Origin of the sequence: Streptomyces sp. LMG1-1-1.1 (assembly GCF_040815545.1) — a bacterium.
GTDB lineage: Bacteria > Actinomycetota > Actinomycetes > Streptomycetales > Streptomycetaceae > Streptomyces.
On record NZ_JBFPNH010000015.1, the window covers coordinates 111540 to 169210 of the forward strand.

Genomic DNA, 57671 nt, shown 5'->3' on the forward strand with positions numbered 1-57671 from the left:
CGACCACATCGCCTCCCTCCCCGACGGATACGACACCCTCGTCGGCGAGCGCGGCTACCGCTTCTCCGGCGGCGAGAAGCAGCGCCTGGCCATCGCCCGCACCATCCTGCGCGACCCGCCCGTGCTCATCCTCGACGAGGCGACCAGCGCCCTCGACACCCGGACGGAGCACGCGGTCCAGCGAGCGATCGACTCCCTGTCCGAGGGCCGCACCACCATCACCATCGCGCACCGCCTCTCCACCGTCCGCGACGCCGACCAGATCGTCGTCCTGGAGGACGGCAGGATCGCCGAGCGCGGCACGCACGAGGAGCTGCTCGCCCTGGACGGAAGGTACGCGGCCCTGCTCCGCAGGGACGCCCGCACCGAACAGGCGAACGTGGGAGCGGTTGTTCCCCAGAACGTGTGATCGTGCCGGGAATCGTTGCCCAACTCCCGTACGGCATCGGATGATTACGGAGTGCGAGCGACGTGCTGCAGACCGCGACCGCACCGTCCCACTGAAGAACCTGTACGAGGAGAAGCACCACCATGAACGTCATCACCAACCTGCTCGCCGGCGTCCTCCACTTCCTGGGCTGGCTCGTCTGACGATCGCAGTGCCCGGCGCCGCCGGTTCCCCGTCCCAGGGAACCGGCGGCGCCGCCGCGTGCGCGGGTTCCCGGGATTCCCGTACGGGCCGGGTTAGCGTGCGGCCATGACCTATCGGTCGCCATCCCCGTACGCACCCCCGCGCCGTCCCCGCCGCGCGCTGGGCCCCCGCCGTCCCTCGCTGCCCCGGCCTCCCCGACGCACCCGCGGCCCGCGGCTCACCCGGCGCGGCCGCCTCGCGCTGCTGCTCGGAGCCCTGCTCACCGTGGCCGCCGTGATCTCCGTCCCGCTGCTGCTCACCCCCGACGAACCGGCCGTCGAACAGCCCCGCATGCTGCTCGTCCCCGAGGGCTGGCGGGCCGGCCAGGTGTACACCGCCGTCGACCGGGCCCTCGGTCTGCCCGCGGGAACGGCGCGGAAGACCGCGACCGCGCGCGCCACCGCCCTGCCGCTGCCCGCCGAGGCCGGCGGCAACCCCGAGGGCTACCTCTTCCCCGCGACCTATCCGGTGCTCGCCGCCACCTCGCCCGAAGGGCTGCTGCGCTTCATGGTGGACACCGCCGGCAAGCGTTTCGGGGCCGCGAGGGTCGCCGAAGGGGCGCGGGCGCACGGGCTGAGCGTCCACCAGGCGGTGATCGCGGCCAGCATCGTCCAGGCCGAGGCCGACAACCCGGAGGACATGGCCAAGGTCGCCCGGGTCGTGCACAACCGCCTCGCCCGGGGCATGGCCCTCCAGATGGATTCGACCCTCAACTACGCGCTGGGCCGCACCACCGTGGACACGACGTACGAGGACACGAAGAGCACGAGCCCGTACAACACCTACGAGCGCAAGGGCCTCCCGCCGACGCCCATCGGCAACCCGGGGGACCAGGCACTGGACGCCGTGCTCCGCCCCGCGGACGGCGACTGGCTCTACTTCGTCACGGTCGCCCCCGGCGACACCCGTTTCACCGCCGACTACGAAGCCCACCGGGCGAACGTGGCCGAGTTCAACGCCAACCGGAGCGCGGCCCACCCGTGACACACCCGGCCCACGCCCACCCGGCCCACGCCTGACCCCGTGCCACGCCCGACCCATCGCGCCACGCCTGCCCCCGTGTCCCGCCCGACCCATCGCCACGCCTGACCCCGCGCCACGCCCGACGCCATGTCGGTGCCTTCCCGAGCCTCGCCCGCGCCACGGCCCGGCTCACCCCTGGTCTCAGCCGGCGGTGACGCCGGTCCGCTCGCGGGTGAGGAGGCGGCGGATGTCGGAGACGGCCGCGCGGCCGGCCCGGTTGGCGCCGATCGTCGAGGCCGACGGGCCGTAGCCGACGAGGTGGACGCGTTCGTCCCGTACCGCGCGCGTCCCCTCGACCCGGATGCCGCCGCCGGGTTCCCGCAGCCGCAGCGGGGTCAGATGGTCGATCGCCGCCCGGAAGCCGGTCGCCCAGAGGATCACGTCCACGTCGGCGGTCCGGCCGTCGTCCCAGGCCACCCCGGTCGGGGTGACGCGGTCGAACATCGGCAGGCGGTCGAGGATCCCGCGCTCGCGTGCCGCGCGGATCGCGTCGTTCAGGGGCAGCCCGGTGACCGAGACGACGCTGCGCGGGGGGAGCCCGCGCCGTACGCGTTCCTCGACGAGCGCGACGGCGGCCCGCCCCTCGGCCTCCCCGAAGGGCCCCTCGCGGTAGACGGGCTCGCGCCGGGTCACCCAGAACGTCTCGGCGGCGACCTCGGCGATCTCCATCAGGTGCTGCGTTCCGGAGGCGCCGCCGCCGACGACGAGCACCCGCTTCCCCGCGAACTCCTCGGGGCCCGGGTAGCCGGCGGTGTGCAGCTGGCGCCCCCGGAACGTCTCCTGGCCCGGATAGCGCGGCCAGAACGGGCGGTCCCAGGTGCCGGTGGCGTTGATCAGGGCGCGGGTCGCGTACACCCCCTCCGAGGTCTCCACCCGCAGCCGCCCGTCCTCGCCCTCCCGGACGGCGTGGACCCCGACGGGCCGGTGGACCCGCAGGTCGAACGTGCGCTCGTAGGTGTCGAAGTACGCGCCGATCACCTCCGATGAAGGCCGCGCGGGATCGGCGCCGGTCAGCTCCATGCCGGGCAGCGCGTGCATTCCGTGGACCTTGCCGTACGTGAGGGAGGGCCACCGGAACTGCCAGGCGCCGCCGGCGCGCGGGGCGTGGTCGAGGACGACGAAGTCCCGGTCCGGCTCCAGGCCGGCGCGCCGGAGGTGGAAGGCGGCCGAGAGGCCGGCCTGTCCGGCGCCGATGACGACGACGTCCACCGTGCGGGCCGCCGCGACCCGTTCCCCGGCTCCGGCCTCTTCGACCTCGAAATCGTTCACGCTTCTACCAACCGGTGCCGAGGCGCGGATCTTCCCGCACCCCGGCCACCCCGCACCCCGCCCTCCGCGCCCGCGCCCACCCCGCGCCCCGCCCCCGCAGGCAGCAGTCCGCCCACGGCTACCCCGCAGGCAGCAGTCCGCGCGCGGCGAGCTCGGGTCGCACGCCCTCGCCGAACCAGTACGCCTCCTCCAGGTGCGGGTAGCCGGAGAGCACGAAGTGCTCCACGCCCAGGTCGTGGTACTCCTCGATCCGGTCCGCGACGTCGGCGTGGCTGCCGACGAGCGCCGTCCCCGCCCCGCCCCGCACCAGGCCGACCCCCGCCCACAGGTTCGGCGCGATCTCCAGCTTGTCCCGGTCGAGCGAGCCGCCGCGGTGCAGGGCAAGCATCCGCCGCTGGCCGACGGACTCGGTGCGGCCGAGGGCCTCCTGCGCGGCGGCGACCGTCCCGGTGTCGAGGTCGGAGAGCAGCCGGTCGGCCGTCGCCCACGCCTCGCGCGCCGAGTCGCGCGAGATCGTGTGGATGCGGATCCCGAACCGGACCGTCCGGCCGCGCTCCTCCGCGAGCCCCCGGATCCAGTCGATCTTCTCCTTGACCTGCCACGGCGGCTCACCCCAACTGAGGTAGACGTCCGCGTGCTCCGCCGCCACCGGCCCGGCCGCCGCGGACGAGCCGCCGAAGAAGATCTCCGGCAGCGGGTCCGGCGGCAGGGCCGTCAGCCCGCCGTCGATCCGGAAGTGCTCGCCCTCGAAGTCGAACGGCCGGCCGCCCCAGACGCCCCGCACCACCGCGAGGAACTCGGCCGTGCGCGCGTACCGCCGGTCGTGGTCCAGGTGATCGCCGAACCGTCGCTGCTCGGCCGCGTCCCCGCCGGTCACCACGTTGAGCAGCAGCCGGCCGCGGGTGATCCGCTGGTACGTGGACGCCATCTGCGCCGCGAGGACCGGGGAGATCACCCCAGGCCGGAACGCCACCAGGAACTTGAGCCGCTCCGTGTGCTGGGCGAGGGCCACCGTCGTCAGCCACGCGTCCTCGCACCACGTCCCGGTCGGTGTCAGCACCGCCTCGAAGCCCAGCCGCTCGGCGGCCTTCGCGATCTGGACCAGGTAGTCGACGTCCGGCGCGCGCACGCCGGACACGCTCCCGTTCCGGGTGATCCCCCCGTCCGTATAGGCGTGCCGGTCGACGAGGGTCCGGCCGTCGCCGCCGGTCGGCAGGAACCAGTGCAGGTGAACGGTCATCAGGAGGCCTTTCCGTGGACGTGCCGCGGCCACCGGGGCCGAGGACCACGCGAGGGTGCGCCTCGGCGCCCGCGGGCACGGAGGGGTCACGCGCGCACGGGGACGGGGCGAGAGGAGGGTGGTGAGGGTGAGGGGGCGTCAGCGTCCGCGGCGACACGCGGCGGAAGCCACCCGGAGCAGGTCGATGTGACCGCGCGAGGTGAGCAGGGCTGAACGCGACATGGCGCGAACGTAGCCGCCGCCCCCCGCCGGGTCAACGGCCGTCTCGAAGCCCGGACCCGCGAGCCCCTCCGGATCCACGGGACACGCCTAAGCTGCGATCCGGCACGGAACCCGACCCAGGAGCGCACCACATGATCGACCGCGAGCGCCAGTACCCCTATCCCGACGCCCTGGGACCGGAGGAGTCGCCCACACCGCACGAGCTGCTCGCCCCCGTGACCGGCCTGCTCGGGACATGGGTCGGACGCGGCAGGGGCGAGTACCCGACGCTCGCCGAGGAGTTCGCGTACGAGCAGGAGGTCACGTTCAGCCACGACGGGCGGCCCTTCCTCCACTACGAGGCGCGCGCCTGGCTGGTCGACGGGGACGGGACCCCGCTGCGCCCGGCGGCGCGGGAGAGCGGCTGGTGGCGGATGAAGCCGGACGGCGGCGTGGAGGCGCTGATCACCCAGCCGACCGGCATCGCGGAGATCATGGTCGGCCGGGCGGAGGGCGGCGCGGTCGACCTCGCCACGCATACGGTCGCCCTCGCTCCTACGGCGAAGGACGTCGAGGCCACCCGTCGCCGCTATACGCTCGCGGACGACGGCACGCTCGACTTCGTCCACGACCTCGCCGCGGTCGGGCAGCCGTTGCGCCACCACCTTTCGGCACAGCTGCGACGTGAGGACGGGAAGTAGCACATGGGAGAAGAGACCGACGTCGACCCGTACCTGTGGTTGGAGGACGTGTCCGGCGAGGCCGCGCTCGCGTGGGTGGCCGAGCGGAACGCCGAGACGGCCGAGGCGCTCGCCGCCGACCCCGGCTTCGACCCGCTGAAGAAGCGGCTGCGGGAGGTGCTCGACGCCTCGGACCGCATCCCGTACACCGTCCGCCGCGGCCCGCACCTCTACAACTTCTGGCGGGACGCCGAGCACGTGCGGGGCCTGTGGCGGCGCACGACGCTGGAGCAGTACCGCAAGGACGCCCCCGAGTGGGACGTCCTCCTCGACCTCGACGCGCTCGCCGACGCCGAGGGCGAGAAGTGGGTGTGGGACGGGGCGCGGGTGCGCCGCCCCGACCACGACCTGGCGCTGATCCGGCTGTCGCGGGACGGCGGGGACGCCGTCGTGGTCCGCGAATTCGACCTCGCCACCCGCACGTTCGTCGCGGACGGGTTCCGGGTGCCGGAGGGGAAGACGCGGATCGGGTGGATCGACGCCGACACCGTCTTCGTCGGCACGGACACCGGCGCCGGCTCGCTCACCGACTCCGGCTATCCGCGCCAGGTCCGCAGATGGCGGCGCGGCACCCCGGTGGCCGAGGCCGAGCTCGTCTTCGAGGCCGGGCAGGACGACGTGTCGGCCTGGGGGCAGCACGACAGCACGCCGGGCTTCGAGCGGGACTTCGTCGGACGCTCGCTGGACTTCTTCCGCAGCGAGACGCACCTGCTCCGGCCGGACGGCACCCTCGTCCGGATCGACGTACCGGACGACGCACTCGTCTACGCGCACCGCAGGCACCTGATCGTCACCCTGAAGTCCGACTGGCTGGGGCAGCCGACGGGCTCCCTGCTCGCCTTCGACTTCGACGCCTTCCTGGCCGGCGACCGCACCCACGAGGCGCTGTTCACCCCCGACGGGCGGACGGCCCTGGCCGGGCACGCCTGGACCCGCGGCCATCTGATCCTGGAGACGCTGCGGGACGTCAGCACCCGCATCGAGGTGCTCACCCCCGCCCCCGACGGCGGATGGACCCGTGAACCGCTCGTCGGGGTCCCCGAGCTGTCCGCCGTCAGCGTGGTGGACACCGACCCGGACGTCTCCGACGAGTACTTCCTGGACGTCTCCGGTTTCCTCCAGTCGTCCTCCCTGTACCGCGGGCGGATCGGCGGCGACTCCGAGACGCTCAAGCAGGCCCCGGACCGCTTCGACACCGCCGGCCTCTCCGTGGCGCAGCACTTCGCGACCTCACGGGACGGCACCCGCGTGCCGTACTTCGTCATCGGCCCCGACCACGCCGCCACCGGCCCAGGGCCCACGCTGCTCTACGGCTACGGCGGCTTCGAGGTGTCCCTCACCCCCTACTACGGCGGGGTGACCGGCCGGGCGTGGCTGGAACAGGGCGGCACCTACGTCATCGCGAACATCCGCGGCGGCGGCGAGTACGGGCCGGACTGGCACCAGGCCGCGCTCCGCGCCGAGCGGCCGCGGGCCTTCGAGGACTTCGCGGCCGTCGCCGAGGACCTCGTCGCCCGGGGCATCACCACACCGGGCGCGCTCGGCGCGGCGGGAGGCAGCAACGGCGGCCTGCTGATGGGCGCGATGCTCACCCGCTACCCGGAGCTGTTCGGCGCGATCGTCGCCCAGGTGCCGCTGCTCGACATGACCCGCTTCCACAAGCTCCTCGCGGGCGCGTCCTGGATCGCCGAGTACGGCGACCCGGACGACGAGGCCGACCTGCCGCACCTGCTCGAACTCTCGCCGTACCACGGGCTCGTGGCCGACCGGCCGTACCCGCCGGTCCTCCTCATGACCTCGACCCGCGACGACCGCGTCCATCCCGGCCACGCCCGGAAGACGGCGGCGCGGCTGAGGGAGCTCGGCCATCCGGTGCTCTTCCACGAGAACACCGGCGGCGGCCACGCGGGCGCGGGCGACAACGAGCAGGCCGCCCACAACAGCGCCCTGATGTACACCTTCCTGCGGCGGCACCTCACCTGACGCGGCGGCTGTGACCCGGGCTCCGGGTCACAGCCAGCCGGAGCGCTGGGCCTGGAGCGCCAGCTGGAACCGGTTCGTCGCGCCGAGCCTGGCCATCAGGACCTGGATGCGGCGGAAGAGCGTACGGCGGCTGACGCCGAGCTCGCGGGCGATGACCTCGTCGGCCGCGCCGCCCGCGAGCAGGCGCAGCAGGCGGCGGTCCGCCGGCAGGAGCCCGGCGGGCCGGGTGGTGCGGCCGTGGAAGGGCAGCGCGCTCTGCCAGGCCTGCTCGAAAAGGGCCACGAGCGCGGAGAGCAGCCCGCACGGCTGGACCACCAGCATGGTGTTGTGGACGTCCGACTCCTTGATCGACAGGGACACCATCGCGTACGCCTCGTCGATGATCACGAGCTTCACCGGAACCGACGGCAGGACCCTGGCCTGCTCCCCGGCCTCGATGCACGGCTCGATCGCCGCCTCCAGGTTTCCCGGGACCTCCAGGGACTCACGCGAGTACACGACCCGCTGCGTCACCCCCCGGGCGAGCGTCGCCAGCGCGTCCTCGGTGGCGCCCGGCAGCGGGAAGTACGGCGGCGAGTCCAGCTGCCGGATCTGCTCGCGCGCGCTCGTCCACGCCTGACGCATCCGGAGCCCCACGGCGTCCCCGGTGACGATCTCCACGAGGTGGTCGCCGTGCGAGGCGAGCCGCTGCCGCCGGAACGTCTCGAACGCCCCGCCGACGGTGATCCGGGACTCGTCGAGCTCGGCCGCCCGGTGCCGGCCGAGGATCTCCAGACCGGCGGCCGGCGGCACCGGCGCCACCACCTCGGTCCCCTCCTCGGCGGCGCTCGCCAGACCGGCGTCGACCAGCTCCCGGTACGCCGCCGCGAGCCCCGCGCCCGTCAGACCGGCTGCTGACCCGATGGCGCCGAGCGGCGCGGGACCGAGTTCGAGGAGCTTCAGATAGACCCGGCCGGCCTCGTCACCGATCCCCAGCAGCCGGAGCGCCTCACTGAGCTTCGCGTTCGCCATGGACCGCATTATCGTCCCCCACCACCCCCGATGTGGCCGATCAGTGCCACTGGCGGTCCTGGGCACCCGGCGGCCGCGCGGCGCAGTACCGTCCGGATGCCACCGACCACCGGTGGCCTGAGAACTCACCCGGAAGAAGGTGCAGGACGTGGCGAAGGGTCGCAAGAACGGCCTCTACAACGGCGTCTCCGAGGAGCTTTCCGCCCTCATGAGGACCGGCTGGGCGGACACCGAGCGGCACGATCTCGAAGCCGACGAGCAGGCCCCGCACGCGGCCCGCCGCCGCGCGGAGCTCTCCGCCCGCTTCCCCGGCGAGCGCCTGGTGATCCCGTCGGGCAACCTCAAGACCCGCTCCAACGACGACACGTACCCCTTCCGCGCGTACTCCGGCTACGTGCACATGACGGGTGACCAGGCCCGCGACTGCGCCCTCGTCCTCGAACCCCGCGCCGACGGCGGCCACGACGCCTACTGCTACCAGCTGCCCCGCGACAGCCGGGACAGCGACGAGTTCTGGATGGGCTACACGGCGGAGCTGTGGATGGGCCGCCGCCGCACCCTCGCCGAGTCCGAGGTCGTCCTCGGCGTCGCCTGCCGCGACGTCCGCTCCCTCGCCGAGGACCTGGCCGCCGGCGCGGGCGTGCCCACCCGGATCGTCCGGGGCGTCGACGCCGCCCTCGAAGCCGCCGTCACCACCGACGAGGAGCGCGACACCGAACTGGACGGCACGCTCAGCGAACTCCGGCTCGTCAAGGACGCGTGGGAGATCGGCGAGATGCGCAAGGCCGTCGACTCCACCGTCCGCGGCTTCACCGACTGCGTCGGCGAGCTGTCCCGGGCGGTCGCCTCGTCCGAGCGGTGGATCGAGGGCACGTTCTTCCGCCGGGCCCGTCTGGAGGGCAACCACGTCGGATACGGCTCGATCTGTGCCGCCGGCGAGCACGCCACGATCATGCACTGGACCGACAACGACGGCCCGGTGCGCCCCGGCGAGCTGCTCCTGCTCGACGCCGGCGTGGAGACCCACTCCCTCTACACCGCCGACGTCACCCGCACCCTCCCCATCAGCGGCACCTTCAGCCCCGTGCAGCGCCAGGTGTACGACGCGGTGTACGAGGCCCAGGAAGCCGGCATGGCCGCGGTGAAGCCCGGCGCCCCGTACCGCGCCTTCCACGAGGCCTCCCAGCGCCACCTGGCCGCCCGACTGGTCGAGTGGGGCTTCATCGAGGGCCCCGTCGACCGCGCCTACGAGCTCGGCCTCCAGCGCCGCTTCACCATGGCGGGCACCGGCCACATGCTCGGCCTCGACGTCCACGACTGCGCGCAGGCCCGCACCGAGGAGTACGTCGGCGGCGCCCTCGAACCGGGCATGGTCCTCACCGTCGAGCCCGGCCTGTACTTCCAGCCGGACGACCTGACCGTGCCCGAGGAGTGGCGCGGCATCGGCGTCCGGATCGAGGACGACCTCCTGGTCACCGACGACGGCCACGAGAACCTGTCGGCGGGCCTGCCGCGGTCCTCGGACGACGTCGAGGCGTGGATGGCCCGGTTCGCCGGCTGACGCCCCGGAGGACGTCCACGGGTTTCGCCCGCGCGGAACCCGGCGTTGTCCCCGCGTTCAGGTCGCCGCCTCCTCCGGCGGCGACCTTCGACCGGCGGAACAGCGGTGGAGCGGCAGGAGGACCCGTGAGACGTGCGGCCGTGGGCGTGGTCGCGGCGCTCGTCGTGACCGCGGCGGCGCTGCTCGCCGCGGCCCGCACCGGACCATCCGGACGGGGGGAACCGGCGCCGGGCCGTGCGGGGCCCGGCGCCGGCTGTACGTCGTCCGTCCCGTACGCCTCCGGCACGGGCGGCTACGCGGGCTACCGCATCCCGGCCGTCGTGCGGACCCGGGCCGGCACCGTGCTCGCGTTCGCCGAGGGCCGGGTCGGCGGCGGCGGGGACAGCGGCGCCATCGACATCGTGGTGCGGCGGTCCGAGGACGGCGGGTGCACCTGGGGGCCGCAGTCGGTCGCCGCCGACGGCGCCGGCGACACCCGCGGCAACCCCGCGCCGGTCGTCGACCCGCGCTCCGGCGACGTGGTCCTCGTCAGCTCGTACAACGGCGGGGAGGCCACGGAAGCGCGGATCCTGAGCGGAGGGGGCCCCGCCGCGCGGGGCCGCCGGGTCTTCGTCCAGCGCAGCTCCGACGACGGCCGGACCTTCTCCGCGCCGCGAGAGATCACGGCGTCCGTGAAGCGACCCGGGTGGCGGTGGTACGCCACCGGCCCCGGCCACGCCCTCGCCCTGACCCGGGGCCCGCACGCCGGCCGCCTCGTCGTCCCCGCGAACCACTCCGCGCCGCCGGCCCCGGGCTCAGGGGACACCGGCCGCGAGCCCCGCCACTACGGGGCGCACGCCCTCCTCAGCGACGACGGCGGGCGGACCTGGCGCCTGGGTTTCGTCGACGACACCTACGACGGTCTCGTCAACACGAACGAGTCCGCCGTCGCCGAACTCCCCGACGGAAGCCTCTACTTCAGCTCGCGCGACCAGCTCGGCACCGACCCGGGCAACCGGGCCGACGCCGTGTCGGACGACGGCGGCGCCACCCTCGCGCGCCCCTTCGCGCCCCAGCGCAGCCTGGACGGCGTCCCCGTGGTGCAGGGCAGCCTGCTGTACGTCGGCGGGGCGGACGGCACCCTGCTCTTCTCGGCCCCCTCGGTACCGACCGACCGCGCGGACCCGGCCCTGTGGAGCAGTACGGACGGCGGCCGGACGTTCCGCCGGGCGCTCGTCCTCTCCCGGCGGAAGGCCGCCTACTCGGACCTGGTGCGCCTGGACGGGGGAACGGTCGGGCTCCTCCACGAGACCGGGACCGCGAGCCCCTACGAGACCGTCGAGTTCCGGCGGATCCCGATCGGCGCGAGCGGGATGCCGATCGGCGCGGCCGGGATGCCGATCGGCGCGAGCGGGATGCCGGAGAGCGAGCGCTAGTTCGGGATTCGGGTGTGCGGGCGGGGCCGAAAGGGTGGCGAGTTCACCGATTCAGGTGATTGCGGTCAAGGCGAAACGTCCCTTCATTGCGGGGCGCGGCCACCCTCGACGTGACACATGGAGCCACCCTGTGGAGCGTCCGATGCAGCTGATCCCCCGTCACGACCCGTACCTCGTCGTCCGCTCGACCGACGGTGTCACCGTCGCCGCGCTCCGCGGTGAGCTCGACCTCGTCCTGGTGCGGCACCTGCGGCCCGAGCTCGACGCCCTCGTGCGGGAGTCCGACGCCCTGACCGTCGACATCCGGCGCCTCACCTTCTGCGACGCCACCGGGCTCGGCCTCCTCGCCCACTGCGCCGGGTGCACCCATCGTCGTGGCACCCGCTGGCGACTCCTCTGCGACCAGCCCTGGATCCTCCGGCTCATCCGCCTGAGCGGGCTCGGCGAGCTGCTCCGCCCGGAGGTCGCGCCGCCGGACGGGCCCGCGGCGCAGCCGGACTCCGCGTTCCCGCCGTTCCCCGTGGTCCCCGCGCCCTCCGTCGGGCCCGGATGGTCGGGGCCCGGCGCCGCGGGGCGCGTCCCGTAGGGGTGGCGGGCGGTCGCCGCGAGGGGCTCCCGGCCGGCCGCGCGCACGTGGCGGTTTCATGACGGGCGGGGGTGGCGGATGGTCGCCTCACCAGGGACTTCGGCCGGACAGCGCGGTACGGTCGGCGGCATGTCTGAAGTCCGGTTGACCACGCCCTCCTTCCTCGTGCTCGGCATCATCGACAAGCTGGGTGAGGCCAGCCCGTACGACGTGAAGGTCGAGGCGGCGCGGACCGTGGCGCCGTTCTGGTCGATGCCGCACGCGCAGGTCTACGCCCAGTGCGACCGGCTCCTGGAGGCGGGGCTCCTGTCGGAGGTCCGGCAGACGGGCGGCCGGAACCGGCGCCTGATGCGGCTCACCGAGGAGGGTGCGGAGGCCCTGCGCGGCTGGCTCGCGGACCCCTCCTTCGTCCCGGTCGAGGCCCGCGAACGCGGCATCCTCAAACTGTGGTTCGGCGCGAGCCCCCGGGTGCACGCCCCGGTCCAGCTGGAGGAGCACCGCAGGACCCTCGACGGATACGAGGAACTGGCCGGGGACGTGGGTGAGTTGCTGACCCGGGGGCAGCGCGAGGCGCTGGAGTTCGGCATCCGTTATGAGCGGATGATGGTCGATTTCTGGCAGTGGGTCGAGCGCCGCGAACCCTGAGTTCGTTACCGACCGGTTGACCTCGTCCCGGCCCCGCCCTACGTTCCTCCATAGTCCAGACAGGACTATGCGGGTGCGGAGGAGGGGGACCACCGTGGGGCGTCCGACGAGCACGAGGTGGGGCCGGGCCGCCACCGTCGCGGTGACGGTGGTCTGCCTGGCGTACGCGCCGATCGCCATGACCGAACTCTGGCCCTACGCGAGCCCCGGGGCCCCGGCAATCGGCGAGTGGATCCTCGGCCGCTCCGTGTCCCCGGAGTTCGTCGCCGAGGCCGTGCGGGACCGGATGGGACCGTACGGGCGCAGCCCGCTCCCGCTGATCGTGCACTCCGTCCTGGGCGGCCTCCTCATGCTGCTCGGCCCGGTGCAGCTGCTGTCCGCCGTGCGCCGCCGCATCCGGCTGCACCGGATCACCGGCACTGTCTTCGCGGTCACCGTGTACGCGTCGATGGCCGGCGCCGCGCTCTACCTCGTCCGCACCCCGCCGGAACAGGCTTTCAGCGGGGCCGCGTTCTGGATCGTCCTCGCCACGATCCTCGTGGGCACGGTCGGCAGCGTGACCTTCGGCGTCCTCGCCGCCCTCCGGGGCTTCCCCGACCTGCACCAGCGCTGGCTGCTGCTCTGCTACGGCTTCCTCATGACCGCCCCGCTGCTGCGGCTCGAATGGGGCTTCCTCCCCTCCCTCTACCCCGGCCTCGGCATCCTCGACATCAACCGCGTCGCGATCATGCACCTCGGCTCGCTCGTGGCCTTCGGCGCGCTCCTCGCCTCCCGCGCCCTCGACCGCCGCGACACCGTCCCCGGCCTGACCGGCACCTGGTGCCCCGCGCCCGTCCAGGCGGCCGCCCACCTCGCGGGCGCCGCCGGCCTCGGCTGGATCGCGGCCGCGTTCCTCGACGGCGGGACCGCGGGACGGCGCCTGCTCGTCGCCTACCTCGTCCCGTACGCCGTGACGTACGCCGTCGTTGCCGTACGCGCGGTCCGGTCCCGCGGGCACTGGGCGCGCGAGGAATGGCGACTCCACCTCGCCGCCCTCTGCCTGGCCCCCGCGTTCTCCGCGGTGACCGTGCCCGTACTAGAACGCTCCATGGGCCTCGACCGGCCCACGGCCCTGATCGCGGGCGTCGGCATCGGCGGCGGCATGCTCGCCTACGCCGCCGTCACGGTGGTGAGCCTCCGCGTCCTGCACGCCCGTGAACTCCTCAAGCGCCGCCAGGCGTTCGCCGACCTGCCGACCCGCCCGGCCGAGGGCGCACCGGCGACCCCCGCCACCGCCACGGAAGGACGACAGGCATGAGCGACACGATGGAAGGCCGGGAACTCTCGCCCGCCGTCGTCATCCTGAGCGGCGTCGTCGGCGGCATCAGCCTCGCCGTCGGCGGGCTGCTCGCCGCGACGAGCGTCCTCGGCTACCGCGCGGGAGCCTGGGTGTCGCCGGAGGCGCTGAGCCCCGGACTCGTCGGCGCGGCCATGCTGGGCGTGGCACCCGCGCTGTTCACGATCGGCCGGGCCCGCGTCTGGGAGGAGGTGCGGAGCCTCGCGCTGCCGCTCGCGACCGTCCTCGTCGGGCTCTTCGCCGTGAGCCTGCTGAACGCCGACAGCCTCCAGGCCTTCCACGGCGGCCCGATCTTCCTCGCCCTGTTCAGCCTCGGCTGGGTCGCCACCCTCGGCGCCCTCGCCCTCGCGGCCGTGGGCTGCCTCGCCGCGCAGTACCGCAAGCCGCTCCGGCCCGTACGCGGGGCCGGGGAACCGGACACGGGAAACGACACCGGCGGCACACCGGCCCGTCCGGCCGCGCCGCTGCCCGGCTGGTCCAAGCCCCCGCTCGCGGTCCTCGGTTCCGCCTGGCTCGGCATCGGGGCGGGCCTCCTCGCCTTCCCCGACTTCTGGGGCCCACTGCTCCCCTGGACGGTGAACCGCGCCGACGCGCAGGGCCTCGGGGTCTGGGCGCTGTCCCTCGGCGTCGGCGTCCTCGCCTCCCTCGCCGAGGACGACCTCGCCCGCACCCGCCCCGCCCTCCGCGCCGTCCCCGCCGTCGCCCTCGCCACGGCGGTCGTCCTCGCCGTGCACGCCGGCTCCGTCGACTGGGCGTCGGGCCCCGGGATCTCCCTGGCGGCCCTGGTCACCGGCCTGTTCGCCACCGGGATCTCGGGACAGTGGCTCCTGTCCCGGGCCGGCCGCCGGAGCGCCGAGGGCACCTGAGGGGAGGAGGAGCCCCCGGCAGCTGACGGGAGCCGGAGCGCGACACGCACCTGAGGGCGCCGGGGCGCTACGAGCACCCGGCGGGTGCCGGCGGCTTCCGCGCCGTGCTCAGGGGCGCCAGCGCGGGGCTCCGTCGTCCGGGGTGTCCGGGCTCGCGAAATGGAAGGGCACGGCCAGGCCGGCGGCCAGGGTCCGGCCCACCTCCTCCGCGACGACGGCCGACGGGTGGCGCGGCGTCCGCGCGCCGCCGTCGCCCAGGTGCCGTACGGCCGTCCCGTGGTGGATCGTTGCCAGGGTGCGCTCCCCGGCGGGCCCGTCGGTGATCGCGAGGAGTTCCACGAACCAGTCGTGCACGGTGTCGCCGTCCCACACCGCCTCGATCGCGACGACCCGCCCCGGGCAGCCGGCGGCGCGGGCCGCCAGGGACTCCTGGTCGAGCGGGCTGTCGGGGGTGCGGGCGACCCGGTCGCCGTGGTGCAGATAGCGGTGGTGGACGACGAGTTCGGCGTCGTGGATTCCCAGACCGCGGGCGCGACCGACCTCGAGGACGGCACGGACCGCGCGCATGCGGGCGTCCTGGAGGACGTAACCGTCGACCTGTTCGCGTATCCCGGCCGGCAGCAGTTCCCACCACTCGGACGTTTCCATGCCTGTCATCCCCACCCCGCCGGTACTCCTGGTCGGCGCCAGGCTAACCCGCGGCACGGAGCGCGCGCCGGGGCATTTCGGCCGGTCGCGGCGCCGGAACTCCGTGGCGGCGGAGGGCCGGAGGCGTGATGATGGTCGGATGACCCAGCCCGTGGAACCCGTGGAGCCCGTGGACGCCCTGATCGTCGTGGACGTGCAGTCGGCGTTCGTCACCGGGGACGGGGCCGTGCCCGCGGCCGCCCGGCTCGTCGACCGCACGGCGGACCTGATCGCCCGGGCCCGCGGGGCGGGTGCGCTCGTCGTCCACCTCCAGAACGACGGCCCGCCCGGCTCGGAGGACGAACCCCACACGCCGGGCTGGGAGTTGCACCATCCCGTCGAGCCCGGCCCGCGGGAGACGGTGATCCGCAAGCCCCGCGACGACGGCTTCCACGGGACCCCGCTCGGCGGCGTGCTCGGCGACGCGGGGGTCAGGGCGCTCGCCGTCTGCGGCGTCATGTCGGAGATGTGCGTCCAGGCGACGGCCCGTACGGCCCTGGCGCGCGGATACCGGGTCGTCGTGCCGCACGACGCGCACGCCACCCAGGACTGCCCCGCCGTGCCCGGGGTCAGCGAGCTCGTTCCGGCGGCCACGGTCTCCCGCGTCGCCGCCTACGCCCTCGGCAGCGACGCCGAGGTCACCCTGCCCGCCGCCGCGGTCACGTTCACCGCGCCCCCGGCGGTCACTCCGCGCTGAGCGAGCGCCAGACGCGGTCCGGCAGGATGCGCGCGGCCTCGGCGAGGTCGACGTCGTGCGTGCGGGCGAGCCAGCGGCGGGCGGTCTCCGCCGCCGGGCCGATCACCAGGGCCTCGATCACCGGCCCGGGCATCGGCGCGATCTCGCCCGCCTCGACGCGCGGCCGCATCCAGGCCCCGATCGCGGCAAGCAGCGGCTCCCTCGCCTCCCGGATGCGGTCGGCATGGGCGACCAGATAGCCCGAGCACGCCGAGGCGTGGAGGAACAGCGCCGCGTCCGGGTGCTCCTCGGTGAACCGGAGGTACGCGGAGATCACCGCGCGCACCCCGGTGCGGGCGGTCCTCGCGCGGGCCAGGGCGGTGACGACCTCGCCGCACAACCGCTCCGTGCACCGGATGTACAGGGCGGCGGCGAGGCCGTCGAAGCTGCCGAAGTGGTGGTACAGACTGCCGAGGCTGACGCCGCTCGCCGCCGAGACCGCGTTCACCGTGAAGCCCTGCCGGCCGGACTCCGCGAACACCCGCAGGGCGGCAGTCAGCAGGCGCTCGACCGTGGCCTCGCCACGCTGCTGCTTGGGGGACATGCCGGACACCCTAATGCAGGGGTGACTCCCCGTAATTGGACGCGGAATCCAGTAACGGGGAAGTCCCCTCCCGGAGCCCGAGGTCAGCCGCGGAAGCCCTCGGGGCGCTCGGGCGAGGCCTCGGCGAGGGCCTTCTTCACCGCGTCCACGCCCTCGCGGAGCCCGTACACCGGGGTGTCCGGCTGCTGGCGCCACGAGTCGTCGATGCCGCCCGCGTCCACGGTGTCGAAGCCGAGCTCGTCGATGAGGAGCCGTACCCGCTCCTTCGCCGCCGCGTCGTCCCCGGCCACCGGCAGGGCGAGCCGCCCCGGGTCGCCGGCCGGGAGCGGCCGGTCGAGGATGTCCTGCGCGTAGGTGCCGTTGAACGCCTTGACCACCGGGTGGCCGATCTGGCGCTCGGTCCAGCGGCTCTCCGTCACACCGTCGTCCTCGATGGCGGCGATGCGGCCGTCGCGCTCCCGGGGGTAGTAGTTGCCGGTGTCGATGACGACCAACCCGTCGGCGGCGCCGTCGAACAGCCCGGACGGCAGGTCGGGCACGTTCTTCAGCGGGACGGTCACGACGACCACCTCGGCGCCCCGCGCGGCCTCGGAGGCGGCGACCGGCGTCGCCCCCGTCTCCTCGGCGAGCGCGCCGAGGCTCTCGGGGCCGCGGGAGTTGGCCACGGACACCTCGTGCCCGAGGGCGGTGAGGCGACGGGTCAGGTTGCCGCCGATGTTGCCGGCGCCGATGATGCCGATCTTCATGGTGCTTCCTTCTGCTCCGGCCGGCCGTTCCGATGGACCTCGTCCCGAGCCGGCTTCCTCGGGGTACGTCCGGTCAACCCGCGACGGGGCTCCGGCGATTCCCGGTTCGAGCGCCCGGATTCCGGCCCGTCCCGATCTCGGCCCCGACGGCCGGTGAGGCGTGGGCAGTTGTCGACCCGGGCGACCCGCCGGTCGGCGGCCCGGGCACCTCGCCGGTCGGCGGTACGGGCGACCCGCCGGTCGTCGACACGGGCACCCCGCCGGGCGGCGGTACGGGCACCCCGCCGGTGTTCTCCCGGGCGAAGCGCCCGGGAGTGGTGCCCACCAGGCGCTTGAACGCACGCGTGAGATGCGACTGGTCGTAGAAGCCGGTCGCGGCGGCGACTTCGCCGGGCGCCCGGCCGTCGAGCAGCAGGCGTCGGGCGCGGTCGAGCCGGCGGGCCGTCAGGTACTGGTGGGGCGCGATGCCGAAGGCTCCGCTGAACGCCCGCACCAGATGGGCGGGGTGGGCGTGCAGAAGCCCCGCGGCCTCGTCCAGGGACAGCCCCTGCGGGAGCCGTTCGTCGAGCAGGTCCCGCAGGTCGTGGGCCACGCCGGGATCGGCGGGCCGGGCGGCGGCCACGAGCCGGGGCCGCAGGTGGTCGCGCAGCCGCTCGCCGATCAGGGCCAGTCTGCTCTGCGCCTCCAGCGCGCCGCCGGGGTCCGCGAGCGCGGTGTGCAGCTGCCCGACGCGCCGCCGCAGCAGCGGGTCGATCAGGTCGGGGCCGTCCACCGCCGGACCGATGAAGCTCTCGTCCAGCTGGCTCAGGTCCAGGTAGAGGACCCGCTTGCGGAAGCCGCGCGAGGTGGCGGGGGAGCCGTTGTGCGGGACCTGCGGCGGCAGCAGCGACACGGTGTCGTCCGGAGTGCCGCGCTCCCGCCGGTTCAGGTCGTAGCGGACGGCGCCGTCGTCGACGATCAGCAGCGTCCACACGTCGTGGACGTGCATCGGGTACGCGTGCTCGGTGAAGTGCGCGTGGAAGACCTCCACGACCCCCGGCACGTGCGGCCGCCACGCCGAGACCTCTTGCCTGGCGGGCATGCAAAGAATGTACAAGACGGCGCGGGGGCCCGGTCGGCACTCTCGGACCATGACGACCACCGATACCGCGCCCGTCCGATTCGACACCAAGATCGCCGTACTGCTCCGCGAGGACCTGGAGACCTGGCAGCGGCTCAACGTCACCGCGTTCCTGGTCAGCGGCCTCGGCTCGCAACTCCCCGAGGTGATCGGCGAACCGTACGCCGACGCCGACGGCGTCCCGTACCTGCCCATGTTCCGCCAGCCCGTCCTGGTCTTCGAGGGGACCAAGGAGACGCTGACCGCCGCCCACGCCCGCGCCCTCTCCCGCTCGCTGCCCCGGTCGGTCTTCACGACCGACCTCTTCACCACCGGCAACGACCGCGACAACCGGGCGGCCGTACGCGCCGTGGGAACCGACCACCTCGACCTCGCCGGAATCGCCGTCCACGGGCCGCGCAACGCCGTCGACAAGGTCCTCAAGGGCGCCCGCATGCACCCCTGACGACCGCGCCGGAACCCCCTGCCCCGGCGCTGACCGTCACCGGCCGTAGCCGCGCCGAAACCCCTCGCCGTGAACAGGCGGCCCCGCTGTCGGTGGCGTGCCGTACAACTGGAACCGGGGAAAAGCGGGACGGTACACCGCAGGACGTACGACCGTACGAGGGGGACTGGTACGTGGAGACATTCGGGGACCGGGGGTGCGCCGGCCGCGCGCCCCTCGTCGGGCGGACCCGGGAGCTCGACCGGCTCGACGCGCTGCTGCGCCACCGGGCCGGGGGAGAGGGCCCGGTGGCCGTCGACGTCACCGGCGACCCGGGCATCGGCAAGACCCGCCTGCTCGCCGAGTTCGCGCCACGCGCCCGCCGCCGCGGCACGATCGTCCTGCACGGCCGCTCCGGGCCCGGCGCGGATCCCGGCGCCCCCTTCCACGTGTTCGCCGACGCCTTCGCCGACCTCGACCACCGGGACCGCGCCGCGGCACCGGCCCTCGCCGCCCTCGCCGACCTCGTGGAACCGCTCCTCCACCCGGCCCCGGAGGGAGCGGCGGCGACCGACGACCACCCGACCCGACGGACGCACCACGTGCGCCGGATCGCCGCCGCCCTCGGGCGGGTCGCGGACCCCGGGCTCGTGCTCGTCCTCGACGACCTGCACGGCGCGGACCCGGCCTCCGTGGAGCTCGTCGACCACCTCCTGCGGCATCCGAGCCGGGCCCCTGTCCTGCTCGTGCTGGCACGCAGGGAACGCCAGACGCCGCCCGACCTCGCGTCGGTCCTCGCGCGCGCCGCAGACGCGGGGGCCGCCTCCCCGCTGGCCCTCGGGCCGCTGGGACCGCAGGAGTGCGCCGAAGTACTCGCCCCCGGACTGCCGCCCGAAGCGGCACGGGAGGTCCACCGCGCCAGCCTCGGCGTCCCGCTCTACTACCGGGCGCTCGCCGTCGCGCGCACCTCCCGGGGCGAGGCGGCCCGGACCGGACCGGTGGCGGTGCTCCTCGACGAACTCACCCCGCTCGGCCCGGCGGAACGGGCCGTCGTCGAGGCCGTCGCCGTACTCGGCGACCGGGCGACGCCCGAACTGGTCGCGGCCGTCGCCCCGGCCGCCCCCCACCGCATGGACCGGGAGGACGTCGACGGGGCCTTGAGAGCACTCGCCCGCCGCGACCTCGTCCGGCACGACGAGCACGGACGCCGCCTCGGGCTGCGCCACCCCGCCCTGCCGGAACTCGTGAGCGGCGCGCTCGACCCCTGGCGGCGCCGCGAACTGCACCGGCGGGCCGCGACCGCCCTCGCCGAAGCCGGCGCCCCTCTGACCGAACGCGCCCCGCACCTCGTGCGGGCCACCACCGCATGGGACCCGGCCACCGCCGCCGAACTGGTCCAGGCCGCCGACCTGATCGGCGCCGCCGACCCCGCGCGCGCCGCCGCCTGGCTCGCGGCCGTCCTCGACCTGCTCCCCGACACCCCCGAACACCGGGCCGCCCGGCGGGACCTGATGCTCCGACGGGCCCGCGCCCTGGGATCGGCCGGCCGCGTCGCGGAGAGCCGGGACCTCCTCCACCGGCTCATCGACTCCTGCCGCCCCGACCGACACGCCGACCGGGGCCACGGCGGCGGACGCGCCGACGCGCGCCGCGGCGGGGACGACGGCTCTGCTGACGAGCGCCGCGGCGGGGACGACGATCCCGCTGACGCGCGCCGCGGGCCGGGCGAAGACCCCGCCGACGCGCGCCGCGGCGACGGCGACGACTCCGCCGCCACGGCCGAGCTGCGGACCTCCGCCGTGCTCCTCTGCGCCTTCATGGAGCGGCACCTCGGCCGCTACCCCGAGGCCGACGTCCTCCTCCGCCGCGAGCTGGAGCGAACCCCCGGACCCCGGTCCGACCTGCGGACCTGGCTCGTCGTGGAATGGGGATGCCGCGCCCTCTTCGCCGCTCGTTACCCGGAGGTGCGCCCCCTCGTCGCGGGCACCCTCGACGAGGCCCGGGGGCGCGGTGACGAGCCCGGCACGGCCGAGGTCCTGACCCTGGCCGCACTCGGCGAGGTGTACGAGGGGGAGACCGCCGCCGCCCGCGTCCACGCAGCGGAGGCCGCCGCGCTCACCGACGCCTTCACCGACGGAGCGCTGGCCGGCCACGCCGAGTCGCTGGTGCGCCTCTGCTGGTCCGAGGTCTTCCTGGAGCAGTACGGGGCGGCGGAACGCCACGCCACCCGGGGCGTCGGGATGGCACGCCGCGCAGGCCGCCCCTTCGCGCTGTCCCAGCTCCTCCTGTGCTCGGCGTACGTCCACTTCCTGACCGGCCGCATCGGTGCCGCGCTCGACCTGGCGGACGAGTCGGTCGCCGTGGCCCGCGCCCTCGGCGGCGCCGAACTCCTCGGATTCAGCCGGGCGATGAGAGCCACGGTCCTCCTCCACGCGCGCCCCCTCGGCGACCCCGAGGCGCTGGCCGCGGCGGAGGAGGCCGCCGCCACCGTGGGGACGGCGGACGGATGGTGGGCCACCCAGGCCCGCTGCCTGCTCGGCTACAGCGTCCCGCTCGCCCAGGACCCGCACCGGGTGCGGGAGGTGCTGCTCCGGGCGGGGGGCGACCGGGACCTCTCCCGGCTCCAGCCCTCGCTGAGGCCCGGCTACCTCGAACTCCTCGCCGGCGCGGCCCTCGCCGCCGGCGACCCCGCGGAGGCCGAGCGCGCGGCACGGCTCGCCCTGACCGAGGCGGACCGGCTCGGCCTGCCCGTCCAGCGGGGTGCGGCCCAGCGCGCCCTGGGCCGGGTCCTCGCCCAGCGGGGTGAACCGGCCGCGGCCGCCCGGGCGTTCATCGACGCGGCGCGGGAGAGCGCCCGCTCGGGCGCCGCCGTCCGCGAGGCCCACAGCCTGCTGCTCGCGGCCCCCGAACTGCACGCGGCGGGCGACGGACCGCAGGCCGCCGCGGTGTGGCGAAGAGGCCGCCGACTCGCCGTCGAGGGCGGGGCCCGGATGCTGGTGGACCTGGCCGACCGCACCCGGCCGGCCGCGCCGGAGGGCGCCGCCGGGGGGCGGCTCGCCGTCCTCACCCCGCGCGAGCGGGAGATCTCGGCCCTGGTCGCCGAGGGGCTCACCAACCAGGCCGTCGCCGACCGGCTCTGTCTCAGCCCGCGCACGGTCGAGAGCCACGTCGCCCGGGTCTACCGCAAGACGGGGGTGGAGACCAGGGCCGGTCTCGCCTCGCTGGTGGTGCGGGCCGGGACGGGAGGCGGTCAGTTCTCGCGCGGATAGGTGGTGATCACCCGGCCCTTCGCGTCGGCCTTGAGATAGCCGGAGCCGTACGAGTCGGACAGGTAGACGCTCAGTCCGGGACCGCTGCCGAGGAGGGTCGAGGGCGGGTTGACGACGAGATAGCGGCTCGTCGGCTCGTCGACCCCCAGGTCCTTGTCGGCGCGCTTCATGAGCGCCGGCAGGACGTCCCAGTCGAAGGCGTCCAGGTCGGTCGGCACCGTGCCGGGGAAAGCGGTGCCGCCGGGGCCCTCCTTCACGGCCACGTCCTCGCCCCGGTAGACGTACCGGTCGTAGCGCTTCGTACTGCCCTTGACGACCGCCTCGGCCACCGCGTACTCCGGGTACACGACGAAGCCGGTCACCTTGGCTCCGCCCGTGGCCGCCTGCACCGCGGCGACGGCCGCCCGGATCCCGTCGGGGGTCAGCAGATCGCGCGGCTCCCGGGTCGTCGGCGTCTTCGCCGGTGTGGCGGAGGCCGACGTCCGCCCGGCCGACGGGCCCGACTGCGCGGGAGGAGCGGCGGTGTGCCCGTCTCCCTTCTCACCCGGCTTCCAGTCCCAGGCCATCGCTCCGACGGGGATGCCGACGACGAGGACCACCACGGCCGCGGCGCGCAGGAACCGCCGCCCGCCGCGCCGCCCGCCGGTGGTCCGCGCCGCTGCGGGAGCCGTGACGGGCACCGGCGGCGACGGGGGCGCCAGATGGAACGAGGTCGCGTCCCCCGTCCCCGCTCCGCGGCCCGCCCCGCCCGGGGCCACAGGTCCGGGGTACCGCGCCGCGTCCGCGGGCGGTCGTACCGCGTCCCCTGCTCCGGCCGCCTCCTGACGCGCCGTCGGATCCGCCGCCGCGACGGCGGCGAGTGCCCGGTCGAATGCCTCCACGTCGGGGCGCGCCGACGGGTCGCGCACCAGCACGCTTTCGAGCACGCCGGTCAGCGGGCCGGCCCGCAGCGGAGGGGGCACGTCGTCGGAGAGGACGGCCGCGAGGGTCGCGAGGGTGTTCTCGCGGCGCAGGGGGTGGCGGCCCTCGACGGCGACGTACAGGAGCATGGCGAGGGACCACAGGTCGGCCGCCGGCCCGCTCGTGCCGCCCCGGATCCGCTCGGGGGCCATGTAGTCCGGCGACCCGATGATCGAGCCCGACGCGGTCAGGGCGGTGGACTCGCGGATCGCCGCGATGCCGAAGTCGGTGAGCACCGGCCGGCCGTCCGGCCGCAGCAGGACGTTGGCGGGCTTCACGTCGCGGTGCTCGATGTCCCGCTCGTGGGCGGCGCGCAGGGCCGACAGCAGCTCGCGGCCGAGCCCGGCCGCCTCGCCGGGGGTCATCGTGCCCCGGTCCAGCCGGTCCTGGAGCGAACCGCCGGTGACGAGCTCCATCACGATCCACGGGTACGTTCCCTCGCCCGCGTCCACGATGTGGTGGATCGTCACCACGTTGGGGTGGTCGATCCGGGCCAGGGCACGCGCCTCGCGCAGCACCCGGGCGCGCAGCGTCCGGGCGCCCTCGGTGTCGTGTTCGGCCATCGCGGGGTCGGGAGGACGGACCTCCTTCACCGCCACGTCACGGTGGAGCGCCAGGTCGCGGGCGCGCCAGACCGTTCCCATGCCACCGCCGCCGAGCCGCTCCACCAGCTCGAAGCGGCCGTCGATCACTCTGTTCACACGCACCTCTGTACTCGGGTCCTCGCGGCGACTCCGGCGTCCGGCCCGGACAAGCCCACGTCGCCGTACACGTTCACCTGATAGCTCCCCGGCGGCCCGTACGGCTCCGGAAGCCCGCACAGCGCCGACCACGGACCGTACCCACCGGAGCCGTCCACCTCACCGGCGGGGGCACCCTCCTTCGCCGACCCGGCGGCACCCTGCTCCGCCGTCCCGGCGGCGGCACGCGCGTGCGCCGCCCGGCGGCCGAGGGCCTCGGCGTGCCGAGGATCCTCCCACCGCCCGGCCCGCGCCGCCGCCACCGCGAACTCCCGCGCGGCCCGCCCGGGATCGCCCAGACCCAGCGCGCAGTGGGCCAGCCAGGCCCCCGCCCGGACGAGCGCCGCCTCGTCGCCGTCCGCCGTGAACCCCGACAGGGCCTCTTCGAGCAGGGCCGCCGCCTCCCGGAGACGTCCGGCCCCGGCGTACACGCAGCCGAGCCGCAACCGGGCGAGCGCGCCCAGGCACGGATCCACCGCCGCCCCGCCGGTCAGCCGGACCGCCTCCGTGAGGAGCGGCACCTCCGCGGGCAGCCCGCCCCGCCCGCCCGGTGCGCCACCGGCCCCGCGCACGCCCTCGACCGTCCGGGCGAGCGCGAGACAGAGACGGGCCCGGTCGCCGCCGCGGAGCGGGGTGCCGGAGCCGTCGGACGGAAGGGCGGAGCGGAGCAGCGCGGCCGCCTCCGCGCGGGCGCCGGTGGAGCGCAGCACCCCGGCGAGGAGCAACTCGGACTCCACGGCGCCCCACGGCCGTCCCCCGGAGCGGTGGCCCGCCACGGCGGCCCTCAGGTGGACGAGGGCCGCGGCCGGGTCGTCGGGCGCGGTGAGCCGGCCCAGGAGACAGCGGACGTCGGAGAGCGGGCCCGGAACGGCGGGGTCCGACCGGTGCGGCGCGGCGAAGGCGATCAGCCGCCCGAGCTCCTCGCGCAGCCCCGCCGCCCCGGCCGCCGGGTCGGGCGCGGTGTCGAGGAGATCGGCGCGCGCCCTGGCACGCAGCAGGAACACGGTCGTGGCCTGCGCGACGCCGGCCCGCCCGCTCCGGTACAGGCCGGCGGCCCGCTCGCACAGCCCCGTGAGCTCGACGCGGGCCGCGTCCCCCACGGCCTCGCCCGCCAGCACCGCCCGCGCCCGGGAGACCAGCGCCTTGCCGGGCCGCCCGGCCCGTTCGTGCAACTCGGCCGCCCAGGAGAACAGCGGACCGGCCGCGGGCCGCGCCCTGCCCCCGCAGTCGAGCGCGGTCGAGTCCAGGGCGTCCGCGTGATCCCCCGGCGTGATCGTCCCACCCGCGCGCCGCAGGGCCGCCGCCGCCCGCTCCCACGCCCCGCCCGCCGCGGGGTGCCCCTCGGCGGTCAGCCGCCGGGCCCGGTGCAGCAGGCCGCGAGGGTCCTCCGGGCCGCCGCCCGCGCCGGGCCCCCGGCCGTACGGCGGCACGCCGAGGCGGACCTCGTCAGGCGAGCGGCTGGTCATGCGGAGCGCTCCGGGGAAAGGGGGGCGGGGCAGCACGGATACGGCCACGGGGCCGGGAACGGATGGGGGACGCGGGCCCGCGTACGGCCCCGGACCGGGGCCTACGCAGAGGTCGGACCGACTCTCGCAGGCCCGCTCGGCTCCGCACATCCGTAGAACTACGGAACCGCGCGCTCCATCGATCGGCCGCACTGCGCAGGGCCCGCCGCCGGTGTCTCGGCTAGGGTGAATCGACAGGGATTGCGCCCCCTGGGGCCAGGCCGATGCGTAGGTCGATGCGTTGGAGACTCACCAGTCGTCGAGCAGGGTTCCGCAGCCGCCCCGGGCGGCCGTCGGGGACGCGGGCGTGCTCCGCGAGCTGCTGCCGATCGCCCTGTGGCGGGAGGACGCCGACGGCCGGATCGTCGAGTGGTCGCTCGCCGCCCAGGACCTCCTCGGACACCGTCCCGAGCACGTGCTCGGCCGGCTGGCCGCCCCGCTCCTCGTTCCCGACGCCAACCGTGAGCTCGCCGAACGGCTCACGGACCGTGTCCAGGCGGGCGAGACCATGGTCGGCACGCTGCCGGTGCGGCACCGGGACGGCCACACGATCGCCATGGAGATGTGGATCGTGCCCGCCGCCGACCCGCAGGGGCGGCCCGGCGCGATGCTGATCGCGGTGGAGACCTCCGAGGTCCTGCGGATGCGGGAGAACCTGGCGGCGATGGAGAGCCTCTTCACCCAGTCGCCGATCGGGCTCGCGCTCCTCGGCCCCGACCTGCGCTTCCTGCGGGTGAACGACACCCTCGCCCGGATGAACGGGATGCCGGCGGCGGAGCACGTGGGCCGCCGCCTCACGGAGGTCGTGCCGGGGGTGAACGCCGCCTCGCTGGAGTCGCTGATGCGCCAGGTCCTCCACAGCGGGACCGCCGTCGTCGACGCCCGCCGGGTGGGCCGTACTCCCGCGGACCCCGGCCGGGACCACATCTGGTCCTGCTCGTACGCGCCGCTCCTCGACCGGAAGGACAGCCGGTCCCTGGGGCTCATCGCCTCCCTCGTCGACATCACCGAGAGCCAGGAGGCGCACATCGAGGTCGAGCGGGCCCGGCACCGCTTCGCCCTCCTCGCCGAGGCCGGCGCCCGCATCGGCACGACGCTCGACCTGAAGCAGACGGCCGAGGAGGCGGTCCGCTTCCTCGTGCCCCAGCTCGCCGACTCCGCCGACGTACAGATGCTGGAGTCCGTCCTCGAACCGGACGATCCGGCGGCCTCCACCCGGGGGGTCCTCCGGCGGCTCGCGGCCCGCTTCCCCGACCCGACCGCGCCGACGTCCCTCCTCGCCCCGGGGCAGACCTTCCAGATCCCGCTCGACTCGGTGTACGAGCAGGTCGTCCTCCGGGGACGGCCGACGAACCTCTACTCGACCGACCTCCCGGAGCTCTTCACGGACCCCCGCACCGAGGCGCTCCGCACCTATCTGGCCACCCGCATCGGCTCGGCGCGCCTGGTGCCCCTGGTGGCCCGCGGGCAGGTGCTCGGCGCGGTGACCGTGACCCGGCTGCGGACCCGTGAGCCGTTCGACACGCAGGACTGCGTCCTCATCGACGAGGTCGTCGCCCGCGCCGCCCTCAACATCGACAACGCCCGCCTCTACACCACCCAGCGGGAGGCGGCGATCACCCTCCAGCGCAGCCTCACCAACAGCGAACTCCCGGACGTCACCGGGCTCGAACTCACCGGCCGCTACCTGCCCGCGAGCGCCCATGACGTCGGAGGCGACTGGTTCGACGTCATCGCCCTGCCCGGCGGCCGGACCGGCCTGGTCATCGGCGACGTCATGGGGCACGGCATCCACGCGGCGGCCGTCATGGGCCAACTCCGCACCGCGGTGCGGACCCTGGCCCGCCACGACATCCCGCCGGCCCGGATGCTCAGCTCGCTCGACGCCGTCGTGGCCGACCTGGGCGAGGACGAGATGGCGACCTGCGTCTACGCGGTCCACGACCCGGCCGCCGACGGCTGGGTCATCGCCCGCGCGGGCCACCCGCCGCCGGCCGTGGCCACCCCCGACGGCACCGTCACCTTCCTCGACGGCCCGCCGGGGACCCCGCTCGGCACCGGAGCCCACGACTTCGGCACGGAGGAGGTCAGCCTGCCCGAGGGCGGACTGCTCGTCCTCTACACGGACGGCCTGATCGAGGCCCGCGACCGCGACCTGGACCAGGGCATGAGCCAACTGGCCCAGGCACTGCGGCCCGTCGGCCGGCCACTGGACACGCTGTGCGACGAGGTCCTCGGGCGGCTCCTCGCGGGACCCGCCCAGGACGACGTGGCGATGCTGATCGCCCGTAGGACCCGCTGAGCCCGCGTACGCAGGCCCAACTGCCCCACGGGGAGGGGCGGTGGGTCAGGCTCCCGCTCGCCCGAGCCGGTACAGGTCCCTGAGCAGGGCGATCTCCGCGCCGTGGTGCAGGACTTCCTGGTTCATCCACCAGACGACGTCGAGGAAGAGCTCCTCCGGGTCGCCGCCGTGCGGGTACGTGCAGTGCCCCACGGTGTCGAGGGCGGTGTCGTCGGCGGACAGCAGGGCGTCCCGCCAGGCGTCGGCGGCGGTGTCGAAGGCCTTGACGGCGGTGGCGACGTCCCCGCTGACATCGTAGTCGTCGCGGGTCAGACGGCGGCTGCCGTTCGTGTGGTCGGCGCGCAGCGCGAGCATCTCGGCGAGGTGGCTGAGCCGCCAGGCGATCGTCGTGAACGGCGCCGGCTCGGGGTGCGGCGGCGGCGTCGTGTCCCGGCCGAACTCACCCGCGCCCACGAGGAGGGTCGCGCCCGGCCCCGGTCCGTCGGAGTGCCGGCGGACCGACCAGCAACCCGGCCCCGGCTCCCAGAGGTACTCCGCGTCGGTCATCGGACCGACCTGCACCTCCGTGCCGTTCCCGCTGTCCATCACCGGGCCCGCCATCCGGTCGGTGAGCCGCTGCCGCGCGAAGTCGAACTGGGCGAGCAGGGGGGCGAGTCGGGCGGGTACGGACATCAGGCGCTCCGGATCGGACGGCAGTAGGGCGCTCGTACCCTGCCACACGCCGTGTCCGACCGCCCCCGAATTTCCCGGCGTTCACGGTCGGGCGGTTCCCGACCCCCGTCCTACCGCCTCGACGAGCGGCAGCAACCGGTGCGCGACCCGCTCGCGCAGGGCGATCTCGGTGCGGGTCCTGACCACTCCCGGCAGCCGGATGAGCCGCTGGATGACGTCCTCCAGGTGCCCCGCGTCCCGCGCCACCACCCGGGTCAGCAGATCGCCGCCGCCGGTGATGGAGAAGGCCTCGACGATCTCCGGCACGCCGGCGAGCGCGTCGCCGACCTCGTCCAGGTGCCCCTGCGTCACCTCGACGTGCACGAACGCCAGCACCGGGTGCCCGAGCGCGGCCGGGGACAGGACCGGCCCGGTCGCCGTGATCACCCCGTCCCGCTCCAGACGGTCGATCCTGGCCTGCACGGTGCCCCGCGCCACCCCCAGGATCCGCGCGTACTCGCGCACGCTCGTCCGCGGCTGCTCGATGAGCAACCGCAGGATCCTGGTGTCGAGCTCGTCCACCGCCATCGTCCGCCGGCCTCCTCTGTCCCTGCTCGCCTCGCCCGAACCGCTCCGAACGGTTCAAACCCTCCGAACGCCGTCCGAAGGCGCCCGAACCCCTCTGATTCCCGACTGTACCCAGGTGACCTCGGCGTATCCCGTACGGTCGGTGCTTCGGGACCAGGGGAGCGGGAGAGCGATGACGGGTACGCCGCAGGTGCGGCCGATGCGCGGAGACGACCCGGAGCGGCTCGGGCCGTACCGGCTGATCGGCCGGATCGGGGCCGGCGGAATGGGCCGGGTCTACCTCGGCCGTACCGTCAGCGGCCGCCTCGTCGCGGTCAAGACCCTCCTCGCGGAGGGTGAGGTCAGCGAGCCCGACCGGCGCCGGTTCGCCCGCGAGGTGGCGCTCGCCCGCCGTGTCACGGGGGTGTTCACCGTCTCCGTCCTCGACTCGGACGCCGACGGGCCCCGGCCCTGGATGGCCACCGAGTACGTCCCCGCACCCTCGCTCGCCGAACTGGTCCGCGACGGCGGCCCCCTGCCGCCCGCGGCCGTCCGGTGGATCGCCGCCGGCATGGCCGAGGCCCTCGTGGACCTCCACCGGTCCGGCATCGTGCACCGCGACGTGAAGCCGGGCAACGTCCTCCTGCCCCACTCCGGTCCGCGGCTCATCGACTTCGGCATCTCGCACGCCCTCGACCTGACCCGCACCTCCTTGACCCTCGGCACCATCGCGTTCACCTCGCCGGAACAGGCCCGCGGCGAGGACTCCACCCCGGCCTCCGACGTCTACTCGACGGGAGCCACCCTCTTCCACCTCGCGACCGGCCGCCCGCCGTACGAGCCCGGCGCCGACGCCTTCCGGCTCCTGGCCCGCGTCCAGCACGCCGACGTCACCCTCGCCGACCTGCCCTCCGGCATCGACGACCTGATCACGCCCCTCCTCCGCCTCGACCCGGCCGCCCGCCCCACCCCCGCGGACGTGCTCGCCGCCTTCGAACGCCGACCGACCGGCGGCAGCGAACTCCTGCCCACCGCCTGGACGTCCCTCATCCGCGCCCACCACGACTACGTTCCCCCGGCCCTGCCCGACGGCGGCCCGAGTCCCGACGACGCCCCCGAGCCGGAAGACGACCTCCAGGCCACCGACGATCCCCGCGCGGTGCACCAGGCCACGACCCGTACGGCCCGCCCGGAGCGGGACGCGCCACCGGTGCCGGCTCCGTCTCCCGCTCCGGTACGGCCGCCCGCGCCGGTTCCCGCCGCTCCGTCACCCGCTCCGGCGCCGCGGCCGATCCCGACGCCGACGCCGGACCAGGAGCCGGGACGTACGGACGCGAGTACAGGCGCAGGCGCAGGTACACGTGCACGCCGGCTCTGGATCCCCCTGGCCGCCGCGCTCACCGCGGCAATGCTGGTCGGTGGCTATGTGGCCTACGGGCAACTCGGCGGCGACGAGGTGGTGCGGGTCGGTGACTGCCTCTCCAACACGCGCACGGCTCCGGGGACCTTCAGCCCCGCCGAAGCCGACGCGGTCGACTGCTCGGCATCGGCCGCCCGTTTCGCCGTCACGGCCGTCCCCGGGGCGAACGGTTCCTGCCCGGCCGACGGCGGGCCGGCCGAACGCTTCGGGGCGCAAGGCCCGTGCGTCAGCCCGAACGTGCGCGAAGGGGACTGCCTCGACACCACGGAGGGCTTCAAGGGCCTGCTCCCCGCGGACGTTCTCTGGACGGCACACCCCTGTGTCAGCGCCTTCTCGCAACTGAGGGTGGACGAGATCACCGAGACCCTCTACAACCGCGTGGGTTGCGGCCCCGCCTACACGTTTGAGCCGGAGAGCCTCCCCTGGACCGAAACGAGCCACACCGACTACTGCCTGTCAGTGACTCCCTGACGGCGACACCCCGGCCGGGACCGGCCGTCAGTGGCCGCGGGGCGCGTACATGATCACGCCCATGCCGGCGAGGCAGACCAGGGCGCCGACGACGTCCCACCGGTCGGGCCGGTAGCCGTCGGCGACCACGCCCCAGGCGATCGACCCCGCCACGAACACGCCTCCGTACGCGGCGAGGATGCGCCCGAAGTGGTCGTCGGACTGGAACGTCGCGACCACGCCGTACAGACCGAGGGCGATCACACCGGCACCGACCCACACCCAGCCCCGGTGCTCCCGGACGCCCTGCCAGACGAGCCACGCGCCGCCGATCTCGAAGAGGGCGGCGACGGCGAACAGGGCGACGGAACGTGCGACGGTCATGCGGCCAGAGCCTATGACGGCCCGATAACCCTGCCCCGCCCGGCCCGCCGGTCCTATCCTGGGGGCCACTCAGGACGCGGTGGATCCGATCGTGGTGGCAGAGGCGGCGAGCACGACGCTCGTCGGGGCGACGGCCACGGACACCCCCCAACACCGCCGCCGGCGACGCCCAGGGCATCGGCTCCCAGCACCTGGAGGCCCACGCCTCCGACGAAGGCCGCGTCTACCTGGCCGGACGCGACATGAACATCACCGAGCGCTGACGGGCGGCAGCTGCCGGTGGGGAGGATGGGGCGGCCTCCGAGCTGTCCGCCCGACCGCGGAGGAACGGAAAGGCCGGTGGCCCCGTGCGGATCGCACGGGGCCACCGGCCTCTCGGTGGTTCGGGGACGTCAGCCCTGCCGCTCTTCCCACTGGGCGCGGGCGAGCTCCGAGTTGGTCCGGACGAGGTTCCAGTCGTCCTCGACGGTGTACAGGGAGTAGCGGCCGGTCGAGTCCAGGGCCTCGAACACCTGGTTGGCCCAGGCGTCCGAGTCCGGCTGGTTGGCGGTGACCCGGGCCGGGTGCGAGCGGGACGGCTCGTCCAGGTCCGGGGGCACCGACACGTACACGTTCAGCCAGCGGTCCTGGTCTCCCCAGGTGAAGGAGGGGCCGTAGCTGGTGCTGTTGTCGGTGAACCTGATGCCGAAGGCCGCTTCGAGGTCGGCCCAGAGGGCCTCCGCGAGGACGGTCCCGGGCGTCTCCTGCCCGCGGAACCCTGCGTGGATGTCGTATTCGCTCATTGTCAGCCTCAGCGCACGTGGAAGGTCTTGTCGTAGCCGTAGCCGATCAGCCGCACATGGGAGAAGTCGTGCGAGGTGCTGTTGAAGGCGAACGAGTCGAGCCCCTTCTTGGCCGTGTCAAAGGATATGTCGGCGTTCCGGCCGTCGATGATGACGACGTCGGCACCCTTGCCACGGCCGGCCTTGATGGCCGTCTGGACCGTGCTGGCGGAATTCGACTTCAGGACCTTGAACTCGGCGGCGGACCCGCCGACCCAGGCGTCGAAGTGCTTGCCGCTGCCGCCCGGCTGGTCGTTGCGCGACTTCACCTCCTGCCCGTTGCCCGCGAGGTAGAGCGCCAGCTCGAACTCGTCGTCGTTGAAGGCGAAATGCGGTCCGTCCTTGCCCCGCCGCTGCTCCTTGTCCGGCTTGGACCCGTCCGTGGACTTGCTCCAGGACTCGTCGATCAGCTCGAGGATGTCCTCGAGGTAGTTCGCGACCATCCACTGGGTGCCTCGGGACGCGCCGTAGCAGCCCGCCTTCTCCGGGCCCATGTGGCGGCAGGTGCGGCGGTCGATGTCCTCGACGTTGTCGAGGAACCGGCCGACGTTGAACTTGTGCTGGTCCATGATCTGCTTGAGCCGCGCCTTGCGCAGGATCTCGGCACGGTCGCTGTCGTACTTGTGCTGCTCGTCCCAGTACGTGGGCCGCTTGTCGCCCGGGGAGTCGCCGTCGCCGGAGCCCTTGCCCGACCCCTGGTCGGTGCCCTTGCCCTCGCCGACGTACCGGCCGCCGGAGCAGTCGCCGGGGGTGTCGGTGCAGTAGGCCCGCTCGTCCGGGTCGTAGAAGCCCGACGGGTCGCTGCGCGTGACCGGGTTGTTGTGGCTGTACGCGTAGCCGTTGACCTGGAGCGGGTCGGCGAAGTCGATCAGCGCGTCCGCCGAGGCGAACCGGCCGATCGCCGGGTCGTACTCGCGGGCACCCAGATGGGTCAGGCCCGAGGGGTCCTCGATGCCCACGCCCAGGTAGCCGCGCTTGTTCGGCCAGGAGGTCGGCTTCGTGCCGCGCACCTCGCCGAAGGGCTTGTAGGAGCGGCGGGTGACCGCCTGGCCGGAGGCCAGGGCGATGCCCGTGGTGGCGGTGCCGACCTGGTCGCCGATCAGGACGTCGAGCTTGTGCCCCGTGGTGGCGCCGTTGAGGGTGGACCGGACCACGGTGGGCGCGCCGGCGTGCGTGTAGACCCGGCTCGCCTTGGTGATCGTGCCCGCGGTGGTGGTCAGCTCCATCTCGCCTAGGTAGAGCACGCTGCCCGAGGGGGTGTTCTCCAGCAGGCGGTTGCCGTCGGCGTCGTAGACGTACCGGGTGGTGACTCCGCCCGCCTTGATCGTGTCGAGGCGGTTCTCCCGGGTCCAGACGAGGTCCTGGGTGCCGCTCGGCAGCGTGCGGGTGGTGGTGTTGCCCGAAGCGTCGTACGCGTACGAGCTGCCGGTGCCCGGCTCGGAGACGACCGAGGTCAGGGTGTGCGGCTGGGTTTCGGTCGGGGCCGACGTGCCGTTTCCGGTGACCGTCCTGCCGTAGTCGAAGGTGAGCTTGACGTCCTTCGTGGGGTCGGTCGCGTCGTGTTTGACCTGGGTGGCGCGGTTGCCGATGACGTCGAAGGTGTAGCTGTCGTAGTAGCCCGTGGCGCCGCCCGCGACCGTGCCCGCAGCGGGCGCGTTGGCCTGCAGGGATGCGGTCAGGGTGCTGTCGGGGGCGGTGGTGTCGGTGACGCTGTCCGCGGCTCGGGCGATCGGCCCGCGGATCGCCCGCTGGTCGGTGCGGGGGCCCCAGGTGGAGCCGTCCGCGCTCTTGCAGCCGGTGCTGGCCAGCGTCGGGGTGATGTTCGAGGTCCACGCGTGGACCATCTGCCCGGCGACGTCGTGCGTGTAGCACTGGGTGTCCCACACGGACGTGCCGTTGTCGGTCAGCTTGCGCGCCTGCGAGGTGATGTTGCCCGCGTAGTCGTACGAGTAGTGCGTGCTGCTCACCCGCGGGGAGGTCGAGGACTCGCGGTCCACGACGGTGCGCTGGAGCTGACCGGTGTAGTCGTTGAGGAAGTTGGTGGTCCAGACCCGGTAGGGCTGGGCACCGCTGGTGGTGCGCATCGGCTCCCCGTACGGGGAGTAGGTGACGTCGGAGGTGTACCAGCTGGCACCCGAGGTGCTCTCCGCCAGGCCGTCGGAGTTGTAGCGGGTGACGACCTTCTCGGCCGCGAGCCCGCCCTTGGCAGGGAGCGTGGTGCTCAGCAGCCTGCCGGTCGGCGTGTAGGCGAAGGCGTACTTGTACGTGCCGGAGAGCCCGGTGGTCAGGGAGTTGGCCGGGATCACCGTCTCGCGGCCGGTGGGCCGGTACTCGGTGTCGTAGCCGGTGACCCGGTTGACGTAGTCGCCGCTCGCGTCGTGACGGACGGAGGAGGCCAGCTTGCCCAGCGCGCCGGGCAGGGTGTCGTAGGTGAACTCCCGGATCGGCGCGGACTCCGCACCGCCGGTGCGCACGGCCGTGATCCGGCCGAGCACGTCGTACGAGGTGTGGACGGTGCCCCGGTCGTCGGTCGCGGTGGTCCGGCGGTCGGCGTCGTCGTAGCCGTAGCTCACGGTGCCCGTGTCGGGGTCCGTGCTGGTGAGGGCGCGGTGGCGGGTGTCGAAGGTCCAGGACCAGACGTTGCCCGCCGGGTCGGTGACCTTCTCCCGGTTGCCGCGGGAGTCGTAGCCGTAGGTGGTGTTGCGCCAGATCGGGGTGCTGGAGACGCTGGACGCGTTCTGGATCTTGGACACGCGGCCGAGGGCGTCGGTCCAGGTGTTCACCGCGGGGGCGGCGCCGCCGGCGGGGAAGGCGAGGGTGTTCGTATCGCCGTAGACCCACTTGTTGTAGTTCATGTAGGCGCCGCCGCGGTAGTGGCTGGCGCGCACCGGACGCTCGAGTCCGTCGTACTGGGTGCGGGTGAGCATCGGGACGAGGGTGTCGGAGACCCTCTTGAACTGCACCGTCGAGGGCTCGCCCTTGGCCAGGTACGGCTTGGTGGCCTCGGCCGTCAGGCCGTGGTCGTTGTAGCGGGTGTCGGTGACGATGCGGCCGGAGCCGTGGGCCTCCGCCTGGGTCTGGACCACGCGCATGAGGCCGTCGTAGATCGTCACCCCCTTGGCGTAGGTCTCGTCGTCCTTGATCTTGTAGACCGTCACCGCGGAGGGCTTGGTCGTCGAGGAAGCGGCCTCCGCCATCTGGTAGGAGATCATCACGTCGGGCTTCTGGCTGCCGGCGGAGCGGCTCGCCGACCAGCCCTTGACCAGGCGGCCGAAGGCGTCGTACTCGTTGCGCACGACCCGGCCGTTGATGTCGGTGACCGTGACCGGCAGGCCGCGGCCCGGGTCGAGCTCGCTGACGCTCGTGCGGCCCTTCTCGTCGACGGCGGTGATCGCGGTCACCGGGCCGCCCGTGTCACCGGGGGTGTAGCGGGTCTCGGTGGTGCCGGTGACCGGCCGCGTGACGGTGCGGATGCGTCCCAGCGGGTCGTACGTGCTCGACGTGACCACGCTGTGGTGGGAGCCGTCGGCGTTGGACTCCGCGGAGACGGTCGTCAGGCCCTTGACGGGCGTGGTGCCCCAGGACTGGCCGTCGTAGGAGATCATCTCCGCCGTGATGAGCGCGGCGGTGCCCGCGGTGGTGTTGTGCTGGCTGCACGGACCGCCGGTCTTGCGGATCCGGCTCACCAGGCCGATGAGGTTGGCGGCCGTGTTGTGGACGTACTGCGTGGTGGCGCAGGTCTGGTCGCTGAGGGTCTCACCGGTGCCGTTGGGCTTGACCACGGACACCTCCACCTGCGTGGGCAGGTTGTAGGTGCCGTCGACGGTGGTGTCGGTGCGGACGGCCTGCCAGCTGCTGCCCACCGTCTGGATCGCCTCGTTGCGCTTGACCCCGGTCTGGTACGCGACCAGCGCGTCGGTGCCCTCGCGGGTGCGGGAGGCGGTCTGGCGCGACCAGGGCTGGTTGAGGATCCGCCGGAGGACCTTGCCGCCCGTGCCGTCGTAGGTGATGGTCTCGGCGACCATGCCCGCGTAGGCGTCGGAGTCGTCCGCCAGCAGGGTCACGGTGTCCGTGGAGTCCTTGACGACTCCGCCGGTGCCGCGGAAGTAGCGGGCGACGGAGTACGACTGGGTCTGCGGCGCGGCGCTGCTCTTCCTGCCCTTGTACGTGCTCACCTTCTGGAAGCCGCGCCAGTCGCTGTACGTGCGCAGCTCGGGTCGGGTGAACTCGTCGGTGCTCTTGGCCCAGGCGGCGCCGGAGTAGTCGTACCGGGTGGTGACGCGGTCGGAGACGCCGGTGATCCGGTCGTTCTCGGTGACCGTGTGGACGAGGTACTTGTTGAACCAGGCCAACCCCGGCTTCTTCTCGTCACCGTCCGGGGACCAGCGGACCGGGAAGCAGGTCTTGGTGTTGTTCTCGGGGGCCACCGTCGGCTGGTACTGGCAGCCGCCCTTGTACGTCACGTCGATCTGGCCGCCGTGCTCCGTGTAGACGGTGCCGATGCGGGGGCGGGGGAAGCCGGGGCGCTGGTCCTGCCCGTCCTTGCGGACCAGGTTGGGCAGCTGCTTGTCCTTCAGGTAGCCGGACAGCGGGTCCCCGGGACCCACGGTGTACGGCTCGAAGGTCACGCCCTCCTTGGACATCAGGGTGCCGCTGGCGGCGCCCGGGGTGTAGCCGTAGTGGGTGATGCCGCTGAGCCACATGGCCGGGGAGGTGCTGTACCAGTCGCGCGGGAAGGACTGCTTGAGCTGGTACTGGTCGACCTTGACGAGGCCGGTGGCGCCGGGCCGGTGGGCGTAGGTGGAGACGTAGCCGAGGCGCATCCGGACCCAGAAGGACGGGAAGGCCGGGCACAGCTTGGAGTCCGACTTGCAGTTGAGGTTGCCGGGGGTGTCCCACCAGGGGCGGTAGGCGGCCGGGTCCTTGGTGTTGTCGAAGTTCGCGGAGTCGCACGCCGGGGCCGCGGACAGGCAGCGCTGGTAGAGACCGAAGTTGACCTTCGCGGCGGGGGTGCCGCCGAGGTTGTCGTTGCGCAGTCCGTACTCGATGAAGTCCGGCAGGGCGCCGCGGTGGTAGACCTCGGGCGTCTTGAACTTCTTGTTGACCGCGTAGTAGTTGGTGGCGCGGGCCCAGTTGACGATCATCACGTTGCCGTGGACGTCCACGACCTTGTCCAGGCCCCACTGCCAGGCCTGTCGCTTGCCGGCTCCGCAGCGGGAGTCGGCGAACGCGGTCGCGTGGCAGGGCTCGCCCGGGTGGTTGCCGAAGACGGGGACGGTGAGGACCGAGTCGGTGTCGGCGTGGCCGCCGCCGATCTCGTCCAGCCCGTAGAAGTACTGGGTGCCGTCCGTGGTGGTGACGACCCAGTGCTCGCCGTCGTTGTCGCCGTTGTCGATGCCGGTGCGGCGCTCGACGCGGGTGCCGTCGTCGTTCTGCAGGCGGTAGGTGTCGGTGGAGCCCACCTTCACCAGTTCGGAGGTCCGGCCGTTGAGGGAGATCACGGCGTTGTCGGACACCCAGCAGAGGTCCGAGGACTCCTTGTCCTTCTTGGACGTGTTGTTGGCGCCGCCCGCGGCGACGGCCTTGGTGTCGTCCTTGCAGGCGCGGTAGCGGCGCTCGATGCGGCCCGGGTCGTAGTCCCAGCCCTCGCCGAGCCAGGAGGACTGCGGGGTGGAGGTGGCCGTCTTGCCGTCCACCCACTGGGAGTTGTACTTGAAGCTGATCTTGGGCGTGGGGCCGGCGGGTGCCGGGGGCACGGTCAGCGGGTACTCCCAGCTGAAGCCGCCGGAGGCGTCGCCCGCAGCCCAGGTGCCGCTGGAGGCCAGCGGGGTCGCCTTGAAGGAGCCGCTCTCGGAGGCGCCGGAGTCGACGGCGCCGATGACGGCCTTGTCGCCGGAGGCGGCGACGGGCTGCACCCAGGCCGCCTGCATCACGCCGGAGCCGGTCGCCTGCGGCGTGGTCGCGGCCACGGCCGGGACCGTGGTGCCGTCGGCCGCGGTGTCCACGGTGGCCGTGATCGTCTGGGCCTGAGCGTCGTTGACCGTCTCCAGCTCCGTGTACTGCTGGCACTCCTCCAGGTCGGGAGTGGTCGCGTAGCACTCGGGGAACTGGACCAGGCGCAGCCGGGAGGACCAGTCGGCGCCGTTGAGGTTCCGGTACGCCCCGTACTCGACCTGCACCTTGACCGGCACCGAGCCGGTGCTGGGGGCGCTCACCGTCAGCACGGAGCCCTCGACCCCGTCCGAGACGGCGGCCGTGGCGCTCGCGATGTCCACCCGCCAGGTGCCGGTGGGGGCCGTCGTCCCCTCGGCCTGGCCGATCTTCACCGGCAGGGTGCCGACGCGCTGCGGGGGCGCCGGGTCCGCGTCCGCGGCCGGGGCGGCGAAGGACGCCTGCTGGACCGTGGATCCGAAGGTGACGGTGTCGCCGACGCCGGAGGGCTTGGTGGTGGTCCCGGACGGGGGCGCCGTCTGGGTGGTCGGAGTGGGTACCCCGAGGCGGCTCAGGTTGGCGTCCCGGTCGTTTCCGGTGACGAAGCGCGGGTCGGGCAGGCCTTCGAGGGCCAGGGTCTCGCGAGGCACCGAGACGGTTCCGGCATCCGGGTCCGGAGGCTGCGCCGACGCCTGCGCCGGCAGCAGGGCTACCAGCGTGGCGGCGCCGAGCGCCGGAATGAAAGTGGCGCGCAGGCGTCTGCGCACGGATGGCTGTGCAGGCAAAGCAAGTCCCCCCGGACTTTTCGGATGGGACCCCGCGCGTGCGCACAGGTGTCCCACAGTGATCGTTGGTGATTGTGTGCGGATGCGACGCATAAAGACCAGATCAAGTGACGATCGACACGGGTCCAACGGGGGCAAGAGGGTTCAGGAGTGCAGGAGGCGGATCAATCGGCTCTGTGGAGCACAGGCGGCACCAAACCCCCTGACCTGCATGATTCGCGGTGAATTTCGGCCAAGACCGGAGAAAGTCCATAGGTTTTTCGGCCGAATTGAGGCATGTTCAAGCCGTTTGCTCGACGTCGGCTTCCCGTCAGACGTCATCGCGGACCCCGTGGAGCGGAAGTCCGGGTCTCCCGAGCCCCGCACGCGCGCAGGTGACGCCCTCCGCCGCGTCGGTCATGATGCGCAGGCACCGCCACGCCTGCGGTACATCGGGCGCCGGTGAACACAAGCACATGAAAAGAGCCTGGCCACAGCCCTTGACGGGTGGGGCCGGTGGGGGGAAAGGGAACTTCGCTCATGACGAGCAGATGGCGCCGCGCGCCCGGGCGCCGGGCACTGGCGGCCGGGGCGGCGGCGGCCGTGCTGGCCACCGGAGTGACGTACGTCGGTCTGGGCCGGACCGACGAAGACGCACTCACAGCAGACACACAGGAACGGCGCGCAAACGTTCCGGTTGGCGAATCGGATGCGGTGGCGCGAGCCGCCAAGTCCGGTAAGCCGGTGGAGGTTTCGGCCCTTCGGACGCCGTACTCCACCACTTGGGCCAAGCCCGACGGGAAGATGGTGCGGAAGATCCACGCCAGCCCGGTCCGGGCCAAGGCGGACGGAGTCTGGAAGCGCGTCGACACCCGCCTGACGAAGGTGGACGGGGGCTGGACACCCCGCGCGGTCAACAGCCCCGTGCTGTTCTCCGGCGGCGCCGCGGCACCCGCGTCCACGGGGGGCGAGACCGGTAGGGAACGCGCCTCGCGCGCCTCCGTCCGCCGGGTCTCCCTGCTGTCCGGGGTCACCCCGGGCACCGGCAACACCCTGGCCACCCTCACGGTGGGCGAACACCAGATCGTCGTGACCTGGCCCGAGGCCATCCCGACACCGGTGATCGACGGGTCCCGGGCCCTGTACCCGGAGATCCTGCCCGGCGCCGACCTCGTCCTGACCGCCGACGACGGCGGTTTCGCCCAGCTCCTGGTGGTCAAGACCCGCGAGGCCGCGGCGAATCCGAAGGTGGCGCAGCTCTCCTACGGGCTGTCCTCGCCCGACCTCACCTTCTCCCTGGACCCGCTGACCAACGTGGTCAGCGCGGTCGACGAGAACGGCACGGACGTCGCCGAGTCGCCCACCCCGCTGATGTGGGACAGCGCGGGCGTGCCCGCCACCACCGACGGCCTGGGCGGCGGCACCGCCACCCCCGGCGAGGAGGTGCTCCCCACCGAGACTCCCGCCGAGGGGGAGACCGGCGCCCCCTCGACCGACCCGGCCGAGTCCGGGACCGCCACCCCCGAGCCCACCGACGCGGTCAACGACAGCGACGACGGGGACCTGTTCAACGAGAACCTGTCGGAGGCGGGCGACGAGGCCGCCGACCCCTCGGCGACCTCGGGTACCGATCCGGAGCCCTCCGCTCCCGGGGAGGCCTCGCCCGAGCCCACGCAGACCGGCGCCGCGGCCACGCTGTCGCTGCCCGCGCTGAACGGCCCGCAGCCCGATTCCCACGGCACGGTCGTCGCCACCGACCTCGACGGCTCCAACTGGACCATCAGCGCCGACCAGGAGTTCCTGGCCGACCCCTCGACGGTCTACCCGGTGTTCATCGACCCCTCGGTCAACAAGCACACCAACGACTGGACGACGGCCTACAGCCGCCACAAGAACGCCACCTTCTACAACGGCAAGAACTTCAACAAGGGCGGCACCCACGAGGCCCGGGTCGGCTACGAGTCCGACACCTGGGGCACCTCCCGGTCCTTCTTCAGCATCGACTGGGACCCGGACCTCAAGGGCGCGGTCGTCACCAGCGCCCGGCTGTACGCGCTGGAGACGTACGCCTGGTCCTGCAACGCCCGCAGCATGGACGTCCACATCACGACGCCGATCTCCTCCAAGACCAACTGGAACAACGCGCCGTCGATGCACTCGGGCAACCGGATCGGCGGCGGCAAGTTCGCCCACGGCTGGAAGTCGAGCTCCTGCCCGGACAAGTACGTCAGCTTCGACGTGAAGTCCACCGCGCAGCGCGCGGTCAACGGCGGCTGGCCGACGATGACCATCGGGTTCAAGGCGGTCAACGAGAACGACCAGTTCGCCTGGAAGAAGTTCCAGGCCGACGGCGGCAACGACCCGCACGTCCTCCTGGAGTACAACCGGCGTCCCGAGCCCCCGACCAACCTCGACCTGGCTCCCGACTTCAGCTGCGACACCACCGCCCCGTACATCAACGTCGGCTCCTCCACGCTGACCTTCTGGGCGGACGCGAAGGACAAGGACGGCAACCTGTCGTCGGTCAACTTCGAGATGTGGCCCACCGGCGGCAGCGGCAACATGCTCGGCGCCAAGGGCAAGGCCCCCGTCGGCGGCAGCTCGGGCAAGACCCACACCGATCCGTTCGCCACCGGTTCCACGGGGCTCAAGCTGGTCGACGGCCAGACCTACTCCTGGCGGGCCAAGACGGTCGACAAGACCGGATCGGCCTCGGCGTCCTACTCGCCGGCCAAGACCCCCTGCCGGTTCGTCTTCGACAGCACGCGGCCTTCGCCGCCCACCGTCCTCTCCACGGACTTCCCCGACGCCGACGCCCTGGACAACGGCTTCGGCAGCGACGGCGAGGACTCGCTCTGGAGCAAGAAGAAGTTCGGCGAGACGGGCACCTTCCAGTTCAAGGCCGCCCAGACGGACGTGGACTACTACGAGTACGGGTTCAACCAGGGCGCACGGGACTTCAAGGTCGAGCGCACGGTCGGGGCCTCCGTCGACACCCTCACCACCATCAGCAGCGTCAAGCCGCCGCTCGCCGGGCCGAACGTGCTGTACGTATGGGCGGTCGACGACGCCGGACACCGCTCGGAGCCGCGGAAGCACCTCTTCTACCTCTCCCCGAGGGACGAGGCCGACACCCCCGGCGACTTCACCGGCGACAAGCTGCCGGACATGATGGTCGTGGACGGCAACGGCAACCTGCGGCTCTACCCGTCCGAGCACCAGCCCGACCTCGCCAAGGGCACGGGTGACCTCGGGTTCTCGATGGCCGGCGCGTACCGGAACAACCCCGCCAAGGACCCCAACGGCAACGACGGCGTGCCGACGTACTCGGCACCCCCGTCGGGCTACTGGAAGAACACCCTCATCACCCACAACGGCGACGTCTACGGCGGCGACGGCTTCCAGGACCTCATCGCCCTCAAGGACGGCAAGCTGTGGGTGTACCCGGGTGACGGGTACGGCGCGGTCAACATCGACAAGCGGCAGCAGATCCTGCTCCCCGCGGGTGCGCCGGACCCCTCGACGTACACGCAGCTCGTGTCCGCCGGAGACGCCACAGGAGACGGCAAGGCCGACTTCTTCGTGACCATCGGCGCGGAGATCTGGGTCCTGGTCGGCTACAACGGCGCCACGGTCGACCAGGCCCTCCGGCTCTCGGCCTCCGCCTGGTCCGACCGCGACATCGTCTCCGTCATGGACATCACGGGAGACGGCGTCACCGACGTCATCTACCGGACCGACGCCACCTCGCAGCTGATGCTGCGGCAGGGCAAGCCGGCCGCCGGCGGCGGAGTGGACCTCCCCTCGCTCGGCAGCGCGGCCGCCTCGGCGCTGGGCAGTGACACGATCTACGGCCGCTCCGGCTGGCACACCACCAGCATCCGGCTGCTCCTCGGCACGCCGGACGCGAACGGGGACAGGATCCCGGACATCTGGACCCTGCGCACGGACGGCTCGGTGCGCTTCTACGCCGGCACCACCGGCGAGATGGCACACGCGGGCGTGACCATCATCGGCAACAGCAACGGTGTCGGCTGGAAGAACAAGCTGGCCATCGGCTGACACCCGGCACACGCGAAACGGGAGGGCCCCGGTCGGAGATTCCGGCCGGGGCCCTCCCGTTTCGTCTGTGCCGAAGACCTCGTGAAGGCCGCTCCCGGCGCCGTGAGCCAATGGCTCCGTCCGGTCACTCACCCGCGCATGGGGCTGGGCCAATGGCCCACCCTTCCGTCCGGCGTTTGAGCCGCTGTACCCCTTTCGGTCTATCCTTGTAGCCATCACATATTTTCGGCGCCGCGCAGCGCCGTCCGGCGACGAGGCCGGACCGGCCCGCGGTGCTTTCGTCGTGTCCGGGCCCCCGCCACCCCTGGGGAGCCCCGTGCGCGGTGAGGGACAGATCAAGGGGGGCGGGATTGGCCGCCGTGCGGAAGTACTTCATGGCTCCGGATCCGGGGCGGGTCAGGCTGAGGGTGTCGCTACGAGCCGTGGTCGGCATCGCGCTCGCGGTCGCGCTGGCCGAGGTGCTCGGACTGTCCCTCGTCGCGTCGATCACGGCCGGTCTGGCCGCGCTGCTCGCCCTGTTCACGGTCGGTGACCCGACCGTGCGCCGACAGGCCGTCACGACGGCGCTGCTGCCCACCGTCGGCTTTCCCGTGCTCGCCCTCGCGACCTTCCTGCACGACGTGCCGCCCGCGCGCGACGCGGCGTGGCTGGCCGTGGTCTTCGCGGGGGTGTACGCGCGCCGGTGGGGACCGCGCGGCCACGCGCTCGGCATCTTCGCCTTCATGCAGTTCTTCGTGACCCAGTTCCTGCACGCCCTGCCCGCGCAGCTCCCCGAGCTGTACGCGGCGGTGGCGCTCGCGCTGGTCGCCGCCGGGGCCGTCCGGTTCGGGTTCTGGTGCATCGAGCGCCGAGTGCCGCCGCCGGCCGCGCCCGCTCCGCTGCCGGGTTCGGGGCTGGCCAGGGCGACCACCCGCCAGGCCGTACAGGCCACCGCGGCCTGCGCCATCGCCCTCGCCGCGGGGCAGCTCATCTCGCACGACCGCTGGTACTGGGCCGTCGGCACCGCCTGGTGGATCTTCGTCAACACCGCCTCCCGCGGCGAGACCCTCGTACGGGGCTTCCGCCGGGTCCTGGGCACGGTCGCGGGCATCGCGGCCGGCCTCCTCATCGCCGTCCCCCTCGGCGGCGCGACGGGCCCGACCGCCCTCCTCGTCGCCGTGTGCGTGTTCGGGATCTTCTACACCGCCCCGCTCTCGTACAGCTGGATGATGTTCTTCGTGACGGTCATGGCCGGCCTCCTGTACGGGCTGCTCGGCGTCCTGCACCCCGGGCTGCTGCTCCTGCGGTTCCAGGAGACGGCCGTGGGGGCGATCGGCGCGGCGATCGGCGTGGCGCTGCTGCCGGTGACGACGCACGCGGCCACGAACGCGTGGATCGAGCGTGCGGTGACCTGCGTGCACACGTGCACGACGGCGGCCGCGCGGCGGCTCGCGGGGGACCCCGCCGCGGACCCGGCGCCGCACGCCCGGGAGCTGGAGGTCCTGCTCGGCAGGGCGCGGTTGTCGCTGGCGCCGCTGGTGCACCCGCTGAGCCCGCTGCGGGCCAGGAAGGCGCGGGCCCGGCGCGTGCTCGCCCTCCTCGACGACTGCGCGCGGGAGATCAGGGGACTCGCGGCGGTCGCGGCCGATCCCGACGCCTCGCACGACGCCCGGCTGGTGGCGGCGGCCTGGCGGGTGGAGGCCGCCGTGCACGCGCTCGTGCCCTCGGACCGTGTCGTGCGGGCGGAGGTCGAGGAGGCCGACGGGGTTCCGCGGCACCATCCGGGCGCCGAGACGGCCCTGGGGCACCTGCACGGGCTCGAGCAGGCGCTGGTCGATCTGGCGGCTCCGCTGCGGACCTCGCCCCGGGCGCCGATGGTTCCGGCGGCCTGAGGGGGCGGGTCGCTGGGGGCGGGGCGCTGGGGGCGGGGCGCTCGCCCCGCCTCGCCCGGCTCCCTCGGGCGTCCGGCCCCGCCCACTTTGGTCTAGACCGCCTGCTACCGTCGGCCCGACGGACCACGAGGGCCGGTCGACCGCGACCGCGCCCGGGACAGGGGAGGCGCCATGGGCGACGCAGGGGCGGTACGGGCCGGGACGCGGGCGTACATCGGATCGTTCACGTCGGCAGGCGGACGCGGGGTGCTGGCCGCGGACGTGGACGAGGCGACCGGTGCGCTGACCGTGACCGGCGCGAGCGACGCGGTCGCCGATCCGTCGTTCCTCGCTCTCGCGGGAACCGTCTTGCACGCCGTGTCCGAGACCGAGGCGGGCGCCGTGGCCGCGTTCGACGTCACCGGGGCCGTGCCCCGGCCGCTCGGCACGCCCGTTCCCGTCGACGGGGCGGCCCCCACCCACCTCGCGCTCGCGGCCGGCCACCTCCTCACCGCGAACTACACGTCCGGCAGCGTCACCGCCCTGCCCCTGGCCGACGACGGCACCGCACGACCCGCGACTGCCGTCCTGGAGCACGAGGGCCAGGGCCCCGTCGCCGACCGCCAGCGCGGCCCGCACGCGCATCAGGTGCTGCCCGACCCCAGCGGCCGCTGGGTGGTCAGCGTGGACCTCGGCACCGACTCCGTACGGATCTGCGCGCTCGACGCCGACACCGGGGCGCTGACCCTCCACGGGGAGACGGCGCTGCGCCCCGGTACCGGGCCGCGCCACCTCGCCTTCCATCCGGCGGGCACGCACGCGTACGTCCTGAACGAGCTGGAGCCCACGCTCACGGTCTGCCGCTGGGACGCCGCGGAGGGCGTACTCGAACCCCTCGGCGAGACCGCGGTCGTCCCCGAGGGCACCACCGGCCCCAGCTACCCCTCCGAGGTCGTCGCCGCCCCCGACGGGCGCTTCCTGTGGGCCGCCGTGCGAGGCGACGACACCCTCGCGGTGCTCGCCCTCGGCACGGACGGCGACAAGGCCGAACTCGTCGCCACCGTGCCCTGCGGGGGCCGCTGGCCGCGCGACCTGACCCTCGACCCGACCGGGCGGCGCCTGTACGCGGCCAACGAGCGTTCCGGCGACGTCACCTGGTTCACCCTCGACCCGGAGACCGGGATCCCGTCCCGCGCGGGCGCCGTCGAGGCCCCGGCGGCCTCCTGCGTGGTCTTCGGCTGACACTCCGGGGGCACGACCGAAGCCCGGCACCGCCAGGGGTGCGGACGAAGGCCGGCACGACCAGGGGTACGCCAGAGGCCGGTGCTCCCGGGGGCACGACGAAGGCCGGCACACCCAGCGGTACGACGAAGGCCGGCCCTCCCCGGGGGTGCGACGAAGGGCCCGCGCCGGACGATTCCGGAGCGGGCCCTTCCGTGTGACGCGAGGGCGCCGGCCTCAGAGCGAGGGGGCGTCCTGCGGCTGCTGCGGCGGGATGCCGAGGGCGGCCGTGTACTGGGTGAGGACCAGCTTGCCGATGGCCGGGTAGGCACCCAGCGGTTCGGCGGCGGCGCACCCGGCCTCCTTCGAGGCCACGTCGAGCAGACCGTCGGCCAGCTCCGGGCCGATCAGGTACGGGGCGAGGGCCAGCTGCTCCGAGCCGGCGGCGCGCAGCTGGTCGGCGATGGAGGCGATCGAGCCCTCCTGGTCGAGCGCGGCGGCCATCACCGGCACGGCGAGGCGCGCGGCGAGCAGCATGCCCGTGATGCCGGCGGCCTGCACGGCCTCCTCGCCACCGACCGTGGCCAGGATGATGCCGTCGGCGGCCGTGGCGACCGTGAACAGGCGGGCGCGGTCGGCCCGCGCCAGACCCGCCTCGGACAGACGCACGTGGAGCGCCTCGGCGAGCAGCGGGTGCGGACCCAGGACGTCGGTCAGCTCGGCCGTGTTGCCGGCGTCCATGACGGCCTGGCGGACCAGGCGCATCTGGGCGCTGTCCGGACCCGCGAGCAGCGGGACCACGACGGCGGCGGGGCCCGTCGGCGCGCTGACCTCACGGCCGGCGGCCAGGGCCAGCTCGTAGCGCTCGGATCGCAGCGTCGCGACCGACGCCAGGACGGTCGCGAGCGACGGGTACTCGGTGTCGTCGCCCTCAAGGAAACCGATCGCGGCCTCGAGGCCGGGCAGCTCGGAGCGGGCGATGCTCACGACCTCTTCGGCCAGCGAGCGTATGGCGGCGGAAGGCGCGCCGGGAACAGCGAGAACCAGTGCGGGAGCGCCCTCGGGCGCCGCCGCGGGTTCGGGGCGACGGTGCCGCCCGGACTGGCGGGGTCGAGGCATTCGTACAGGCAGGCCGGAAGCAGGCCCAGTGGGGGAGCTCATGGCGCCGCATGCTACTGGTTTCGTCCGCGGCGCCGTCGGTTGAGGTGCGGTCGCGCGCCTTCTGCCCCCGTATGTCCGGTCCCGCTGTCGTCGTTGCGCCCGTCCACCCCGCACACCGGCCCCCACCTGGGCGGATGCCCCGGTCTACGCGGCCCCGCCCCCGAAGAGGCGCAGCAACGCGGGGTCCTCCGGAAGGCGCAGGGTGCCGCCGGCGAGCGCCGTGGCGAGCGCGACCGCCCCGGCGAGCGGATCCCCGGCGGGAGCGACCGTCCGGGCGTGCGGGACCAGCTCCCCGAGCGCGGTGCGCAGGGGGTCGAGAAGCGGGTCGCCCAGCTTGAAGAGACCTCCGGTCAGCGCCACCACGGACCCCGGCCCGCCGGGGCAGGCGGCCGCCGCGGCCTCGGCGATGTGGACGGCGGCCCGCGCCAGGATGTCCGCCGCCACCGGGTCCTCCGCGGCGCACCGCCCCACCTCCGGGGCGAACGAGGCGAGCACCGCGGGCCGGTCCGTACGGGGGTACAGGGCACCCGGCAGCCCCGCGGCCGGGCCGAACAGCTTCTCGGCCCGGACCAGGAGCGGCGCGGAACCGCCCCGCCGCCCGTCGTACGCGCGCATCGCCGCCTCCAGACCGGCCCGGCCGATCCAGGCCCCGCCGCCGCAGTCGCCGAGCAGGTGCCCCCAGCCGTCGGCGCGCCGCCACGACGCCAGGTCCGTGCCGAGCGCGATCATCCCGGTCCCGCCCGCGACGACCGCCCCCGGGCGCTGCCCGAGCGCCCCGGCATACGCCGTGACCGCGTCCGCCGCCAACGCGAGCCGCCGCACTCCCTGCGCCTCGGCGAACGCGCCGGGCAGCTCGGCCCGGAGCTCCTCGCCGAGCGTGGCCATTCCCGCGGCGCCCACGGCGACGGCGAGCACCGGCCGCGGACCGTACGGCTCCCTGAGGGCGCCGACGGCCGGCAGCACCTGCTCCAGGAAGTGCCCGGCGGAGATCCCGCCGGGGCCGGTCCGCACCGGCACGCGCGAGACCGCGGTGTCGAGCACCGCCCCGCCCGCCGCCTCGGCCAGGGCGATCCGGAGTCCCGACCCCCCGGAGTCGACGCCGACGACCAGGCCCTCGGAGCGCTCGTTTTCGGAATCCACGGTGCACCGTCCTCGCTGCGGGGTGGAGAAGGAGAAGCTGCGCTGTCACTGTAGGCCGGTAGAGTGACGGACCGTGACAGCGCGACCGTTGAACGAACTGGTGGAGCCCGGCTGGGCGGAGGCCCTGCGTCCCGTCGCGGGGCGCGTGGCGGAGATGGGCGACTTCCTGCGGGCGGAGATCGCCGCGGGCCGTACGTACCTGCCGTCCGGGGCGAACGTGCTGCGGGCGTTCCAGCAGCCCTTCGACGAGGTGCGGGTGCTGATCGTGGGTCAGGACCCTTATCCGACGCCGGGGATGGCGATGGGGCTGAGCTTCTCGGTCGCGCCCGAGGTCCGTTCGCTCCCCGGCAGCCTGGAGAACATCTTCCGGGAGCTGCACGGCGACCTGGGTCTGCCCCGGCCGTCGAACGGCGACCTGACGCCGTGGACGCGCCAGGGCGTCCTGCTCCTCAACAGGGCGCTGACCACCGCCCCGCGCAAGCCCGCCGCGCACCGGGGCAAGGGCTGGGAGGAGGTCACCGAGCAGGCCATCCGCGCGCTCGCCGCCCGCGGGAAGCCGCTGGTGTCCATCCTCTGGGGCAGTGACGCCCGGCGGGCCCGCCCGCTCCTCGGCGACCTGCCGGCCGTCGAGTCGGTGCACCCGTCGCCGATGTCGGCGGACCGCGGCTTCTTCGGCTCGCGTCCCTTCAGCCGCGCCAACGACCTGCTCCTCAAGCAGGGCGCACAGCCCGTGGACTGGCGCCTGCCCTGATCCCGCGCGGGTGCGGCGGGGTGCCTCAGATGACCGACGCCCGTACGCAGAGGACGTCGGGGAGGTGCTCGGCGAGGAGCCGCCAGGTGTCACCGTCGTCGGCGCTCGCGTAGACCTCGCCGTTCCGGTTGCCGAAGTAGACGCCCGCGGGGTCCGCGTCGTCCGTGCAGAGGGCGTCGCGCAGGACCGTGCCGTAGTGGTCGCCCTCGGGCAGTCCCCGGCTCAGCGGTTCCCAGGTGGATCCGGCGTCGGTGGTGCGGTAGACGCGGCAGCGGCGGCCGGCGGGGACGCGGTCGGAGTCGGCCGTGATGGGGAAGACGTAAGCCGTGTCGGGGCGGTGGGGGTGGGCGGCGACCGCGAAGCCGAAGTCGGAGGGCAGGCCCGAGCCGATGTCGGTCCAGTGGGCGCCCGCGTCGTCGCTGCGGAAGACGCCCCAGTGGTTCTGGAGGTAGAGCCGGTCCTTGTCGCCCGCGTCCTGGGCGATCTTGTGGACGCACTGCCCGAACTCCGGGTCGGGGTCGGGCAGGAACACGGCGGACACCCCGTGGTTGGAGGGCGCCCAGGCACCGCCGCCGTCCTGGGAGCGGAACACGCCCGCGGTGGACACGGCGACCGTCAGCGCCTCCGGGTCGCGGGGGTCGGTGACGACCGTGTGGACCGCCTCGCCGCCACCGCCCGGGACCCACTTCGAGCGGGTCGGGTGCTCCCAGAGGGGGCGGACGAGTTCGAACGACTCCCCGCCGTCGCCCGACCGGAAGAGCGCGGCCGGCTCCGTCCCCGCGTACACGACGTCGGGGGAGTGGTCCGGGGCCGGGTGCAGCTGCCAGACCCGCTCCAGTGAGGCCCCGGTGTCCTCGGGGAACTTCACGGCGGGCCGGGCCGGTTCGGTCCAGCTCTTGCCGAGGTCGTCGGAGTGGAAGACGGAGGGGCCCCAGTGGGCGCTGTCCCCGCCCACGAGCAGGCGCGGGGTCGGCCGCCGGGTGTCGATGGCGACCGAGTAGACCGCCTGGGCGGGGAAGCAGGGATCGTCGAACTCCCACCGGCCGTCGTGCCTGCGGCCGATGAAGAGGCCCTTGCGGGTGCCTACGGTGAGGAGTACGTCGGGCATGACTGCCACCTCCAGGACGCCGTTTGTCGCGGACACCGGCCAGTCTGCACCCGCCCACCGACAACGCCCCCCGGACACACCCGTCGCCGGCGCGCCCGGGGGCGGGGCGTGGTGCCCGGGGGGCGGTCAGATCGCCCAGGCGTACGGGGCCGGGGCGTGGGTCTCGGCGCCGAGTTCGCGGGCGGCGCGGCGGGGCCAGGAGGCGTCGCGCAGCAGTTCGCGGCCGAGGAGGACCGCGTCGGCCTCGCCGTTGGCGAGGATCTTCTCCGCCTGCTCGCTCTCGGTGATCAGGCCGACGGCGGCCACCGGCAGCCCGGTCTCCGCCTTGACGCGGGCGGCGAAGGGCACCTGGTAGCCGGGGCCGACCGGGATGTCGGCCGGCCCGCCGTTGCCGCCGCTGGACACGTCGAGGAGGTCGACGCCGTGCTCGCGCAGGAGGGCGGCGAAGCGCACGGTCTCGTCGACCGTCCAGCCCTGCTCCTCGAGCCAGTCGGTGGCGGAGATGCGGAAGAAGACGGGCAGGTCCTCGGGCCACACGGCCCGCACGGCGTCGACGACCTCCAGGGCGAGCCGGGTGCGGTTCTCGAAGGAGCCGCCGTACGCGTCCGTGCGGTGGTTGCTGTGCGGGGAGAGGAACTCGCCGATCAGGTAGCCGTGGGCGCCGTGCACCTCGACGACCTGGAAGCCCGCGTCGAGTGCCCGGCGGGCCGCGTCCGCGAACTGGCCCGTGATCTCCCTGATCCGCTCGACGGAGAGCTCGGTCGGCACCGGGTAGCCCTCGGCGAACTCGACCGGGCTGGGGGCGACGGGCTGCCAGCCGGGTCCGCCCGGCGCCACGGGGCCGCGGCCCTCCCAGGGGCGGTTGGTCGAGGCCTTCCGTCCGGCGTGCCCGATCTGGATGCCGGGCACGGTGCCGTGTTCCTTGATGAATGCGGCGATCCGCCGCAGGCCCTCGGTCTGGGTGTCGTTCCAGAGGCCGAGGTCCGCGGGGCTGATCCGGCCCTCGGGGGCGACGGCGGTCGCCTCGACGAGGATCAGTCCCGCGCCGCCGGTGGCGCGGGAGGCGTAGTGGGCGAAGTGCCAGTCGCCGGCGACACCCGCGTTCGGCCCGGTCATCTCCGCGGAGTACTGGCACATCGGCGCCATCCAGGCGCGGTTGGGCACGGTCAGCGAACGCAGGGTGTAGGGCTGGAACAGGGCGACGCTCATGACGGACTCCGTTTCTGGGTGCCTCGAAGACGCTCGTACGATACTCATCGTAGTACGGCACCTGTCAAACTACGAGAGGTCTCGTACAATGGGCGTCATCCCGGATGAAGTGGAGCCGCCGCCGTGACGACCACGACCAGCCCCCGCGCCCTAGAGCACCCCGAGCGCGACCAGATCCGCCTCGAAGTGGTGCTGCACGCGCTCGCGGACCCGGTGCGCCTGCGGATCGTGCGGGACATGGCGCGCGAGGGCACCGAGCTGAGCTGCTCGTACTTCGACCTCCCGGTGACCAAGTCGACGACCACGCACCACTTCCGGGTGCTGCGCGAGAGCGGCGTGATCCGGCAGATGTACCGCGGCACGGCCAAACTCAACGCCCTGCGCACCGACGATCTGGACACCCTCTTCCCCGGCCTCCTGGACGCCGTCCTCGCGGCGATCGGCGCCCAGGCCGGGCGCGACGACGAGAGCGGACACGGGGGTGAGGTCGGGGCGGCGTGACGCCCGCGCCGCACCCGTCCCCGGCGGTCCGTCCGGTGGCCGCGCCGCGCCCCGTCCGGGCAGTCCCTGCGATGCCCGCGCCGCGCCCCGTCCGGGCAGTCCCTGCGATGCCCGCGCCGCGCCCGTCCCCGGCGGTTCCTACAGTGACCGCATCCGGTTGATCTCCGAGGTCTGCTGGGCGATCACGTCGTTGGCCATCTCCTCCACGAGGACGTTGTTGCCGTCGCTCAGGACCTCGGCCGCCATCGTCACGGCGCCCTCGTGATGCGTGATCATGAGCTTCAGGAACAGGTCGTCGAAGGCCTTGCCCTTCGCGTTCCTCAGCTCCGTCAGCTGGGCCTCGGTCGCCATGCCCGGCATCGAGTGATGGTCGTGGCCGCTCTGCGGGCGCGGCCCGCCGTTGTTCTTCAGCCACCCCTCCATCGCGCCGATCTCCGGCTGCTGAGCCGCCGCGATCCGCTCGGCCACCTTCTTGACCTGGGGGGAATCGGCCCGCTGCGGGGCGAGGGCCGTCATCGTCAGCGCCTGCCGGTGGTGGGCGATCATCATCTGCGCATAGCGGAAGTCCGCGCTGTTCGGACGGTCGTCGGGCAGCAGTCGGGCGGCCTCCTCGGGGGATATCCGCCGGGCCGGTTCGCCGGGCTTGCCCGGCGCCACCACCGAGGTGCCCGAGGAGTCCCTGGCCTGTGGCGCGGCCGAATCGGACCCCGACTCGCAGGCGGTCAGGGCGAGTACGACGGCGGACAGGGTCACGGCGGCGACGACATGCTGACGGCGGATCAACAACACGACCTCCAGCTGTTCTTGCGGGGAGACGGACCGTTCCTAGCACTTTTCTCCGGACGGCCGATCAGAAACCTTCATGACGTCTGTGTTGCCATCTGTTGATATGTGCATGGCAGGGCGGATACTGCCGGGGTCCAGCACCCGTTCAATGCCGAACGGCTACAAGGGAGGACAGAGTGACTTCGTTGCGTACTTCGCGTACCGCGCCAGACACACGAAACCCTCGTGCACGGATCAGACACCTGGGCGTGGCATCCGCCGCGGCCGGACTCCTCGCCACACTGCTGGCGGTCAGCCCCGCGGCCGCCACGCCCGACCCCGGAGACGCGCCGGTCCAGGGCACCGTCTCCTCGGAGCAGGCGGCCGACGCGCGTGCCGCCATCCAGAGCGGAGAGATACCCGGCGTGGACGAGATCGTCCACAGCCCGAACGTCGAGCACCTCGCCAACATCCCCAAGGACGCCCTCAAGGGCATCAACTCGGACCTCGCCTTCCAGGGCACGTACGCGTTCGCCGGCAACTACGACGGCTTCCGGATCTTCGACATCAGCAACCCCAAGGCCCCGAAGACCGTCGCCCAGGTCCTCTGCCCGGGCTCCCAGAACGACATCTCGGTCTCCGGGAACCTCCTCTTCCTGTCCACGGACTCCTCCCGCAGCGACGACTCCTGCGCCAGCACCACGCAGCCCGCCTCGGTCAAGGAGTCCTGGGAGGGCATGAAGATCTTCGACATCAGCGACATCGCCAACCCGAGGTACGTCGCCGCCGTCGAGACCAACTGCGGCTCGCACACCCACACGCTGGTGCCGAAGCGCAAGGACGTCTACGTCTACGTCTCGTCGTACTCGCCCAACGCCGCCTTCCCGGACTGCCAGCCCCCGCACGACGGCATCTCGGTCATCAAGGTGCCCCGCAAGGCGCCCGAGCAGGCGGCCGTGGTCAACTTCCCCGTCCTCTTCCCGGGCGAGGGCCCGGACGGCGGCGGCAACCCGGGCGGTCCCACCAACCCGGGCGTCTCCAAGACCACCGGCTGCCACGACATCACCGTGCTCCCCGACAAGGACCTCGCGGCCGGCGCGTGCATGGGTGACGGCCTCCTCTTCGACATCGAGGACCCCGAGCACCCGCGCGTGATCGACCGCGTCCAGGACAACGTGAACTTCGCGTTCTGGCACTCCGCGACCTTCAACCAGAAGGCCGACAAGGTCGTCTTCACCGACGAACTCGGCGGCGGCGGCGCGGCCACCTGCAACGCCGTGGTCGGCCCGAACCGCGGTGCCGACGGCATCTACGACATCGTCGGCAAGGGCAAGAACCGCAAGCTCGTCTTCCGCAGCTACTTCAAGATCCCGCGCCACCAGGCCGACACCGAGAACTGCGTCGCCCACAACGGCTCGCTGATCCCGGTCAAGGGCAAGGACCTCATGGTCCAGGCCTGGTACCAGGGCGGCATCTCCGTCTGGGACTTCACCGACTCGGCCAAGCCGAAGGAGATCGCCTTCTTCGAGCGCGGTCCGGTCTCCGCGACCACGATCACCGCGGGTGGCTCCTGGTCCGCGTACTACTACAACGGCCACATCTACTCGAACGACATGGCCAAGGGCTTCGACGTCCTGAAGCTCTCCGACCCCCGTACCGACCCCGCGCGGCGCATCCGGATGGACGAGCTCAACGTCCAGACGCAGCCGGACTACTTCGACTTCGACGACTGAAGCGGATCGTGACGGCCGACTGACACGCCGGTCGTCCGCGTGCCGCCGGGCGGGCCTCCGTCCGGCGGCACCCCCATGTCCCAGTCGAGGCCGTAGCGGTGGAACAGCTCGGCGCGCAACCGCGCGAGGGGCATCGGAGCCCCCGGCAGCAGCACCGCGACCACCGTGCCCATCAACAGGGCGCGCAGCAGCGGGTAGTCCGTGTCCACGTCCTGAGAGCCGTACCGGATGACCGTGTCCCGCAGCAGGAAGGCGAGGCGCTGCTGCTCCTGGCACTGCACGAAGCCCTCGGCCTGGAGGATGCCCGCCATGTGCGTGCGCATCAGCGTCGGGCGCGACGTCGTGAGCCCCAGGATCGCGTCGATCGCCCGGGCCAGCCGCTCCCGCCCGTCCTCCGTGCGCGGCTCGCGCTCCAGGCCCTCCTCCAGGGTGAGGTGCATCAGCCGGTGCACCGCCGACTGGAGGAGCTCGCGCTTGCCGGGGAAGTAGTACGAGATCAGCCCGCGCGCCGTGCCGGCCCGCTCCGCGATGTCGCCGAGCGTGGTCGACTCGTAGCCGTTCGTGTCGACCAGGTCCACGGTGGCCTGCAGAATCCGCTCCCGCGACCTGCGCCGGAGCTCTTCATTGACCGATGGGCTACGCGGGGACATGCTGGGCTCCTGCGTTGACTGGCTGCCAGCCAATATACTCGGCGCATCCGGTCGGCATGCCTGCGTGGCGGGCCGTCCGGGCTGCCGCTTGTTCTGGGCGACACGGGGGATCGTCCAGAACAGGCGGCTTCATCACTTTTCTCCCCTTCTGCGTCCCGGTGCGTCCCCGCCGGACGGCCCGCGCGCGGGCCGTCGCGGCCGCCGTTCGCTCCACCGGTACGTCAGCACCGCCACGCACACGCAGCACCAGCCGATGAGCCACCCCCCGAGGACGTCCGAGGGCCAGTGCACGCCCAGGTAGACGCGGGTCCACCCGACGCCGATCACCGAGACCGCCGCCGCACCCGCGAGCGTGCCCCAGCCGCGCCGGTCCTCCCGCCAGCGGACCGCGAGCACCCAGAGCACCAGCCCGCAGGTCACCGTCGCCGTCATCGCGTGCCCGGACGGGAAGGCCGCGTACCGCGCCGAGTCGACCGGGTCGGTCCACTGCGGACGGTCCCGGCCCACCAGTGACTTCAGCGCCTGCTGGAGACCGGCCGCCAGCAGCGTCGTCCCGGCCACCCACAGGGCCGCCCGCCGCTCCCGCCGCCACCACAGCAGCCCCGCCGTGGCGGCCGCCAGGGCGCGCATCGTCCACGGGTCCCACGGCCAGTCGCTGAGCACCCGGTTGACGTGGGTGAACCCGGGGTGGGCCAGGGCGTTGCGGTGGAGCGCCTCGGCGATCGACCGGTCGAGGGCCAGCAGCGGCGACCACCCGACGGCGACGAGCACGAGGAGCAGGACGGCCAGGACCCCGGAGACCAGGGCGGAGGTGCGCATGCGCCGATCCTGCCCGACGAACCCTCCCGTGTGACCGTCCGTGCGCCCCCCGCGCGCCGCCATCCGTCGAGGTGCCGGCGCCGCCAGCCGGGTGGGACTTTCCGTACGGGGGCGAGGGGGTGTCTTGCCGATCACGCCGAGCTCGCGGGGCCTGATCGACAGGACACCTCCTATCCGAGCGCGCTGAGCGCCGGGACGAAGGCGACGAGCACCGGGACGACGGGGACGAGCGAGGCGGCGGCCGTCAGGCGCAGCCGGCGGCCGGCCGTGAGGCGGGGGGCGGCGGTCAGGAGCCGGTTCACCCGCTGAGGGAGATCCGCCTCCGGGGTGGAGCCGGGGCCGAACACTCCGCGGTCCTCGTTGAGTTCGACGAGGGCGAGGGCGATCGTCAGGCGGCCGAACCGGCGCGAGGCGACGTCGTCGGCGGCCAGCTCCACCAGGCGGTGCATCTCCTCGCGGAACGCGGTGAAGACCGGGACCCCGGGGAACCCGCCGGCCAGCGCCGCGGAGCAGTTCAGCAGCCAGTCGTGCCGGGCCCGGGCGTGCCCCTGCTCGTGGGCGAGGACCGCGTCCAACTGCCGGCCCTTCAACCGCCGCAGCGCCGCTGTGGTGATGACCAGCCGGGGCGTGGTGCCCGCCATCCACCAGGCGTCCGTACGCTCGCCCTCCAGGACGACGAGGCGCTCGCTGCCCGGCCGCTCCCCGGGCAGCAGGGGCGAGCGGACGAGGAGATCGCGGCGGTGCTGCCTGCGCCGGGCGCGGGCGGCGCCGATCTCGCGCCCCAGCATCGCCCCCGACCACACCCCGCCCGCCGCCAGGACGACCGCGAGCACGGCGGACCAAGGCCCGTTCGTGCCGAGTTCGTACGCGTCGACCACCGCGCGCGGCGCGGGCGCGAAGAGCTGCCCGCGTACGGCCTGCCAGGCGGTCGAGGCGCTGAGCGTCATGGAGAGCGCGAAGCTCAGGAGCACCCCGGCGACCACGCACTGCCACACCCACAGGGCCACCACGGGTTCTCGCTCCACCCAGTCGGCCCGGGACAGCAGCCGCGGGGCCGCGAGGGCGGTCAGGAGGCCGAGCAGGAGCAGCGCCAGGGAGACCCACATGGTGCCAGCCTATGAGCGCGGTACGGGTCGGGGGTATGGGCGCGGAGGCCAAGTGACGTACGCCACGGTTTCGTTGCGTACGACGGCCGGCGGGGCCGCTCCCCGGAGCTCACAGCGTCACGAGCATGGCCAGCATGCCGAGGGCCATCGCCAGCCGGCACGCGAGCGCCAGCTCCGGCCGGGCCGCCCAGGCCGGTCCCGGGCCCGCGGCGGCCGCCGCCACCGGGACGAGCCGCGTCCCCGCGCGCAGCACGTAGGCGACGTAGTAGAGGAGCAGGACGCCCGTGAGGACGGGTATGCCGCCGGCCGGGCCCGTCACGGCCGCCGTGTGCCCCGCGTGCGCCCCCGAGGGGCCCGGGGCCGCCATCGCCACCGCCATGTAGAGCATCGCGAGCGAGCCGATCAGATGGTGCAGATGATGGCCGCCGCGCCGGAGCGCCGTGAGGGCGTGCAGCGTCGCCCCGCCGAACACCGCCGCGTACACCGTCCAGCTCCAGCCGGGCGGAGTGAGGACGGCGGCGGGCAGCGCCATGACCGCCATCCCGAGGCCCATGACCGCCTCTCCGCCGGCGGCCCGCCGCTCCGCCCCGCCGGACGCGCGCATCCGCAGCAGGCAGGCCAGGCCCGTCGCCGCGCAGAGCGCGCACAGCAGCCACCCGGACAGAGCCGGTCCGTGCACGGCACACCTCCCCCTCGACGCCGTCCCGTCCGGGAAGGCATGCCCGCCTCCCGCGCCCCACACGCGGGCGCACGGGCGCGCACGGATGTACGAGGGGGGAGTGGGAGGCGCGCGCGTTAGGCTCGGGACGATCGCTCTTCGATCGCGCACGCCCGACGCCCGACGCCCGACGCGCACGCCGATCGTCGGCGTACGCATCGTCAGCGCCCGAAGGGAACCCCGCGCGTATGGACACCGTCACGTCCCAGGAGACCGGCCGGATCAGCTATCGGGAGGCGGTGCTCGACGACGTCCCCGTACTGGTGCCGCTCGTCGAGTCGGCCTACCGGGGCGACTCCAGCCGCGGCGGGTGGACCACGGAGGCGGACATCCTGCAGGGGCAGCGCAC

At 73.7% G+C, this 57671-nt stretch carries 44 protein-coding genes and 2 pseudogenes (2 of these 46 cut by a window edge); 22 read left to right on the plus strand and 24 right to left on the minus strand.

Translation table 11 applies throughout. From position 1 onward, the window contains the following. Nucleotides 1–409: the 3' portion of an ABC transporter ATP-binding protein gene (locus tag MRBLMG1_RS07005; protein WP_367821802.1), read on the plus strand. It extends 1436 nt beyond the left edge of the window; 409 of the gene's 1845 nt are visible here — the last part of the coding sequence; its start codon lies beyond the left edge, outside the window; it ends in the stop codon at nucleotides 407–409. Nucleotides 410–697: 288 nt separating this feature from the next. Continuing rightward, entirely contained in the window at nucleotides 698–1615 is a 918-nt protein-coding gene (mltG, locus tag MRBLMG1_RS07010) for an endolytic transglycosylase MltG (protein ID WP_414721501.1), read from the plus strand. 180 nt (nucleotides 1616–1795) lie between these two features. On the opposite strand, the gene MRBLMG1_RS07015 is transcribed toward mltG, so the two are convergent. From MRBLMG1_RS07015 to MRBLMG1_RS07025, 3 genes and pseudogenes are all read right to left on the minus strand, one after another. Continuing rightward, entirely contained in the window at nucleotides 1796–2923 is a 1128-nt protein-coding gene (locus MRBLMG1_RS07015; RefSeq protein ID WP_367821804.1) for an NAD(P)-binding domain-containing protein, read from the minus strand. Beyond that, a pseudogene (locus tag MRBLMG1_RS07020) lies at nucleotides 2920–4163 on the minus strand (LLM class flavin-dependent oxidoreductase). Before MRBLMG1_RS07020 ends, MRBLMG1_RS07015 begins: the two are co-directional and overlap by 4 nt. A gap of 138 nt (nucleotides 4164–4301) precedes the next feature. After that, entirely contained in the window at nucleotides 4302–4385 is an 84-nt protein-coding gene (locus tag MRBLMG1_RS07025; protein ID WP_367821903.1) for a putative leader peptide, read from the minus strand. A gap of 131 nt (nucleotides 4386–4516) precedes the next feature. Between MRBLMG1_RS07025 and MRBLMG1_RS07030 the strand changes: the two genes are divergently transcribed. Together MRBLMG1_RS07030 and MRBLMG1_RS07035 are read left to right on the plus strand one after the other, a co-directional pair. Beyond that, nucleotides 4517–5065, plus strand: coding sequence for an FABP family protein (locus MRBLMG1_RS07030; RefSeq protein ID WP_367821807.1), 549 nt, complete (start codon nucleotides 4517–4519; stop codon nucleotides 5063–5065). Nucleotides 5066–5068: 3 nt separating this feature from the next. Beyond that, entirely contained in the window at nucleotides 5069–7087 is a 2019-nt protein-coding gene (locus MRBLMG1_RS07035; RefSeq protein ID WP_367821808.1) for a prolyl oligopeptidase family serine peptidase, read from the plus strand. Between the two features lie 27 nt (nucleotides 7088–7114). On the opposite strand, the gene MRBLMG1_RS07040 is transcribed toward MRBLMG1_RS07035, so the two are convergent. Further along, complete coding sequence (locus tag MRBLMG1_RS07040) at nucleotides 7115–8098, minus strand: LuxR C-terminal-related transcriptional regulator (RefSeq protein WP_367821809.1); 984 nt, start codon at nucleotides 8096–8098, stop codon at nucleotides 7115–7117. 148 nt (nucleotides 8099–8246) lie between these two features. Between MRBLMG1_RS07040 and MRBLMG1_RS07045 the strand changes: the two genes are divergently transcribed. The 6 genes from MRBLMG1_RS07045 to MRBLMG1_RS07070 all read left to right on the plus strand — a co-directional run bounded on the left by MRBLMG1_RS07045 (nucleotide 8247) and on the right by MRBLMG1_RS07070 (nucleotide 14507). Then, complete coding sequence (locus MRBLMG1_RS07045; protein WP_367821810.1) at nucleotides 8247–9659, plus strand: aminopeptidase P family protein; 1413 nt, start codon at nucleotides 8247–8249, stop codon at nucleotides 9657–9659. A gap of 125 nt (nucleotides 9660–9784) precedes the next feature. Beyond that, complete coding sequence (locus MRBLMG1_RS07050; RefSeq protein WP_367821812.1) at nucleotides 9785–11074, plus strand: sialidase family protein; 1290 nt, start codon at nucleotides 9785–9787, stop codon at nucleotides 11072–11074. A 142-nt stretch (nucleotides 11075–11216) separates the two neighbouring features. Further along, nucleotides 11217–11660 carry an STAS domain-containing protein gene (locus tag MRBLMG1_RS07055; protein ID WP_367821814.1) on the plus strand — a complete coding sequence of 148 codons (444 nt, stop codon included), beginning with the start codon at nucleotides 11217–11219 and terminating at the stop codon, nucleotides 11658–11660. Between the two features lie 129 nt (nucleotides 11661–11789). Further along, a complete protein-coding gene (locus MRBLMG1_RS07060; protein WP_367821816.1) occupies nucleotides 11790–12305 on the plus strand; it encodes a PadR family transcriptional regulator in 516 nt (171 codons plus the stop codon). A gap of 94 nt (nucleotides 12306–12399) precedes the next feature. Continuing rightward, a complete protein-coding gene (locus MRBLMG1_RS07065) occupies nucleotides 12400–13602 on the plus strand; it encodes a DUF2306 domain-containing protein (protein WP_367821818.1) in 1203 nt (400 codons plus the stop codon). Beyond that, nucleotides 13599–14507: a hypothetical protein gene (locus MRBLMG1_RS07070; RefSeq protein WP_367821820.1), complete on the plus strand. Its 909-nt coding sequence runs from the start codon at nucleotides 13599–13601 to the stop codon at nucleotides 14505–14507. The genes MRBLMG1_RS07065 and MRBLMG1_RS07070 overlap by 4 nt, the downstream gene beginning before the upstream one ends. 108 nt (nucleotides 14508–14615) lie before the next feature. Here the strand turns inward: MRBLMG1_RS07070 and MRBLMG1_RS07075 are convergent, their stop codons facing one another. Beyond that, complete coding sequence (locus MRBLMG1_RS07075) at nucleotides 14616–15164, minus strand: hypothetical protein (protein ID WP_367821821.1); 549 nt, start codon at nucleotides 15162–15164, stop codon at nucleotides 14616–14618. 130 nt (nucleotides 15165–15294) lie between these two features. Between MRBLMG1_RS07075 and MRBLMG1_RS07080 the strand changes: the two genes are divergently transcribed. Next, a complete protein-coding gene (locus MRBLMG1_RS07080; protein ID WP_367821822.1) occupies nucleotides 15295–15891 on the plus strand; it encodes an isochorismatase family protein in 597 nt (198 codons plus the stop codon). Here MRBLMG1_RS07080 and MRBLMG1_RS07085 read toward each other — a convergent pair. The 3 genes and pseudogenes from MRBLMG1_RS07085 to MRBLMG1_RS07095 all read right to left on the minus strand — a co-directional run. After that, complete coding sequence (locus MRBLMG1_RS07085; RefSeq protein ID WP_367821824.1) at nucleotides 15878–16474, minus strand: TetR/AcrR family transcriptional regulator; 597 nt, start codon at nucleotides 16472–16474, stop codon at nucleotides 15878–15880. The genes MRBLMG1_RS07080 and MRBLMG1_RS07085 overlap by 14 nt on opposite strands. An 83-nt stretch (nucleotides 16475–16557) precedes the next feature. Further along, nucleotides 16558–17562 carry an NADPH-dependent F420 reductase gene (locus tag MRBLMG1_RS07090; protein ID WP_414721502.1) on the minus strand — a complete coding sequence of 335 codons (1005 nt, stop codon included), beginning with the start codon at nucleotides 17560–17562 and terminating at the stop codon, nucleotides 16558–16560. Next, nucleotides 17513–18301 (minus strand): annotated as a pseudogene (locus tag MRBLMG1_RS07095) (AraC family transcriptional regulator); the annotation flags it as partial. The gene MRBLMG1_RS07090 and the pseudogene MRBLMG1_RS07095, both read right to left, overlap by 50 nt. On the opposite strand from MRBLMG1_RS07095, the gene MRBLMG1_RS07100 reads away from it, so the two are divergent. Beyond that, complete coding sequence (locus MRBLMG1_RS07100) at nucleotides 18300–18785, plus strand: DUF2000 family protein (protein WP_414721503.1); 486 nt, start codon at nucleotides 18300–18302, stop codon at nucleotides 18783–18785. The pseudogene MRBLMG1_RS07095 and the gene MRBLMG1_RS07100 overlap by 2 nt on opposite strands. A gap of 173 nt (nucleotides 18786–18958) precedes the next feature. After that, complete coding sequence (locus tag MRBLMG1_RS07105; protein WP_367821828.1) at nucleotides 18959–22033, plus strand: helix-turn-helix transcriptional regulator; 3075 nt, start codon at nucleotides 18959–18961, stop codon at nucleotides 22031–22033. Here MRBLMG1_RS07105 and MRBLMG1_RS07110 read toward each other — a convergent pair. Both MRBLMG1_RS07110 and MRBLMG1_RS07115 read right to left on the minus strand, forming a co-directional pair. Continuing rightward, nucleotides 22015–23637: a serine/threonine-protein kinase gene (locus MRBLMG1_RS07110; RefSeq protein ID WP_414721505.1), complete on the minus strand. Its 1623-nt coding sequence runs from the start codon at nucleotides 23635–23637 to the stop codon at nucleotides 22015–22017. The genes MRBLMG1_RS07105 and MRBLMG1_RS07110 overlap by 19 nt on opposite strands. 53 nt (nucleotides 23638–23690) lie before the next feature. Continuing rightward, a complete protein-coding gene (locus MRBLMG1_RS07115) occupies nucleotides 23691–25199 on the minus strand; it encodes a hypothetical protein (RefSeq protein ID WP_367821832.1) in 1509 nt (502 codons plus the stop codon). Between the two features lie 280 nt (nucleotides 25200–25479). Here MRBLMG1_RS07115 and MRBLMG1_RS07120 point away from each other — a divergent pair, with 280 nt between their 5' ends. Further along, nucleotides 25480–27540, plus strand: coding sequence for a SpoIIE family protein phosphatase (locus MRBLMG1_RS07120; RefSeq protein ID WP_367821834.1), 2061 nt, complete (start codon nucleotides 25480–25482; stop codon nucleotides 27538–27540). 45 nt (nucleotides 27541–27585) lie between these two features. Here MRBLMG1_RS07120 and MRBLMG1_RS07125 read toward each other — a convergent pair whose 3' ends face one another. Both MRBLMG1_RS07125 and MRBLMG1_RS07130 read right to left on the minus strand, forming a co-directional pair. Continuing rightward, nucleotides 27586–28212, minus strand: coding sequence for a DinB family protein (locus MRBLMG1_RS07125; RefSeq protein WP_367821836.1), 627 nt, complete (start codon nucleotides 28210–28212; stop codon nucleotides 27586–27588). 81 nt (nucleotides 28213–28293) lie between these two features. Beyond that, nucleotides 28294–28779 (minus strand): Lrp/AsnC family transcriptional regulator, encoded by a 486-nt coding sequence (locus tag MRBLMG1_RS07130; protein ID WP_367821838.1) that lies wholly within the window; start codon nucleotides 28777–28779, stop codon nucleotides 28294–28296. A gap of 199 nt (nucleotides 28780–28978) precedes the next feature. On the opposite strand from MRBLMG1_RS07130, the gene MRBLMG1_RS07135 reads away from it, so the two are divergent. Beyond that, the gene (locus tag MRBLMG1_RS07135) at nucleotides 28979–30649 is read left to right on the plus strand and encodes a serine/threonine-protein kinase (RefSeq protein WP_367821839.1); all 1671 of its coding nucleotides are present in this window, start codon (nucleotides 28979–28981) and stop codon (nucleotides 30647–30649) included. Between the two features lie 27 nt (nucleotides 30650–30676). Here the strand turns inward: MRBLMG1_RS07135 and MRBLMG1_RS07140 are convergent, their stop codons facing one another. The 3 genes from MRBLMG1_RS07140 to MRBLMG1_RS07150 form a co-directional block, all read right to left on the minus strand. After that, nucleotides 30677–31012 carry a YnfA family protein gene (locus MRBLMG1_RS07140; RefSeq protein ID WP_367821841.1) on the minus strand — a complete coding sequence of 112 codons (336 nt, stop codon included), beginning with the start codon at nucleotides 31010–31012 and terminating at the stop codon, nucleotides 30677–30679. Between the two features lie 392 nt (nucleotides 31013–31404). Further along, nucleotides 31405–31794, minus strand: coding sequence for a hypothetical protein (locus MRBLMG1_RS07145; protein WP_367821843.1), 390 nt, complete (start codon nucleotides 31792–31794; stop codon nucleotides 31405–31407). Nucleotides 31795–31802: 8 nt separating this feature from the next. Beyond that, nucleotides 31803–38531: an RHS repeat domain-containing protein gene (locus MRBLMG1_RS07150; protein ID WP_367821845.1), complete on the minus strand. Its 6729-nt coding sequence runs from the start codon at nucleotides 38529–38531 to the stop codon at nucleotides 31803–31805. Nucleotides 38532–39272: 741 nt separating this feature from the next. On the opposite strand from MRBLMG1_RS07150, the gene MRBLMG1_RS07155 reads away from it, so the two are divergent. The 3 genes from MRBLMG1_RS07155 to MRBLMG1_RS07165 all read left to right on the plus strand — a co-directional run bounded on the left by MRBLMG1_RS07155 (nucleotide 39273) and on the right by MRBLMG1_RS07165 (nucleotide 45682). Next, nucleotides 39273–42590 (plus strand): DNRLRE domain-containing protein, encoded by a 3318-nt coding sequence (locus tag MRBLMG1_RS07155; RefSeq protein ID WP_367821847.1) that lies wholly within the window; start codon nucleotides 39273–39275, stop codon nucleotides 42588–42590. A gap of 374 nt (nucleotides 42591–42964) precedes the next feature. After that, nucleotides 42965–44461 (plus strand): FUSC family protein, encoded by a 1497-nt coding sequence (locus MRBLMG1_RS07160; RefSeq protein WP_367821849.1) that lies wholly within the window; start codon nucleotides 42965–42967, stop codon nucleotides 44459–44461. A 171-nt stretch (nucleotides 44462–44632) separates the two neighbouring features. After that, nucleotides 44633–45682, plus strand: a complete 1050-nt coding sequence (locus MRBLMG1_RS07165) for a lactonase family protein (protein WP_367821851.1) — start codon at nucleotides 44633–44635, stop codon at nucleotides 45680–45682. 216 nt (nucleotides 45683–45898) lie between these two features. Here the strand turns inward: MRBLMG1_RS07165 and MRBLMG1_RS07170 are convergent, their stop codons facing one another. After that, entirely contained in the window at nucleotides 45899–46822 is a 924-nt protein-coding gene (locus MRBLMG1_RS07170; protein ID WP_367821853.1) for a sirohydrochlorin chelatase, read from the minus strand. A 144-nt stretch (nucleotides 46823–46966) separates the two neighbouring features. After that, on the minus strand, nucleotides 46967–47962 hold the full coding sequence (locus MRBLMG1_RS07175; protein WP_367821855.1) for an N-acetylglucosamine kinase: 996 nt from the start codon (nucleotides 47960–47962) through the stop codon (nucleotides 46967–46969). Between the two features lie 73 nt (nucleotides 47963–48035). On the opposite strand from MRBLMG1_RS07175, the gene MRBLMG1_RS07180 reads away from it, so the two are divergent. Continuing rightward, nucleotides 48036–48713, plus strand: coding sequence for a uracil-DNA glycosylase (locus MRBLMG1_RS07180; protein ID WP_367821856.1), 678 nt, complete (start codon nucleotides 48036–48038; stop codon nucleotides 48711–48713). Nucleotides 48714–48738: 25 nt separating this feature from the next. Here MRBLMG1_RS07180 and MRBLMG1_RS07185 read toward each other — a convergent pair whose 3' ends face one another. After that, nucleotides 48739–49821: a WD40/YVTN/BNR-like repeat-containing protein gene (locus MRBLMG1_RS07185; protein ID WP_367821858.1), complete on the minus strand. Its 1083-nt coding sequence runs from the start codon at nucleotides 49819–49821 to the stop codon at nucleotides 48739–48741. 126 nt (nucleotides 49822–49947) lie between these two features. Beyond that, entirely contained in the window at nucleotides 49948–51030 is a 1083-nt protein-coding gene (locus MRBLMG1_RS07190; RefSeq protein ID WP_367821860.1) for an NADH:flavin oxidoreductase/NADH oxidase, read from the minus strand. Nucleotides 51031–51153: 123 nt separating this feature from the next. On the opposite strand from MRBLMG1_RS07190, the gene MRBLMG1_RS07195 reads away from it, so the two are divergent. Beyond that, the gene (locus MRBLMG1_RS07195) at nucleotides 51154–51531 is read left to right on the plus strand and encodes an ArsR/SmtB family transcription factor (RefSeq protein ID WP_367821862.1); all 378 of its coding nucleotides are present in this window, start codon (nucleotides 51154–51156) and stop codon (nucleotides 51529–51531) included. 138 nt (nucleotides 51532–51669) lie between these two features. Here the strand turns inward: MRBLMG1_RS07195 and MRBLMG1_RS07200 are convergent, their stop codons facing one another. Then, nucleotides 51670–52317: a DUF305 domain-containing protein gene (locus tag MRBLMG1_RS07200; protein WP_367821863.1), complete on the minus strand. Its 648-nt coding sequence runs from the start codon at nucleotides 52315–52317 to the stop codon at nucleotides 51670–51672. A 176-nt stretch (nucleotides 52318–52493) separates the two neighbouring features. Between MRBLMG1_RS07200 and MRBLMG1_RS07205 the strand changes: the two genes are divergently transcribed. After that, nucleotides 52494–54029, plus strand: coding sequence for an LVIVD repeat-containing protein (locus MRBLMG1_RS07205; RefSeq protein WP_367821865.1), 1536 nt, complete (start codon nucleotides 52494–52496; stop codon nucleotides 54027–54029). On the opposite strand, the gene MRBLMG1_RS07210 is transcribed toward MRBLMG1_RS07205, so the two are convergent. The 4 genes from MRBLMG1_RS07210 to MRBLMG1_RS07225 form a co-directional block, all read right to left on the minus strand. Then, complete coding sequence (locus MRBLMG1_RS07210) at nucleotides 54008–54679, minus strand: TetR/AcrR family transcriptional regulator (protein WP_367821867.1); 672 nt, start codon at nucleotides 54677–54679, stop codon at nucleotides 54008–54010. The two genes, MRBLMG1_RS07205 and MRBLMG1_RS07210, sit on opposite strands and share 22 nt — an antisense overlap. A gap of 132 nt (nucleotides 54680–54811) precedes the next feature. Beyond that, nucleotides 54812–55498 carry a phosphatase PAP2 family protein gene (locus MRBLMG1_RS07215; RefSeq protein ID WP_367821868.1) on the minus strand — a complete coding sequence of 229 codons (687 nt, stop codon included), beginning with the start codon at nucleotides 55496–55498 and terminating at the stop codon, nucleotides 54812–54814. 170 nt (nucleotides 55499–55668) lie between these two features. After that, nucleotides 55669–56604 (minus strand): M56 family metallopeptidase, encoded by a 936-nt coding sequence (locus MRBLMG1_RS07220; protein WP_367821870.1) that lies wholly within the window; start codon nucleotides 56602–56604, stop codon nucleotides 55669–55671. Between the two features lie 109 nt (nucleotides 56605–56713). After that, the gene (locus tag MRBLMG1_RS07225) at nucleotides 56714–57283 is read right to left on the minus strand and encodes a DUF5134 domain-containing protein (protein ID WP_367821872.1); all 570 of its coding nucleotides are present in this window, start codon (nucleotides 57281–57283) and stop codon (nucleotides 56714–56716) included. Nucleotides 57284–57510: 227 nt separating this feature from the next. On the opposite strand from MRBLMG1_RS07225, the gene MRBLMG1_RS07230 reads away from it, so the two are divergent. Beyond that, nucleotides 57511–57671, plus strand: partial view of a GNAT family N-acetyltransferase gene (locus tag MRBLMG1_RS07230; RefSeq protein WP_367821873.1) — the beginning only. The gene runs 391 nt beyond the window's last position; the window shows 161 of its 552 coding nt (coding positions 1–161); its start codon is at nucleotides 57511–57513; the stop codon falls past the right edge of the window.

Bases quoted from the DNA above. Each gene is read 5' to 3' on its own strand.
- MRBLMG1_RS07060 (WP_367821816.1), top strand. From the start codon at position 11,790: ATGTCTGAAGTCCGGTTGACCACGCCCTCCTTCCTCGTGCTCGGCATC.
- MRBLMG1_RS07165 (WP_367821851.1), top strand. From the start codon at position 44,633: ATGGGCGACGCAGGGGCGGTACGGGCCGGGACGCGGGCGTACATCGGA.
- MRBLMG1_RS07125 (WP_367821836.1), bottom strand. From the start codon at position 28,212: ATGTCCGTACCCGCCCGACTCGCCCCCCTGCTCGCCCAGTTCGACTTC.
- MRBLMG1_RS07130 (WP_367821838.1), bottom strand. From the start codon at position 28,779: ATGGCGGTGGACGAGCTCGACACCAGGATCCTGCGGTTGCTCATCGAG.
- MRBLMG1_RS07185 (WP_367821858.1), bottom strand. From the start codon at position 49,821: ATGCCCGACGTACTCCTCACCGTAGGCACCCGCAAGGGCCTCTTCATC.
- MRBLMG1_RS07220 (WP_367821870.1), bottom strand. From the start codon at position 56,604: ATGTGGGTCTCCCTGGCGCTGCTCCTGCTCGGCCTCCTGACCGCCCTC.
- MRBLMG1_RS07170 (WP_367821853.1), bottom strand. From the start codon at position 46,822: ATGAGCTCCCCCACTGGGCCTGCTTCCGGCCTGCCTGTACGAATGCCT.
- MRBLMG1_RS07035 (WP_367821808.1), top strand. From the start codon at position 5,069: ATGGGAGAAGAGACCGACGTCGACCCGTACCTGTGGTTGGAGGACGTG.
- MRBLMG1_RS07145 (WP_367821843.1), bottom strand. From the start codon at position 31,794: ATGAGCGAATACGACATCCACGCAGGGTTCCGCGGGCAGGAGACGCCC.
- MRBLMG1_RS07100 (WP_414721503.1), top strand. From the start codon at position 18,300: ATGCAAAGAATGTACAAGACGGCGCGGGGGCCCGGTCGGCACTCTCGG.
- MRBLMG1_RS07135 (WP_367821839.1), top strand. From the start codon at position 28,979: ATGCGCGGAGACGACCCGGAGCGGCTCGGGCCGTACCGGCTGATCGGC.
- mltG (WP_414721501.1), top strand. From the start codon at position 698: ATGACCTATCGGTCGCCATCCCCGTACGCACCCCCGCGCCGTCCCCGC.
- MRBLMG1_RS07110 (WP_414721505.1), bottom strand. From the start codon at position 23,637: ATGGGAACGGTCTGGCGCGCCCGCGACCTGGCGCTCCACCGTGACGTG.
- MRBLMG1_RS07085 (WP_367821824.1), bottom strand. From the start codon at position 16,474: ATGTCCCCCAAGCAGCAGCGTGGCGAGGCCACGGTCGAGCGCCTGCTG.
- MRBLMG1_RS07210 (WP_367821867.1), bottom strand. From the start codon at position 54,679: ATGTCCCCGCGTAGCCCATCGGTCAATGAAGAGCTCCGGCGCAGGTCG.
- MRBLMG1_RS07160 (WP_367821849.1), top strand. From the start codon at position 42,965: ATGGCTCCGGATCCGGGGCGGGTCAGGCTGAGGGTGTCGCTACGAGCC.
- MRBLMG1_RS07025 (WP_367821903.1), bottom strand. From the start codon at position 4,385: ATGTCGCGTTCAGCCCTGCTCACCTCGCGCGGTCACATCGACCTGCTC.
- MRBLMG1_RS07070 (WP_367821820.1), top strand. From the start codon at position 13,599: ATGAGCGACACGATGGAAGGCCGGGAACTCTCGCCCGCCGTCGTCATC.
- MRBLMG1_RS07190 (WP_367821860.1), bottom strand. From the start codon at position 51,030: ATGAGCGTCGCCCTGTTCCAGCCCTACACCCTGCGTTCGCTGACCGTG.
- MRBLMG1_RS07080 (WP_367821822.1), top strand. From the start codon at position 15,295: ATGACCCAGCCCGTGGAACCCGTGGAGCCCGTGGACGCCCTGATCGTC.
- MRBLMG1_RS07075 (WP_367821821.1), bottom strand. From the start codon at position 15,164: ATGACAGGCATGGAAACGTCCGAGTGGTGGGAACTGCTGCCGGCCGGG.
- MRBLMG1_RS07055 (WP_367821814.1), top strand. From the start codon at position 11,217: ATGCAGCTGATCCCCCGTCACGACCCGTACCTCGTCGTCCGCTCGACC.
- MRBLMG1_RS07030 (WP_367821807.1), top strand. From the start codon at position 4,517: ATGATCGACCGCGAGCGCCAGTACCCCTATCCCGACGCCCTGGGACCG.
- MRBLMG1_RS07040 (WP_367821809.1), bottom strand. From the start codon at position 8,098: ATGGCGAACGCGAAGCTCAGTGAGGCGCTCCGGCTGCTGGGGATCGGT.
- MRBLMG1_RS07115 (WP_367821832.1), bottom strand. From the start codon at position 25,199: ATGACCAGCCGCTCGCCTGACGAGGTCCGCCTCGGCGTGCCGCCGTAC.
- MRBLMG1_RS07215 (WP_367821868.1), bottom strand. From the start codon at position 55,498: ATGCGCACCTCCGCCCTGGTCTCCGGGGTCCTGGCCGTCCTGCTCCTC.
- MRBLMG1_RS07140 (WP_367821841.1), bottom strand. From the start codon at position 31,012: ATGACCGTCGCACGTTCCGTCGCCCTGTTCGCCGTCGCCGCCCTCTTC.